This is a genomic window from Ferruginibacter sp., from assembly GCF_049840995.1.
Classification (GTDB): Bacteria; Bacteroidota; Bacteroidia; order Chitinophagales; family Chitinophagaceae; genus Ferruginibacter.
The window spans coordinates 403701-461371 of the sequence record NZ_JASGIP010000007.1 but is presented as its reverse complement, the minus strand read 5'-3'; the positions used below and the strand labels follow the sequence as shown (position 1 = coordinate 461371).

At 42.9% G+C, this 57671-nt stretch carries 51 protein-coding genes (2 of these 51 cut by a window edge); 21 read left to right on the top strand and 30 right to left on the bottom strand.

Annotation, left to right across the window (positions count from 1 at the left end; genetic code table 11):
• Positions 1-376 carry the 3' end of a diaminopimelate epimerase gene (gene dapF, locus QM738_RS20515; RefSeq protein ID WP_462278620.1) on the top strand. Its footprint begins 413 nt before the window's first position, so the window shows 376 of its 789 coding nt (coding positions 414-789); the start codon falls outside the window, past its left edge; its stop codon occupies positions 374-376.
• Positions 377-491: 115 nt separating this feature from the next.
• Here the strand turns inward: dapF and QM738_RS20510 are convergent, their stop codons facing one another.
• From QM738_RS20510 to QM738_RS20490, 5 genes are all read right to left on the bottom strand, one after another.
• Positions 492-992: an NUDIX hydrolase gene (locus QM738_RS20510; protein ID WP_462278619.1), complete on the bottom strand. Its 501-nt coding sequence runs from the start codon at positions 990-992 to the stop codon at positions 492-494.
• A gap of 8 nt (positions 993-1000) precedes the next feature.
• Complete coding sequence (locus QM738_RS20505) at positions 1001-1939, bottom strand: magnesium transporter CorA family protein (RefSeq protein ID WP_462278618.1); 939 nt, start codon at positions 1937-1939, stop codon at positions 1001-1003.
• Positions 1940-2084: 145 nt separating this feature from the next.
• On the bottom strand, positions 2085-2501 hold the full coding sequence (locus tag QM738_RS20500; protein ID WP_462278617.1) for a queuosine precursor transporter: 417 nt from the start codon (positions 2499-2501) through the stop codon (positions 2085-2087).
• Complete coding sequence (locus QM738_RS20495) at positions 2441-2665, bottom strand: VUT family protein (protein WP_462278672.1); 225 nt, start codon at positions 2663-2665, stop codon at positions 2441-2443. The genes QM738_RS20500 and QM738_RS20495 overlap by 61 nt, the downstream gene beginning before the upstream one ends.
• A 190-nt stretch (positions 2666-2855) precedes the next feature.
• Entirely contained in the window at positions 2856-3164 is a 309-nt protein-coding gene (locus tag QM738_RS20490; RefSeq protein ID WP_462278616.1) for a hypothetical protein, read from the bottom strand.
• 90 nt (positions 3165-3254) lie between these two features.
• On the opposite strand from QM738_RS20490, the gene QM738_RS20485 reads away from it, so the two are divergent.
• Positions 3255-5744 carry a YfhO family protein gene (locus QM738_RS20485; protein ID WP_462278615.1) on the top strand — a complete coding sequence of 830 codons (2490 nt, stop codon included), beginning with the start codon at positions 3255-3257 and terminating at the stop codon, positions 5742-5744.
• A complete protein-coding gene (locus QM738_RS20480) occupies positions 5741-6658 on the top strand; it encodes a glycosyltransferase family 2 protein (RefSeq protein WP_462278614.1) in 918 nt (305 codons plus the stop codon). The genes QM738_RS20485 and QM738_RS20480 overlap by 4 nt, the downstream gene beginning before the upstream one ends.
• A 121-nt stretch (positions 6659-6779) precedes the next feature.
• Here QM738_RS20480 and QM738_RS20475 read toward each other — a convergent pair whose 3' ends face one another.
• The 4 genes from QM738_RS20475 to QM738_RS20460 are packed head-to-tail and all read right to left on the bottom strand — an operon-like array spanning position 6780 to position 9629.
• On the bottom strand, positions 6780-7280 hold the full coding sequence (locus tag QM738_RS20475; protein WP_462278613.1) for a glycosyltransferase family 2 protein: 501 nt from the start codon (positions 7278-7280) through the stop codon (positions 6780-6782).
• A 17-nt stretch (positions 7281-7297) separates the two neighbouring features.
• A complete protein-coding gene (locus QM738_RS20470) occupies positions 7298-7780 on the bottom strand; it encodes a glycosyltransferase (RefSeq protein WP_462278612.1) in 483 nt (160 codons plus the stop codon).
• Positions 7777-8721 carry a glycosyltransferase family 2 protein gene (locus QM738_RS20465; protein ID WP_462278611.1) on the bottom strand — a complete coding sequence of 315 codons (945 nt, stop codon included), beginning with the start codon at positions 8719-8721 and terminating at the stop codon, positions 7777-7779. The genes QM738_RS20470 and QM738_RS20465 overlap by 4 nt, the downstream gene beginning before the upstream one ends.
• Positions 8722-8744: 23 nt before the next feature.
• Complete coding sequence (locus tag QM738_RS20460) at positions 8745-9629, bottom strand: glycosyltransferase (RefSeq protein ID WP_462278610.1); 885 nt, start codon at positions 9627-9629, stop codon at positions 8745-8747.
• 61 nt (positions 9630-9690) lie between these two features.
• Here QM738_RS20460 and QM738_RS20455 point away from each other — a divergent pair, with 61 nt between their 5' ends.
• Positions 9691-10524 carry an FkbM family methyltransferase gene (locus QM738_RS20455; RefSeq protein ID WP_462278609.1) on the top strand — a complete coding sequence of 278 codons (834 nt, stop codon included), beginning with the start codon at positions 9691-9693 and terminating at the stop codon, positions 10522-10524.
• Between the two features lie 12 nt (positions 10525-10536).
• On the opposite strand, the gene fcl is transcribed toward QM738_RS20455, so the two are convergent.
• The 4 genes from fcl to QM738_RS20435 form a co-directional block, all read right to left on the bottom strand.
• Entirely contained in the window at positions 10537-11472 is a 936-nt protein-coding gene (gene fcl / locus QM738_RS20450; protein WP_462278608.1) for a GDP-L-fucose synthase, read from the bottom strand.
• Positions 11472-12584: a GDP-mannose 4,6-dehydratase gene (gene gmd / locus QM738_RS20445; RefSeq protein ID WP_462278607.1), complete on the bottom strand. Its 1113-nt coding sequence runs from the start codon at positions 12582-12584 to the stop codon at positions 11472-11474. Before gmd ends, fcl begins: the two co-directional genes overlap by 1 nt.
• A gap of 101 nt (positions 12585-12685) precedes the next feature.
• Entirely contained in the window at positions 12686-17599 is a 4914-nt protein-coding gene (locus QM738_RS20440) for a PKD domain-containing protein (RefSeq protein ID WP_462278606.1), read from the bottom strand.
• A gap of 73 nt (positions 17600-17672) precedes the next feature.
• On the bottom strand, positions 17673-18416 hold the full coding sequence (locus tag QM738_RS20435; protein ID WP_462278605.1) for a menaquinone biosynthetic enzyme MqnA/MqnD family protein: 744 nt from the start codon (positions 18414-18416) through the stop codon (positions 17673-17675).
• A gap of 56 nt (positions 18417-18472) precedes the next feature.
• Between QM738_RS20435 and purB the strand changes: the two genes are divergently transcribed.
• The gene (gene purB, locus QM738_RS20430) at positions 18473-19816 is read left to right on the top strand and encodes an adenylosuccinate lyase (RefSeq protein WP_462278604.1); all 1344 of its coding nucleotides are present in this window, start codon (positions 18473-18475) and stop codon (positions 19814-19816) included.
• Positions 19817-20406: 590 nt separating this feature from the next.
• Here the strand turns inward: purB and QM738_RS20425 are convergent.
• Complete coding sequence (locus QM738_RS20425; RefSeq protein WP_462278603.1) at positions 20407-22002, bottom strand: peptide chain release factor 3; 1596 nt, start codon at positions 22000-22002, stop codon at positions 20407-20409.
• A gap of 1332 nt (positions 22003-23334) precedes the next feature.
• Between QM738_RS20425 and QM738_RS20420 the strand changes: the two genes are divergently transcribed.
• From QM738_RS20420 to QM738_RS20395, 6 genes are all read left to right on the top strand, one after another.
• The gene (locus tag QM738_RS20420; protein WP_462278602.1) at positions 23335-23853 is read left to right on the top strand and encodes an ABC transporter permease; all 519 of its coding nucleotides are present in this window, start codon (positions 23335-23337) and stop codon (positions 23851-23853) included.
• On the top strand, positions 23840-24589 hold the full coding sequence (locus tag QM738_RS20415) for an ABC transporter permease (RefSeq protein ID WP_462278601.1): 750 nt from the start codon (positions 23840-23842) through the stop codon (positions 24587-24589). Before QM738_RS20420 ends, QM738_RS20415 begins: the two co-directional genes overlap by 14 nt.
• Positions 24590-24898: 309 nt before the next feature.
• Positions 24899-25000 carry a hypothetical protein gene (locus tag QM738_RS20410; RefSeq protein ID WP_462278600.1) on the top strand — a complete coding sequence of 34 codons (102 nt, stop codon included), beginning with the start codon at positions 24899-24901 and terminating at the stop codon, positions 24998-25000.
• Between the two features lie 7 nt (positions 25001-25007).
• Positions 25008-25112, top strand: coding sequence for a hypothetical protein (locus tag QM738_RS20405; RefSeq protein ID WP_462278599.1), 105 nt, complete (start codon positions 25008-25010; stop codon positions 25110-25112).
• Positions 25090-25791, top strand: coding sequence for a tRNA (adenosine(37)-N6)-threonylcarbamoyltransferase complex transferase subunit TsaD (locus QM738_RS20400; RefSeq protein ID WP_462278598.1), 702 nt, complete (start codon positions 25090-25092; stop codon positions 25789-25791). The genes QM738_RS20405 and QM738_RS20400 overlap by 23 nt, the downstream gene beginning before the upstream one ends.
• Positions 25792-25802: 11 nt before the next feature.
• Positions 25803-26519 (top strand): tRNA1(Val) (adenine(37)-N6)-methyltransferase, encoded by a 717-nt coding sequence (locus QM738_RS20395; protein ID WP_462278597.1) that lies wholly within the window; start codon positions 25803-25805, stop codon positions 26517-26519.
• A 2548-nt stretch (positions 26520-29067) separates the two neighbouring features.
• Here QM738_RS20395 and QM738_RS20390 read toward each other — a convergent pair.
• From QM738_RS20390 to ahcY, 4 genes are all read right to left on the bottom strand, one after another.
• Positions 29068-29232 carry a hypothetical protein gene (locus tag QM738_RS20390; RefSeq protein WP_462278596.1) on the bottom strand — a complete coding sequence of 55 codons (165 nt, stop codon included), beginning with the start codon at positions 29230-29232 and terminating at the stop codon, positions 29068-29070.
• 16 nt (positions 29233-29248) lie between these two features.
• The gene (locus QM738_RS20385) at positions 29249-29554 is read right to left on the bottom strand and encodes a hypothetical protein (RefSeq protein ID WP_462278595.1); all 306 of its coding nucleotides are present in this window, start codon (positions 29552-29554) and stop codon (positions 29249-29251) included.
• A 163-nt stretch (positions 29555-29717) separates the two neighbouring features.
• The gene (locus tag QM738_RS20380; RefSeq protein WP_462278594.1) at positions 29718-30224 is read right to left on the bottom strand and encodes a hypothetical protein; all 507 of its coding nucleotides are present in this window, start codon (positions 30222-30224) and stop codon (positions 29718-29720) included.
• 194 nt (positions 30225-30418) lie between these two features.
• Entirely contained in the window at positions 30419-31747 is a 1329-nt protein-coding gene (ahcY, locus tag QM738_RS20375; protein ID WP_462278593.1) for an adenosylhomocysteinase, read from the bottom strand.
• 116 nt (positions 31748-31863) lie between these two features.
• Here ahcY and QM738_RS20370 point away from each other — a divergent pair, with 116 nt between their 5' ends.
• Positions 31864-32367 carry an Lrp/AsnC family transcriptional regulator gene (locus tag QM738_RS20370; RefSeq protein WP_462278592.1) on the top strand — a complete coding sequence of 168 codons (504 nt, stop codon included), beginning with the start codon at positions 31864-31866 and terminating at the stop codon, positions 32365-32367.
• Between the two features lie 323 nt (positions 32368-32690).
• Positions 32691-33560 carry a hypothetical protein gene (locus tag QM738_RS20365; RefSeq protein WP_462278591.1) on the top strand — a complete coding sequence of 290 codons (870 nt, stop codon included), beginning with the start codon at positions 32691-32693 and terminating at the stop codon, positions 33558-33560.
• 14 nt (positions 33561-33574) lie between these two features.
• Here QM738_RS20365 and QM738_RS20360 read toward each other — a convergent pair whose 3' ends face one another.
• The 9 genes from QM738_RS20360 to QM738_RS20320 form a co-directional block, all read right to left on the bottom strand.
• Complete coding sequence (locus QM738_RS20360) at positions 33575-34324, bottom strand: LytR/AlgR family response regulator transcription factor (RefSeq protein WP_462278590.1); 750 nt, start codon at positions 34322-34324, stop codon at positions 33575-33577.
• A gap of 1 nt (position 34325) precedes the next feature.
• Complete coding sequence (locus QM738_RS20355; RefSeq protein ID WP_462278589.1) at positions 34326-36425, bottom strand: histidine kinase; 2100 nt, start codon at positions 36423-36425, stop codon at positions 34326-34328.
• A gap of 162 nt (positions 36426-36587) precedes the next feature.
• Positions 36588-37271, bottom strand: coding sequence for a hypothetical protein (locus QM738_RS20350; protein WP_462278588.1), 684 nt, complete (start codon positions 37269-37271; stop codon positions 36588-36590).
• A gap of 24 nt (positions 37272-37295) precedes the next feature.
• A complete protein-coding gene (locus QM738_RS20345; protein ID WP_462278587.1) occupies positions 37296-37994 on the bottom strand; it encodes a DUF4082 domain-containing protein in 699 nt (232 codons plus the stop codon).
• A gap of 44 nt (positions 37995-38038) precedes the next feature.
• Entirely contained in the window at positions 38039-39172 is a 1134-nt protein-coding gene (locus QM738_RS20340; RefSeq protein ID WP_462278586.1) for a hypothetical protein, read from the bottom strand.
• A gap of 34 nt (positions 39173-39206) precedes the next feature.
• Positions 39207-39974 carry a hypothetical protein gene (locus QM738_RS20335; protein ID WP_462278585.1) on the bottom strand — a complete coding sequence of 256 codons (768 nt, stop codon included), beginning with the start codon at positions 39972-39974 and terminating at the stop codon, positions 39207-39209.
• Positions 39975-40018: 44 nt separating this feature from the next.
• On the bottom strand, positions 40019-41122 hold the full coding sequence (locus tag QM738_RS20330) for an RCC1 domain-containing protein (protein WP_462278584.1): 1104 nt from the start codon (positions 41120-41122) through the stop codon (positions 40019-40021).
• A 161-nt stretch (positions 41123-41283) separates the two neighbouring features.
• Positions 41284-41772, bottom strand: a complete 489-nt coding sequence (locus QM738_RS20325) for a hypothetical protein (RefSeq protein WP_462278583.1) — start codon at positions 41770-41772, stop codon at positions 41284-41286.
• A gap of 182 nt (positions 41773-41954) precedes the next feature.
• Positions 41955-44606 carry a valine--tRNA ligase gene (locus QM738_RS20320; RefSeq protein WP_462278582.1) on the bottom strand — a complete coding sequence of 884 codons (2652 nt, stop codon included), beginning with the start codon at positions 44604-44606 and terminating at the stop codon, positions 41955-41957.
• 470 nt (positions 44607-45076) lie between these two features.
• Between QM738_RS20320 and QM738_RS20315 the strand changes: the two genes are divergently transcribed.
• From QM738_RS20315 to QM738_RS20285, 7 genes are all read left to right on the top strand, one after another.
• Positions 45077-46255, top strand: a complete 1179-nt coding sequence (locus QM738_RS20315) for an acetyl-CoA C-acyltransferase (protein ID WP_462278581.1) — start codon at positions 45077-45079, stop codon at positions 46253-46255.
• A 270-nt stretch (positions 46256-46525) separates the two neighbouring features.
• On the top strand, positions 46526-47626 hold the full coding sequence (locus QM738_RS20310; RefSeq protein ID WP_462278580.1) for a redoxin domain-containing protein: 1101 nt from the start codon (positions 46526-46528) through the stop codon (positions 47624-47626).
• Positions 47627-47829: 203 nt separating this feature from the next.
• Positions 47830-48813: a pyruvate dehydrogenase complex E1 component subunit beta gene (locus QM738_RS20305; protein WP_462278579.1), complete on the top strand. Its 984-nt coding sequence runs from the start codon at positions 47830-47832 to the stop codon at positions 48811-48813.
• Between the two features lie 63 nt (positions 48814-48876).
• Positions 48877-49728, top strand: coding sequence for a DUF6089 family protein (locus QM738_RS20300; RefSeq protein ID WP_462278578.1), 852 nt, complete (start codon positions 48877-48879; stop codon positions 49726-49728).
• Between the two features lie 70 nt (positions 49729-49798).
• A complete protein-coding gene (locus QM738_RS20295) occupies positions 49799-50152 on the top strand; it encodes a hypothetical protein (RefSeq protein ID WP_462278577.1) in 354 nt (117 codons plus the stop codon).
• A 69-nt stretch (positions 50153-50221) separates the two neighbouring features.
• A complete protein-coding gene (locus tag QM738_RS20290; RefSeq protein WP_462278576.1) occupies positions 50222-51226 on the top strand; it encodes a hypothetical protein in 1005 nt (334 codons plus the stop codon).
• 15 nt (positions 51227-51241) lie between these two features.
• Positions 51242-51889, top strand: coding sequence for a hypothetical protein (locus tag QM738_RS20285; protein WP_462278575.1), 648 nt, complete (start codon positions 51242-51244; stop codon positions 51887-51889).
• 17 nt (positions 51890-51906) lie between these two features.
• Here QM738_RS20285 and QM738_RS20280 read toward each other — a convergent pair whose 3' ends face one another.
• Genes QM738_RS20280 through QM738_RS20270 form a run of 3 tightly spaced genes read right to left on the bottom strand, consistent with a single transcriptional unit; the run spans position 51907 to position 56717 of the window.
• Positions 51907-54207 carry a hypothetical protein gene (locus tag QM738_RS20280; RefSeq protein WP_462278574.1) on the bottom strand — a complete coding sequence of 767 codons (2301 nt, stop codon included), beginning with the start codon at positions 54205-54207 and terminating at the stop codon, positions 51907-51909.
• Positions 54208-54233: 26 nt separating this feature from the next.
• A complete protein-coding gene (locus QM738_RS20275; protein WP_462278573.1) occupies positions 54234-54998 on the bottom strand; it encodes a hypothetical protein in 765 nt (254 codons plus the stop codon).
• Between the two features lie 30 nt (positions 54999-55028).
• On the bottom strand, positions 55029-56717 hold the full coding sequence (locus tag QM738_RS20270) for a hypothetical protein (RefSeq protein WP_462278572.1): 1689 nt from the start codon (positions 56715-56717) through the stop codon (positions 55029-55031).
• Positions 56718-56889: 172 nt separating this feature from the next.
• On the opposite strand from QM738_RS20270, the gene QM738_RS20265 reads away from it, so the two are divergent.
• A protein-coding gene (locus tag QM738_RS20265) for a hypothetical protein (RefSeq protein WP_462278571.1) crosses the window boundary here: on the top strand, positions 56890-57671 show its 5' portion. The gene runs 163 nt beyond the window's last position; only the first 782 of its 945 coding nucleotides appear in the window; the start codon lies at positions 56890-56892; its stop codon lies beyond the right edge, outside the window.

Below are 57671 nucleotides of genomic sequence, written 5' to 3'. Positions count from 1 at the left end.
CTATATCAAACTCGTCACCGATGTGATGAATGCTGACGTTTACAAAAAAGGACGTGATATCCGTTACAGTAAAGATTACGAAGAGAATGGGATCAATGTCAACTTCGTCGAACAGGCCGGTGATCATGAAATCATCGTTCGCACCTATGAACGGGGAGTAGAAGATGAAACCTATTCCTGTGGTACAGGCGTAACCGCTGCTGCACTGGTTTGCTATCACAATGAAAACGGGTACAATGATGTGCAGGTGAAAACACTCGGTGGTAGCCTGACAGTTGAGTTTGACAGACTGGATGACGAACGTTATAACAATATCTGGCTTTGTGGGCCTGCGGAGAAAGTTTTTGAGGGCAATGTCGAAGTAAAAGAAAGCTGATATGATTTTTTACCACATAGGATCATAGTACATATAGATTCACATAGGGACTCTATGTGAGACTATGACCCTATGAACCTATGTGGTAAAAATAAAATGTTCAGAAAAAGCCTTTTCAAAAATTAAGTTGTGTGCGACGCCGGATATCCTGTTTATCCATTCGTCTTACCATATTTGCCACAATCTTATCGATTGGTAACGTTACTGTCTCTCCCGAAAACTCTTCCCATTTAATAAACCGGAACGTTTCCGTTTCACCTTTCTCTGCATAAGCAGCCAACTGCTGTGCATCAAAGGCAAACGCTTTTTTCCGTATTGGAGCTTTAATCGGTTCCAATGCCCGCGCGAAATAATAAATCGACAATATCTGCTGATTCGGGCGAAATGCCGAAGGCTGGTAAAAATCTGTTGTATACAAATGATCCCCGATCGCCACATTCAGATCCATCTCCTCTTTGAACTCACGTTTCAAACAATCCCTCGTTCCTTCTCCAATTTCCAATCCTCCTCCGGGAAACTTTGTAAAATAGCTTCCCCTGATATACTCATCACTGACCAATACTTCATTGCTCTCATTGACAAGTAAGCCATAAACACGTACCGTGAGAATTTCCATAGCAGGACTCAGATTATTTTTTTACGAAGGAACAGCCAGCCCACTGTAAGGGCTATCACGAGTGAAAGAAATACAACAATGGGAAAGGCATACTTGGAATCCTCAAACCCACTCTTCACATTCATCCCGAATATACTCGCAATCAATACAGGGAATGTCAGTACGATCGTTATCACAGACAAACGTTTCAATACCTGGTTCTGGTTATTCGCAATAATGCTTGCAAACGCATCCAGTGTACTACTCAGGATATTGGTATAAATATTCGCCATCTCCAATGCCTGTGAATTATCAACGATCAGGTCGTTCAGGAATTCCTTTTCCTCCTCATTCATCCCCAGAAAATTCGATCGCTCGAGTTTGATAAACAACAATTCATTGGATCGCAATGCCGTCACAAAATATACGAGGCTTTTTTGTATCCGCATCAGTTCCAGCAAATGCTCATTCTTGCTGGAATCATACAGTTTCTGTTCAAACACATTTCTCCGCTGGTTGATCTCCTTCAGGTGATCCATGAAATTCTGCACCACTTTCTCAAATACCTTCAACACCATCATAATACGTTTGTCTGCATTACGGTTCTGGAAAGTATTCAGGAATTTCTTGATGGCTGTATTCTCAAAAGAATTTACCGTCAGTATCTGGTTGTGTGTAAGAATGATACAGATCGGGATGGTGATATAATATGCATCACTTTCATTGAACGAATTGTTTTCCGTGGGAGTCTTGATCACAATCAGCTTCACATTATCTTCCTTTTCAAACCGGCTACGTTCGTCGATATCCAGTGAGTCGGTGAGGAAGTCGATGGGGATCTCCAGGGATTCCGACAGCTCTGTAAACTCCTCCTGCTTCAATGGTGGCAATACATTGACCCACGCCCCTTCTTCAGGTTTGTCGATTTCGACAGTTCGGTGGTTGACATTTTTGAAATACTGAATCATGGATCTAAGTTACAGCCTTTACAGTAGTTTTTTGAACCACATAGAGTCATAGGACCATAGGTTCACATAGAATGCCTATGTGAACCTATCTTAACTATGACTCTATGTGGTTCAAATAGTCCGTTAAGAATCTACCAATCGCGCATCAATTTTCCATTGCTGCTTTTTTCATTTCCGCCGCTTGTTCATGGCCCAAATACCTCTCAATCCACCCATGCACCAGGTAAATCACCGGGGTCAGTAAAATCGCCACAATGAACTTATAAATGTAATTCACGATACCTACCGCAATGAACAAATTAAAAGGCCATACAAAATCATTCCCGGAAGAGTTCACACGTGTACCTATATAAAACGCAATGAACAATACCACGAAACTGTCAATGAACTGCGATATCAATGTCGATCCCGTTGCACGCAACCATATCTGCTTCTCACCCGTTGCCTTCTTGATCTTGTGAAATACAAACACATCAATCAACTGCCCCAGTATGAACGCTGTCAGTGATGCAATAATAATGAACCCACCCTGTCCCAACACACTATTATACGCCTTTTCCATATCCGGCACACCGCTGCCTTGTTTACTTGTAATGAAAAAATTGCAGGTGTTAACTGCATCGCACCGTAAAAGATCACAAACGCAAATGCAATCAAAATTGCAGTTAACCATGACAGGAACCGCACACCTTTCATCCCATAATATTCATTGATTATATCCGTCATGATAAACACTACGGGCCAAAGCAAAACGCCCGCTGTGAGGTTGATCGACAGATCATTTCCCAAAAGCCGGATGTGCAATGGATCAAATCCCAACGTTTTCTCCAGCGAAAAAATTTTTACGCCAATGATTTCAGCAATCAGTGCATTGGCGATCAGGAATCCGCCTAATATCAGGAAAAGACGCGTCGGTTTATGCTTGATAATTGTGCTGACCATTCTGATACAGGAAATAAAGTACTAAAATGACGAGAAATAAAACATTGGCAACAACCAGCCATGCAGGTATGATGGAGGTGATTTTCCGGCGGGCAAACAACATAAACAGGTATCCCAGGTTGACAACCGGCAGCACTACTACCCCAATTACCTGCCCAATAATCACAACTGTTGACACCACCGCCTGGTCCCCACTCCACTCACGAATGAGGAAAGTGATGGAAACCAGCAACAAAAGACCGCAAATAAAGCCCAATCTTGACAAAAATAATAGCCAGCGCATCCGGGATTTTCGTGTAAAATAGCATTATTTTGGCAGCCTGAAAATCAAATCGGAAAGCGGCCTACACCGCTATTTACTAAATCATTACGGATGAAAAACGAATTACTGAAAAAAGCCGTTCCACATATCATAGCTATCGTCATTTTCCTGATCATTTCTCTCATTTTTTGCAAACCTGCACTCGAAGGAAATGAACTCAATCAGCATGATATCGTCGGTTGGAAAGGCATGGCCCAAAGTGCATTTGATTATAAAGCACAACACGGTCATTTCCCACTCTGGAACACGCATGTTTTCAGCGGTATGCCCAATTACCTGATCGCAATGGAAGGCAGATCCATTTTGCCTGATCTCAATAAAGTGCTGGGCCTGGGTCTTCCTCAACCGGTCAATTTCTTTTTCCTGTCCTGCATTTGCTTTTACATTCTTTGCTTATCACTTCGCTTGCGTCCAGTCGTTGGCATCTTCGGCGCCCTCGCTTATGCATTTGCAACATACAACCCGATCATCATCGCAGCTGGTCACGTTACGAAAATGTTTGCCATTGCATACATGCCCATGCTCTTTGCCGGATTGATACTGACATACACCAAACGTTACTGGCTCGGACTTGCCGTTACAACATTGGGAGCATACCTGTTGCTCATTGCCAATCATCCGCAAATAACTTATTACTTCTTTATCATCGCCGGCTTTGTGACGCTCGCTTATCTTTTCGTTTGGATAAAAGGCAAAGAATGGAAACATATCGGGATGGCTGCAGGCATCACCGTTATTGCAGTGTTAGCAGGATTACTCACCACTGCGCTTTCTGTATTAACCACATCTGAATACACCAAAGCCACGATGCGCGGTGGTAAAAATGTCGAGATCAATGGTACGGAAGTAAAACAGGTAGAAACAAAAGGACTTGACACCGCCTATGCATTTGATTACAGTCTGGGAAAAGGTGAAGCTCTCACCGTCATTATGCCCAATTCATTTGGCGGAAGCGCCCGTAATTTCTATGATGAAAACTCCAAAGTCGTAAGTAAACTGGTTGACAAGGGTGTTCCTGAAAATACGGCTGCACAAATTTCTTCCAGCATCACGAAGTTCTGGGGACATCCACGTTCCACTGCCGGCGGACCTTTATATGCCGGTGTTGTTGTTTGTCTCTTTGCACTGCTTGGCCTTGTTTTATACAAACATCCATTACGCTGGGCATTGCTTGCTGTTTCCATCATCGGCGTCATGATGGCATTGGGGTCGAACCTGGTTGGCTTCAATTTGTTCCTCTTCGAAAACCTGCCACTCTATAATAAATTCCGGGCACCATCCATCACGATGGTCATCCTGCAACTCACGATTCCCGTGCTCGCAGTATTGGGCCTGCATACATTATTTTTTCGCGATAATGCACGTGAATTACTCAAAACTGATTTCAGGAAAATATTATACGCTTTCGGGGGACTGTTTGTATTCCTTTCATTACTGTACATGATGATCAATTACGGTTCACCCATCGATGCCGGACTGTCTGCGAACCTGCAGCAAATGGGCGCCGATAATGAAATCATCCGCATCATCATTTCTGCATTGAAAGAAGAACGTAAATCCATGTTTGGCGGACAATTGCTCCGTACACTTGGGTTCATGGCGCTTGTACTCGCAGCCATCTGGGCATACATGAAGAATATTCTGTCACCTGTAATTGCTGTGGGTATTCTTGCCGCAGTTACTTTGATTGACCAGGTCATTGTAGATAAAGCTTTCCTTAGTGAAGAAAACTATCGTCCAAAAGATGAGATGGCTGCTGAAATCTCTACAAAAAATGCCATCGATGATCAGATACTGGCAGACAAGGACCCTCATTTCCGTGTGTATGATGCATCCAATGTGCGTTTCAGCGCTGAAGATTATCATGCGTCTACGTTCCATCGTTCTATCGGCGGCTATCACCCTGCTAAATTGCGTATCTACCAGGATATCATCGAGCGTTATCTTTCCGGTGGTGATCCCAGCCAGGTTTTGAACATGCTGAACGTGAAGTATGTAATTATTCCCGGGCAGCAACAAAATGCACCGCCGACCTTAGTGCCCAATAGCCAGGCATATGGACCAGCCTGGTTTGTTAAAACATTGAAAGTTGTAAAAGACGCCGCCGAAGAAATTCAAACTATTGGCATCACCAATCTCAGGGATACTGCTATATTGCAACAGGCGATGACCAAAGGGATTACACCTCCGCAATACGATTCTGCAGCAACGCTTACATTAACGAAATACGATAACGACGCCATCGAGTACAGTAGCAATGCAGCCACACCGCAGTTTGCCGTATTCAGCGAGATCTATTATCCATTCGGATGGAATGCATACCTCGATGGTAAAAAAGTAGATTACGTAAAAACCGATTACGCATTACGTGGCATGCAGGTGCCAGCTGGCAAACATACCATCCGCTTCGTGTTTGAACCGACTGCAGTTAGCAAAGGTAGAACGCTTTCCTTTATCGGTTCATTCCTCGTTGCCATCTTTGTACTGGGTGGATTGTTTATGCATTGGCGTTCAACCAATCAAAAGAAACAAACAGCTTGACAGGTTCGATATCACTCATCATCATCACGTATAACCGTCCCGGCGACCTGCTCGAACTATTGCAGAGCCTCCGGGTACAGGAAGATATCAGCCTGCTGAAAGAAGTATTGATATTAAATAATGCATCTACTGTTTCATATGATGCGGTGACAAATTTCATTCGGCAAAACAGCGATATCCCGTTCCAGTATATTTTATCGGAAGAGAACGTAGGCGTGTCCCGTGGCCGCAACAGGCTCATGCAACTCGCATCGGGCGAGCTTTTACTGGTGCTGGACGATGATATCCTATTCCGGGAGAAACAGGACCTGAAGAATATGCGCATGGCATGGGACAAGCCCTTCTTCCGCGAAGCCAACACCGCTGCATTGACCTATCGCGTAATTTATCATTCCACCAAAGAACAACAGCGAACTGCATTCCCGCATAAACAATATGACCGGTACATTAACGAACTCGTTTTTCTCACTTCATATTTCACAGGCTGCACACATATGCTGCTGCGAAGCGTTCTTGACAAAACCGGTTACTACCCGGAGGATTTCTTTTATGGCATGGAAGAATATGATCTGTCCTATCGCATCATTGCTGCAGGATATTCACTAGGCTATGACAATAGTGTAACTGTTGAACATAAGGAATCGCCACTAGGTCGTCAGCCAAATCATAAAAAACTCGCGTCGCAATGGGTCAATAAAAGTAAAGTGGCATGGAGATACTTACCGCGTATCTATTTCTTCAGCACGGCATTCGCGTGGAGCTTCGAATATTTAAAGAAGGCATTCGGGCATCCGTTGACATGGTTTACATCCTGGGGTAAAGTATTTCAAATCCCTTTTAGAGAAAAGCGTCGTACACACGTGGGTAGAGTCAGGACGTATCTGCAAAAAGTCAACGCGCGGCTTTGGTACTAGATTTCAATTTTTACCACATAGGATCATAGGGTCATAGTCTCACATAGAGTCCCTATGTGAATCTATATATACTATGACCCTATGTGGTAAATAATGTAGCTGTTTAAGTGAAAGTTCAAGACTATAGGACTTTGTAAAATGTGGGCTTGTTGCCGAGAATCCTGGATAAGAATGGGAATATGCCAACGACATTCTTTGTAAATCCCCACCACTCCTTCCATTGAAAATTAGCATGCGGCAAAAAGAAAATATTTCTAAACAGAACCACGATCAAATAAAACGGTATTGTAAACAAATACGCAGCGAAATGAAATAAGAACCAACCGGCACCAAACTGTTTCCGCACCCGCACCAGTCCCGATAATATCAATTGGTATCCTTTCTTATCCCCTAATTCCTTATAACCCGCACTGGCAGATTTAAAGACCTGGTTAGCCGTCACACCCATCATGTGTATCACATGCAAATCCCCATAGATACACATCTTCCCGGTTTTCCGAAGGCGGCTGCACCATTCGATCTCTTCTGCATACAGGAAAAAATCTTCATCCAGTAATCCCGCCTTCTCTATCGCGCTTTTCTTCACCATCAGGAATGCACCATTGACCCAGTCAACCTCCACAATCCCTGTTGCTTCCGCTACATTTGTTTTTTTACTTTCAACAATAGTCCGACAGCACGTATCAAACGTCCTGTATATGGCAAGCTCATCAGGTGGTTCAATCCTCCTTTCATAAAAAAGTTACCCGATATCTGTGGCGAACCATCTGCATTCAGCAACTGCACACCACATGCAACATAGGCTGAATCTTTGAATTGCTGGTAGCAACGAACAATCGCATTGTCCTGGTTAAGCGTGTCCGAATTCAATAACAGCACTACATTACCCTTTGCAGCATGAATGCCTGCATTATTACCTCTTGCAAATCCACTGTTGTAATCCATCTGGACCCATTGCACCTGCGGAAATCGAGATAATATCAAATCACGGCTGTCGTCGCCGGAATGATTATCCACGACGATTACCTCCATTTCTGGTGGTAAGGGAAACAAAGTCCGCAGGCAATCAAGCGCCACAAGTGGCACTTTGTAGTTGACGAGTATGATGGATAGTCCGGTCATTTAATACGATGACGGTTAGATATAAAGTGAATCCACATTACAGCTTTGGAAAATGGTCCGAATTTCAACAAAAAACGCGGTATCATTTTTTGCCAGTTCATCATGGAAAAAAAGACGTCATGTACCTCAATTTGCTGACCATATTTTCGGATAGCTTCTTTATTTTTCAGATTGAAATTGCGAAAAAATCGCCACCAGTAATCATACACAAGTATATTACGGACAGGTTTCATTCCCGTTTTACCAAGGAAATAAAAATGTTCGGGTATTTCTACTGAAGGATTGCCATGCACAGATGCCGTCACCTGGTACTGGCCAACCCCTACATTAATAATCGCATCCGGCAGGTGATGAATTTTATCATCTCTCAGCCTACGAACGTACATATCGATATCCACCAGCCATTTTAATGCAGGATCGTATGGATGTTTTCCATCATTACGATATAGCAACACACTGGGTGGACCAATAATATTTCTAGATAACAACGTTACAGGTTCTTTTCTCAATTGCCTGTAACGCATTGGCGTAGGTGTTATCAGTTTGCGAGTGCCATCTTTTAAAAAAACATCATAATACGCGCTAAAAAATAAATCTGCATTCGAAACTGTTGTTGCCTTTGCAAATACCCCCAACGCATCTACCCCTTCAAACCAGTCGTCATCATGCATTATTTTGATCCACTTTCCTTTCGCGTGCAGTACTGCCTCATTCCAGTTAGATGGGGTACCTAGGGCATTTCCATTTCGCTTATAAGTTAACGCAGGAAACCGATCTTTGTATTTCATAGATAACTCTTCCACTTCAGTACCCGGGCTATCATCTGTAACAACAACTTCATAATCACGGAAAGACTGGCCTATGATTGATTGGAAGAGTCTTTCCAGGAAGTCGATCCTTTTATAGGCTGGAATGCAGATTGAAATAAACGGTTGATCCATTCACTTTTTTTTGTGTTACCTCCCTACTTCTTTTTCCATTTTCCATACAATGGACGATAAAAAAGAAAAATACCCATATTGATCCATCTTGCCGGATTACCCACTGCTCCTGACATTTTTATCCATCTCCACTTATTCGCTAATGAAATCTTTTCGATACGAAGTCGATTCAACCAAAACTTGGCTATTCTATTTTCTATTCCTTTATCAACAACAGTTTTTTCTCCTTTTTTAAACGGCAGTCTCGATCGCATGAACTGATGCCAGTTTAATGTGTTCTCCAACCAGCTATCTCCAAAATTACCACCCTCAGTGAAATGTACCAGGTCAATCTCGAAGCTTACCGCCACCTCATATTTTTCTGCAATCCGAAATGAAATATCGATATCATATAAATGAAAACCAGGTAGTCGCTGTTCATCAAACGGGATTTGTTCAAGAATCGATTTCCGGGAGCAAAGTAATACACCATCCAAAACAGCTACTTTTTTCAATGGAGCTGCCGGCAACTGATCAAAATGCATCCTGATATCATTGCCTGAAGGAGATGTATGCAAAATGGAATACCGGTCAAACTCCTCAATCCCTGTCATCCACCCGGATGGTGTCTGACTCTTATAGCCCGCACCCGCTACGCCTAACATCCCAAGTTTTGGGTCTGATTCAAAATACGATACCAGCAATTTCCCCCAGTTATCCGTTTTGAATGCTACATCTTCATGTACAAAGCAAATTATTTCAAATTTCGCTTTGCGAACACCTTCATTATACACTGCATTAATGCCACGCCCCGGATTAGTATTATCGATAATAATATCCTGCCACGGCACACCAATGGAGTTCTCAATATTTGCCTTAATTTGCGTGGCCAGGTCCTTTCTAACTGAACATATAATTACCGAAACCATCTAAATAATATTATCTTCCGCGGTAAGTCGCCAAAGGTATTTCTTCGGCAAAATAAAACCCATGCAAAATAGATCATTCATAGGCAATTTAAAAAAAGGAATAAGCAAGCGAATCCGTGGGCTTTTTCATAATCCGTATGCTAAAACCGGTCTTTCCTGGATGAAGATCAAACAACTCAAACATCTTCCTTCCGGACAACCCAGGCAACAAGATTTTTTTGGTAAAATCCTGCATTTTATCGACCCACCTGAACTATTGCATGGTATTAAAGAGATTTTTGTTGAAGAAATATACAAACAGACATTACCTCCTACGGCTTATATTATTGATTGTGGTGCCAATATCGGGTTAAGCGTTATTTATATGAAACAACTTTACCCCGATGCCAAGATCATAGCATTTGAGCCAGACGCAAAAAATTTTGCACTGCTGGAGAAAAATGTTTCTTCTTTTCAGTGCAAAAATGTTTCTCTCCGTAAAGAAGCGGTATGGATCGCCGATACAGAACTTTATTTTGCCACTGCTGGATCCATGTCCAGTAAGATTGAACAGGAAGCTACAAGCAGCACAACAATTGTCAAAGCAACCCGCCTGAAAAACCTCTTAACCGAACCAGTCGATTTTCTGAAAATTGATATTGAAGGTGCAGAATATGCCGTGCTGGAAGATATCCGTGAAAACTTACACAATGTGAAGAACCTGTTTATTGAGTACCATGGCAGCTTCGCTCAAAACAATGAACTGACATCTATCTTCAATTGGATCCAGCAACAGGGATTTTCCTATTACATCAAAGAAGCTGCACCCATTTATCCGACACCATTTCAACGAAATGACCGGGTGGGTTTTGACTATGATGTTCAGCTGAATATTTTCTGCTTTCGTAAAAATTAAAGAAAAGGCGCCTTAACGCTCTTTCATTTCCGATTTGAAAAAACGATAGGCCTTTTCAAGACCTTGCGTCAGGGACGTTGTATATTTCCAACCCATTCCTGCCAACTTTGAATTATCCATTAATTTTCGCGGAGTTCCATCAGGTTTTGAAGTATCAAACTTTATTTGCCCGGTATAACCAACCACTGATTGCACTGTCCTGGCAAGATTTGCAATAGTCACTTCTTCGCCTGTACCGACATTCATAAACATTTTTCCATTGTAATGCTGTATCAGGAAATAGCATGCATCTGCCAGATCGTCGACATACATAAACTCGCGCAATGGCGTGCCCGTTCCCCAGATTTCCACGAATGGACTGTTTGCAACTTTTGCGTCATGAAACTTCCTGATCATTGCAGGAATTACATGAGAGTTTTGCAAGTGATAATTATCTCCCTGCCCATAGAGATTCGTAGGCATTGCTGCAATAAAATTACAACCATACTGATCGCGATATGCTTCACATAATTTAATCCCTGCAATTTTTGCAATGGCATATGGCTCATTCGTCGGCTCCAATAAGCCAGTCAGTAAATATTCTTCTTTCAATGGCTGATCTGCCATTTTGGGATAAATACAGGAACTTCCGAGGAACAACAATTTTTTCACTCCCACTTTCCATGCAGCATGAATAATATTTGCTTCGATCATCAGGTTGTCATACAGGAATTCTGCGCGGTAGGTATTGTTAGCAAGAATTCCACCCACTTTGGCCGCAGCCAGGAAAACATAATCTGGTCTTTCAGCTGCAAAAAAATCATTGACTCCCTGCTGGTTTCGCAGATCGAGTGCATCAGAAGTACGTGTAAGGATATTTGTAAATCCTTGCTGCTGTAGTTTTCTGCATATAGCTGACCCCACCATTCCCCGATGGCCTGCCACATAAATTTTCGCTGTCTTTTCCATTATTCAAATTGTCTGATCGTGCGAAAGCCTGATGCTTTTAACACAACATCTTTGCGGAAATGCTCAATATCTGATTCTACCATCTCTTTAATGAGATCATGCAGCTTGTATTTGGGAGTCCAACCGAGTTGAACATTAGCTTTTGTTGCATCACCTTTGAGAATGTCTACTTCGGTAGGCCGGAAATAACGCTCATCAACTTCAATTACTACATCCCCCTTTCGTAAATGGATTTCGGGAAGCGATACATTTGTTACCACGCCTCTCTCATTCACACCTTCACCCTGAAATTCTATACTCACCCCGGCATGTGCAAAAGCAAGTCTTGCAAATTCCCGTACTGTTGTGGTTATGCCAGTTGCGATAACATAATCTTCCGGTTTATCCTGCTGGAGCATAAGCCACATAGCTTCCACATAATCTTTTGCATGGCCCCAATCGCGTTGGGCATGAAGGTTACCCAACCATAATTTATTTTTTAATCCCAGTACAATTTCTGCAACTGCACGGGTAATCTTTCTGCTTACAAATGTCTCACCTCTTAAAGGACTTTCATGATTGAACAGAATACCGTTGCACGCATACATTCCATATGCTTCGCGGTAGTTCACGGTGATCCAATAAGCATACAATTTTGCAACTCCGTAAGGTGAACGTGGGTAGAAAGGAGTAGTTTCATTTTGAGGTACCGCCTGCACTTTACCATATAATTCAGAAGTGGACGCCTGGTATATTCTCGTCTTTTTCTCCAATCCAAGAATTCGTACAGCTTCGAGAATACGCAAAGTTCCGGTTCCGTCAGTATTGGCCACATATTCTGGCTCTTCAAAACTCACATGTACATGACTCATTGCGCCGAGATTATATATCTCATCTGGCTGAACCTGCTGAATAATGCGGATAATGTTGGTGGAGTCGGTCAGATCCCCGTAATGAAGGATCATTTTGAGATTCTTCTCATGTGGGTCCTGGTATAAATGATCAACGCGTTGGGTGTTGATCAACGACGTCCTGCGTTTGATACCATGAACTTCGTAACCTTTGCGTAGGAGTAGTTCAGCCAGGTAAGCACCGTCCTGGCCGGTTATGCCTGTAATTAAGGCTTTTTTCATCCGCAAATGTAAGAATTTAGGGTAACTGACTATCCACTATCTCACCAATACAAATGTCCCTTTTCTGAAAACTTCAGATTCGCACATAGAGGAAGCTTTGATCATGTAGACAAAAACTCCCGCATCCTGCAGTTTTCCATGGAATTTTCCATCCCAACAGGCTCGTGGATCTTTCGTAAAAAGACACGCTCCCCCCACCGGTTAAAAATACTGAACTCCACTTTTTCAAGAACACCCCAGTAGCGGATTCCGTAACAATCATTCAACCCATCATTATTTGGCGAGAACGCATTTGGCATAAGGTATCCGCCTTTGTTGATATTGTCCACTTTTACAATGACAGTGTCGTATCCGGCACAACCGCTATCATCATAACCTTTCACGGCATAGGAGGTAGTGGCATTTGGTGTAGCAACAGGGTTCCGGACATTTGCATCATTTAACGCAATTGCTGGTGACCATTCATACCGGACCGCGCCACTCGCACTCAACTGGCTCCGGTCATTACTGCAATCCAGGTCATTTGACCTGTTGGCGGTTACAACTGGGGATACTAATACATCAACGGCAGTAGTGAGTGTAGTCGACGTATTGCAAACAGACTCGGATATAGTAACAGAATAAATCGTATTGCCACCTGGCGCAGCCCAGGGATCCGCAATGCCCGGATCATTTAAACCAGTAGCAGGTTGCCACAAATAGGTTGTACCACCGGAAGCAAGTAGTCGTACAGAATCACCCGTACACATGCGATTATTCCCATTTACAGCAAATTGCGCTACAGGGCGCAAACGGATCATTACTGAATCAAGGTGCTCGCAGGTATTCGCATCCGTTATAGTAACATAATAGCGTGTATCCTGATTGGGTGTTGCTATGGGATCTGCAATATTCGTCTGGCTCAATGTTGAGTTCGGATTCCACTGATAGCTCACGCCACCCGTTACTTCAAGCTGTACCTGCGTGTTCACACATACTTCTGCATCAGGAGTAATTGTTGTAACCGGTTTATCGAAGATGGCGATATTCACTGTGTCCTTTGCAACACAACCATTGACAGTTGTACCTTCAACGATATACTGTGTAGTCATTACCGGATTTGCAACCGGGTTTGATGTGTTAGTTGCCGAAATAGATGTTGACGGAATCCACACATAGGAAGCAGCGCCTGTTGCATTTAACTGAACCGGGCGACCCGCACAGATCAATGTGTCGTTATTTGCCATTATCATTGGACGCTCAACAGTAATTCTCACCGAATCCCATTTCAGCAATAATGGAGCAAAGGAAATATCATCCAGGGCAAAATCATTTCCACCTGCCGCAGTATTTTTATTGATGATAGAAATAGTTGCACTGGTGCTGCTTCCGGAATTCCAGGTTGTATAAAACTGATCCCATACACAGGTAGTTACCGAAGCATCGAAGTCTGTTCCTATCGGGTTGTCATTGATGGAAAACTGCAATTGGGCAGGGCTGTTGGGCGACAAACTCTGTAGCCAGGTAGAGAATGCGTATTGCGTATTCGGTTGTACAGCGACTGTATGTGTCCAGATTTTGGTACCAACACCTGAAGACCCATTCACCAGCATCATATTACCGCTTCCTCCTCTTCCTTTGCAATCCGACAATCCGCCGTGCCAACTCTTAACGTTACCACTGACCGTATAGGTTCCTTCGGCAATACCGCTGGTGGTGTTGTTAACATATGCGGATGTAAACCCTGTATTACCCGCAGAAAAATTGCCATTGGCAATAAGATTATTTCCTTCTACTTCTGCCGTGAAATAGTATGTGATATTATCCGGGGTAGAAGTCGTGGGGTTTGCAAGTGTCGGATTATTGAGATATGTAGTCGGAGACCAGCAAAAGCTCAATGTTGGAACTGTTCGTAATAATTTTGTTGACCCGATACATATAGTTGTATCCGGCGTTAGAATTAAATCCTGCCATTCGATCCCAATCACAACCGTTTTTGTAATGGTATCTGTACATGCTCCATTTCCAACGGCATATTTCACTGGATAACTACCATATGAAGGAAATGTAAATGTAGGGGCGATCGTTCCAGTTACCACATTACCACTTCCAAAATCCCAATACGGATTAATGGTAGTGTTCCCGATACCATTGAACTGAACGTGAAGTGGACCACAAACATCTGTTTTATAATGAAAATCAAAATCCAGTGGTTGCGGCTGCACGCTAACAGTAAAACTGTCTTTACATCCATTTACATCGGTTACAATCAGCTTCACGTCATAATTTCCGGCATTTACGTATGTATGCGTTGGATTCTGCGTATTCGAAGTATTGCCATCTCCAAATGTCCATTCCCATGTGCTTACGGGAAATGTATTAACATAACCAAAACCTTCAAACCTGAATCGTGTACAGGTTTGAGCTGTATTGCGGATTCTGACAGAATCTATATTTATTTTGAATGACGTAGTTGAAACAGGAAGATTAAGATTGAGTAATGTTGTGCCATTGCTTCCACTTGTTGCTCCCCAGGGATCATTACTAAATGCGAAATTAATACCGTTTATACCCCCCATGTTATCTCTTGTAACATTTGCAGGAACTCCTGCGTCACGAAGCCAGAAAACACCACCGGTACCGCCACCACCTGGCCCAATTCTTCCATTGTTGGCTGCAACCATATTTGCTCCATCACCACCTCTTGCATTAAGGAAAGCCATATCGGCATAGTTGACAATATCAAGAACGATATTACCACCAGCACCACCGCCACCCATACCTTCACTGCATAACTGATCTGACCCGATACAGGACTTACCATGATCACCATTCGCGTTGATAGAATGAGAAGCACTTATCAATGATCCCGCAGTGATGATAACCATACCTCCACCATTTCCGCCGGTTGCCTGAAATCCTTCAACGTTATTACTTTGGCCAGCACCACCGCCACCGCCAAGAAACAATTTATTCAACGCATTCGAATAAGGTAAAGCCTTTCCGCCTATTCCACGGTTATCAAACGGGACATTTGTATTACAAGGAGACAGATCAGAATTGTATCCGCCAAAACCAGCCACACTTGCATTACTGCCACCACCTCCACCGGAGTTGTGGGAGTTACCACCACCACCACCATTTGCAATCGCTCCTTTTCCGAATGATTTTGCAGCAGACAGTACTGCAATCCCTTCCCCTTTCCCTGAAGCAAGATCAGGGTTACGCGGATAGAAAAGATTGTTTTCATAACAATTCATCTGAGTCGGATTGGAGAATGGATCGATACCGCCTCTGAATCCACGTCCTGAAACATCAATATTTTCTCCCAGTGTAAGGGTATTTGCAACGTTGAACGCAAGCACTCCACCTTTACTACCATCCCAGGGAAGACAACTTAAAACTTTTGTTGCATCATAATTCTGATAGTAAGGCACGCGGATCAATTGCACTTTTCCATCCGGAAGATCATATTTCCGGTTAACGATGTTTAATAATTCAAGCGCATTGCCTGTTTTATTTTTTATATAATTGTATTCGTAGTTGCCAGCATTCTTATAATCCGTCACTGTGCCAAACGAAGCGGTATTAGAACTATCCACTACTGCACCTTTCATTTGCATCAACATCACTGTATCACCTACATTAAACTTAGTTGCATCGCCTACGTTCAGAATATTTTTGCATTCTCCAAACGAAATCACCTCGGTATAATCATTAATAATAATCGTATCTGAATTCAATGAGCAATCAATGACTACAACAGGTTTACAAATCGCACTTTGCGTAGGCAAACCGTCATTAATAGTAAGATTGATATTATATACCCCTGGTGCATTATATCTAATAGGTGTTGGATTCGCCAACGTGGAATTGGGAAGGTTGGAATTAGTGCAGCCTGTAAACTGCAGTCGCGTAATTGTATTATTTCCCACATTCGTAATGAAACTGTACAGGTTTTCATTTACCCTAAATAAACGTGAAATAGAGTGTGGCACATTTAGGTTGCCAGTGTTCCCCAAATTAGACACGTTCGGCACACTTGTAATGGTTGGAAAATTCAACCTGAATATAGAATTGGCGCTTGCATTCACGGCAAAGCCAGTAATTTCATCGCAATACTTTACGATCACTAAATCCCGTAAACCATTTTGTGTACCAATGGGTCCCAGGTTTGTTGCAGTCGGTGTATTCAATAAAGAGTTACCAAAATTCAAGCGCACTAACCGGCTTGTGCTTCCATTATTTGTCACAAATACATACCAGCTTCCGTTGTCATTTATTGCATAAATACCTGTCGGGTAATCAAGCATGCCAAAGCCTCCCAGATTGACCGCTGTTGGCTGATTATTGAAACTGCTGGAAAAGCTGAAGCGGGTAATTGTATTATTCTCTCCATTCACCGTCAATCCATACCATTCATTACCTTCCTTGAAAACATGCAGATCAAGTGGCTGTAACATATTGCCGATATTTCCCCAATTAGTAGCAACAGGAGCAAGATTCAGCAGATCCGGACCAAAATCAATATTCAAAATACGTGGTGTACTTCCTGAAGGAGTATAACCGCCAACAATAATTGCATACCAACGTCCTTCATTTTGTACAATCTGAATTCCTTCGGCACCAAATCCAGATGGAATAATTCCGCCAAAATTACCCATATCAATTGCAGTAGGCGTGTTGAGCAAGCTATTTCCAAAATCAAGACGAATCAATTTGCCAGGCCAGTGATTAATGGAAAAACCATAATAATTGTTGTTGTATTGCACATAGTCCATAAACACCGGCTGCGAAAGTTCACCGCCAATATTACCCAGGTTGGTGCCTACCGGTGATTGATTAATATTCGCAACACAAAAATTCCAGAAGTAGGAAGATGCGTTTGTTGAAGTGTTTGTAATACTAACAGCCTGATTAATACAAACCGTATCCGGAATCGTAAAATTAGCAACAGCTGTTGGCTGTGCGTACAGGGTAATTGAAGAAAAGATGCCTAATAAGACACCTGAAATAAGCTTGTTAATAGGGTGCATTCGGTGGAAGAATAAGCAGTAATGGTTCGGCTGGCAAAATATAATAAAAACCGTATTTTCCGAAGGGAAACCCTTATTTCTCAGAAATCAATGCAAGGAATTTTTGCATTCCAGCGCGCTTGGCTGCATCCAGTTGATAACTAAGGTGTAATGTGTAGTATTTACGCAAATCATATGTTTGATAGGGATTATCCGCAATAATCTCATCCATATATTTGAATCCCATCGCATTAGCTTCATCAAACAGTTTTACAAATGATTCAGGCAGCCTCCTCGTACTCACCCACGCCGCAAAAACAAACGGCAAACCGGTAATCGCCCGCCATTCACTTCCCAGGTCATAGATAAATGTGGATATTTTCCGCTGCTCCAGGGCACGGTCGCCAATCACCAATCCTGCGGTAGCTCCTTTGATCTTATCACGATAACTTTCATCTGTTGCTTCAATGATTTCCGGGTAGATACCCCAATACTCCCGCATCAGCCATTTCAGTAATGCTACGGATGAACGACTTTGATAATCGAGATAGACTGTTTTTATTTCCTGCATGGGTACTTCACTGAATAAACACACCGACGCTATCTCCCCTTCGGCGCCTATACAATGATTGCCGACAATATGCCACTCCGATAATTGCGGAATCGCCGCAACAGGTATCAATCCTACATCCACCTGCCCTTCCTGCAACATGGACGCAAGCCTGGATGGATAGGCTCCCACCAGTTCAATACGGCTGGCGATAGGTTCTTTCTCAAGTCCGTACAGAAGCGGCTTTGTATTCAGGTAGTTTACGATGCCAACACGAATCTTCTCCAATTCAGTTATTTTTGCGGCAGCAAAGTTAAGGAACACCTTTTCTACAAAATCACAGCATGGAACTTACAGCACTTTCAGCCATTTCTGCCATCGACGGACGCTATCGCAAGCAGGTTCAGCACCTGGATGACTACTTTTCCGAATATGCCCTGATGAAATACAGGGTCATCATCGAAGTGGAATACCTGCTGTTCCTGGAAAAGAAAAAATTCCTGCAGCTTTCTACCAAAACACGCAAGCATATTCAAAACCTGTTAACGGAATTCGGACTTGAAGATGCACAGGAAATCAAGCAAATCGAATACACTACCAATCACGACGTCAAAGCAGTTGAATATTTCCTGAAAAGCGAACTTGAAAAAAATGGCGGCAAACAGGCGCTGGAATGGGTGCACTTCGGACTGACCTCACAGGATATTAATAACACTGCCATCCCACTTTCATGGAAACATGCGATTGAATACGAATACCTGCCTTTCCTGCTTAACCTGAATGCGCAATTGAAATTGCTGGCACGCGAATGGAAAGACATTCCGATGCTGGCACATACACATGGTCAACCCGCAAGTCCAACAAGATTAGGCAAAGAAATCATGGTGTTTGTTGAGCGTATTCAAAACCAGGTGGAACAATTCATCGGTATTCCTTTCATGGGAAAATTTGGTGGCGCTACCGGCAATTTCAACGCACATCATATTGCATTTCCAAAAACGGACTGGGTGAAATTCAGCAATGAATTCCTGGATCAGCTTGGACTTACTCGTCAGCAGTTCACGACCCAGATCGAGCACTACGACAATTTCGCCGCACATTTCGATTGCATGAAAAGGATCAACAACATCCTGATCGATTTCTGTCGTGACATGTGGACATATATTTCGATGGAGTATTTCAAACAGAAAACAAAAAAAGGCGAAGTAGGATCTTCTGCAATGCCACATAAAGTAAATCCCATCGATTTCGAAAATGCAGAAGGGAATCTTGGATTAGCGAATGCTGTGTTTGAACATCTCGCAGGAAAATTGCCTGTATCGAGATTGCAGCGGGACCTGACCGATTCGACGGTACTCCGTAATATTGGCGTTCCTTTTTCTCACACCATCATTGCATTGAAATCGATCGAAAAAGGTCTGGGTAAATTGCTGCTGAATCATTCGCGTATACATGAAGACCTGGATAATAACTGGGCAGTGGTTGCGGAGGCGATTCAAACCGTTTTACGCAGGGAAAAATATCCCCAGCCGTATGAGGCATTAAAAGCACTTACACGTGGCAACCAGGCGATTGACAAAAATGCCATTCACGACTTTATTGACGGATTAAAGATTGATACTGAGGTGAAAAAGGAGCTGAAGAAAATCAGTCCGCATAACTACACAGGGATCGCGATTAAATTCTGATCCGCCTGGCCTTTAGCACAGTGTTTGTTTTAGTATTGACATGAAAACACTGTTGACGGCTCTATCCCTGACCCTGGTTTTATTGTCCTGTAAAAAAGAAGGCGATAATGACGACAGTCCACCTGATCTTGAAGGTGCATGGTCAGGTACTTTCTCCCGGACTGGTGGCGACACAGTGGACGTGCAACTCACTCTCAACGGCGATCATTTCACAGGCACTCCCGCCCGCGCTAGATACCCCGCAATTTGTAGTGGCACATATGAAGTAAACAGTAGCAGCATCACTTTCGATGATACATGCGCCTGGACAGCAGACTTTGACTGGACGTTGATCCTGGATGGAAATTACAATTATACCTGGAATGATAATACGCTGCGGATATACAGGCAGAATGGAGCAGTGCAGGATGAATATCAGTTACGACGGCTATTCCGTTAGCGCCTCCGTGAAACTCTGTGTGTACTCCGTGTAACTCTGTGTAACAAATGTGCGATTTAACGGTCTCGAAGAGTCTTCGAAACCGATAGTGCGTACAGGGGACCACAGAGTTACACGGAGTACACACAGAGTTCCGCAGAGTTATTTTTTCTCATACTGTTTCCTTATGGATCTCGGAAGTAAAGTGAAACTCGATATCAGGGTTATTGTTACGTTCAGTATTGAGGAACCATTCACTTTGCGCTAGATAAACCATGTGACCGTCTTTGTCCGCTGCGATGTTTGCCTGCTTGAATCGCGCAAAATCTTCCAGTTTTGCTGTATTCTTACTGGTAATCCAGCAGGCTTTATAAAATGGAAGCGAATTAAAGACAACCGATGCGCCATACTCGTGCAGCAACCGGTATTGGATAACTTCGAACTGCAGTTCACCCACACAACCGATGATTTTCCTGTTGCCGCCGAATTGTGTAAACAATTGTGCAACCCCTTCATCAGTCAACTGTAACAATCCTTTTTCAAGCTGCTTGGTCTTGAGCGGATCTTTGTTCACCACTTCTTTGAATATTTCGGGCGAAAATGAAGGAATCCCCGTGAAATAAAAATCCTCCCCTTCGGTAAGCGTATCACCTATTTTAAAATGACCGGTATCAAACAGGCCCACTACATCGCCGGCGTAGGCATCTTCGATGACGCTTTTATCACGGGCCATGAAGGAGTAAGGGTTGCTGAATCGCACGTCTTTATCGAGGCGCACATGATGGAAATATTTATTGCGTTCGAATTTGCCTGAGCAAACACGGAAGAAGGCGATCCTGTCGCGGTGACGTGGATCGAGGTTGGCATGAATTTTAAAAACGAATCCGCTGAGCTTATCTTCTTCAACGTTTACAAAACGTTCTGTTGTTTCGCGGCTGCGGGGTGTGGGTGCGATACGGATAAATGTATCGAGCATTTCTTTTACACCGAAGTTGTTGATGGCGCTACCGAAGAAAACAGGCGCCACTTTACCTGCGAGATAATCATCGGTATTCAGCTCGCCATGCACACCATCTACCAGTTCTACGTCTTCACGTAACTGGGCCGCATCTTTATCGCCCAATTTATCAGTGACAATATCTGCTGACAGATCGTCGATGGCAATGGCATCTTCATCATTGGCTTTAGTGTTGGCAGTGAAGAGCAATAGATTCTTATCATGCAGATTGTATACCCCTTTGAATTCCTTACCGCTATTGATGGGCCAGGTCATGGGATGCAGGGAAATCGTAAGTTCTTTTTCAATTTCCTCGAGTAGATCAAACCGGTTTTTACCGTCGCGGTCCATTTTATTGATAAAAACAATAACAGGTGTATCGCGCATACGGCAGACTTCCATGAGCCGGCGGGTCTGGTCTTCGACACCATTTACGCTGTCGACCACAAGGATAACACTGTCAACTGCGGTAAGGGTACGATAGGTATCTTCTGCGAAGTCTTTGTGGCCGGGGGTATCGAGGAGGTTAATGAGGATGTTCTGGTATTCGAAACTCATGACCGACGTAGCGACGGAGATACCGCGCTGACGTTCGATCTCCATAAAGTCACTGGTAGCGAATTTTTTGATTTTATTGCTTTTGACGGCTCCGGCAACCTGGATGGCACCGCCAAAAAGGAGGAATTTTTCGGTCAGGGTCGTCTTACCGGCATCCGGGTGACTGATGATAGCAAAAGTGCGCCGGCGTTGTATTTCGTTGTGATACTTCATGTTAGGCTTTGTCAGCCTGCAAAGGTACGATCAATTTGAAGATTTGATTCATTTGGAAATGGAAGAATTTGTCATGACAATGTGCAAATATGAAAATGTGAAAATCTGCAAATTCTACATTAGTTCCGGTAGCGTGCCGGGTCTTGCTTTGTAAAGTTTAGAGCATAAAGCCCCACCACTGTCACGCCGGCGGGCGATAAAACAAGGCTTACGAAAAAAGATGTAACAATCAGGTCGTCGATATGAAATCAAACCTACTACTGTCACGCCGGGCGGGCTCATTCTAGGAACTTCCTTCGATAGGCCGGCCAGACCCGGCGTCTCTTAAGAGATGCGTACCCGAATAAGAGTAGTGGTATTTTTTAAGGGTGTTAGTATAACATCTTACCCCCACCCCGATGAGACCCGGGTCTTATAGTCTTAAAGTTGGCAGATTCTTCAAATCCGGCCCGGGGTGACATGGTGGGAGTATCTTCATGCTTTAATATAGCATTCAACCCTATCGGGACAATAGAATAACACCCCAACGCTGAATTCGCTATAACCTTTGTCACGCCGGGCGGGCGATAATAAAGAAACCAACTAATGAAAACCCGCCAGACCCGGCGTCTCTTGAAAGATGCATACCCGAATAAGAGCAGTGGCCTTTTTGAAGGCTGTTAGTATAACATCTAACTCTTTCCCCGATGAGACCCCGGGTCTTGCAGTCTTACACTGGAAAGGTTTATCAAATTCGGCCCGGGGTGACATGGTGAGAGTATCTTCATGCTTTAATATAGCATTCAACCCTATCGGGACAATAGAATAACACCCCAACGCTGAATTCGCTATAACCTTTGTCACGCCGGGCGGGCGATAATAAAAAGCGAACTGATGAAAACCTGCCAGACCCGGCGTCTCTTGAAAGATGCACACCCGAATAAGAGCAGTGGCCTTTTGAAGGCTGTTAGTATAACATCTAACTCTTTCCCCGATGGGACCCCGGGTCTTACAGTCTTAACCTTTAACGATTCATCAAATTCGGCCCGGGGTGACATGGTGGGAGGATGTTCGTATAATAAGCCATCATTCATCCTTTTTTGAGATACAAAGTCAATAGAAAATGGAAGAATAATGTAACCGGTGTAAAATCACCGCCATCTTTGTCACGCCGGGCGGGCGATAATAAAGAAACCAACTGATAAAAACCCGCCAGACCCGGCGTCTCTGACGAAGACCGGGCTGGAATGAGGGTTTTTAGCCTGACTTGAAAGTTGTTTGTTAATATGGTTTTGCAAGATTTCCAAAATCCAAAATTTCAAAATGCGGTTATTAGAGTAGTTTTGGAGAATAATGATAGGCCGAACACTTGAAATCATCTCCAGCAGCTTCCGGATGGTGCTGCAGGAATTGTGGAAGAATAAGCTCCGCACATTCCTTTCATTGTTCGGGATTACAATCGGTATTTTTTGCATTATCGGGGTACTTGCGATAGTCAACAGCCTCGAAAAAAATATCAAGAACGAAATCAGTTCGCTTGGATCTAATACCATTTACATAGATAAATGGGAATACCTTACCGGCAATTCAGAATATCCCTGGTGGAAGTATGTGAATCGTCCATCACCGAGGTATGAAGAGACAAGACAGATCAAGGAACGCACACCAAGTGCGAAGTATGCTGCATTCAGGATTCAAACACGCGATGTGGTAGAGTATAAAGGGTCGGAGCTTTCGAATATCAATTACCTGGGGATCAGTGAAGATTTTGATGATATTCAGCCGGTGGATGTTACTACGGGCCGGTATATGACGGATGCAGAGTTTGACAGGGGAAGTAATACTGTGGTAATTGGTAATGAAAGTGGCTGAAAAACTTTTGGGGTCGCCTGAACAGGCGCTTGATAAAATGCTTACGTTGCGCGGGAAGAAAGTGTTGGTGATTGGGGTGATCAAGAAGCAGGGTAAGCAAATGATTGGTGGATGGGAATTTGATCAGAGTGTGATTATCCCGTACAAGTTTGCAGAAAGAATCATGAACAAGTTGCGTACGGATCCATTTATCATGGTGCAGGGTCAGGATAACCTGAGTAGTAAAGCTTTGAAAGATGAATTGTCGGGCACGATGCGTTCTATTCGTAAACTTTCTCCTACCAAGGATGATAATTTTGCGTTGAATGATATTAATGATCTGAGTGCGGCTGTGAGTAGCGCTTTTGTAAGTCTCAATATTGGCGGATGGGCGATTGCAGCATTGTCACTGATTGTGGGAATGTTTGGTGTGGCAAACATTATGTTTGTAACGGTGCGTGAAAGAACCGGCCAGATTGGGTTGAAGAAAGCGATTGGCGCAAAGAACAGGATTATCCTTACTGAATTTTTGCTGGAGTCCGCATTCCTTTGCATTATTGGCGGGTTGATTGGATTATTGCTGGTGTTTATCATGACGAAGATCCTTTCCGGTGTATTTGGATTCCCGGTATTTATATCTACAACAAATATGGCACTGGCAATAGGCATCTGCATATTTGTAGGTGTGCTGGCCGGATTTATCCCTGCACGCCAGGCATCCCGAATGGACCCTGTGGTAGCAATACGAAGCAAGTGATGGAGAATTTTTGATTTTCGATTCCGGATTTTGGATCTCTGAAACTTCACTTACGGTATTAAATGGCCGCTTTGATCCATTCACTACTACCACTCACTACTCACCATTCACTCACTATTCACTCTTCCCTTCCTACCTTTGCTGCAAATTGTAGCTCTCCTTGCCCATCATCCTTGGCATAGAATCCAGTTGTGACGAAACATCGGCATCCGTTTGTAAGGATGGAGCGATTCTTTCGAATTTTATTGCGAACCAAACGGTGCATGAAAAATATGGCGGGGTTGTTCCCAAACTACTTCGAGGGCACATATGCAGCATATTGTTCCGGTTATTGATACGGCGATAAAAGAGCGGCCGGAATTAGTTTGCACGGAGATAGATGCGATAGCTTTTACACAATCTCCGGGATGATAGGGTCATGCTGGTGGGTGCACAGTTTGCGAAATCGCTTTCGTTGTCGCTCGACAAACCATTGATTGCAGTGCATCATATGCAGGCGCATGTGCTGGCGAATCTATATTGATGATCCCAAGCCTGCATTTCCATTTTTATGCCTGACGGTAAGTGGCGGTCATACGCAAATTGTTGTGTGTAATTCACCATCGGATTTAAAAGTGATTGGTGAAACGATTGATGATGCGGCGGGTGAAGCGTTTGATAAATCAGCCAAGATATTAGGGCTCCCCTATCCAGGCGGACCATTGATTGATAAGTATGCGAAAGAAGGCAATCCGGCACGGTTTAAGTTTCCGGAACCACGTGTGGAAGGGTTGGATTTCAGTTTTAGCGGATTGAAGACATCGATATTATATTTTTTACAAAATGCCGGAACGAGTTTGTTGCATAAGGAGGAATTCAGGGCAACGGAAGAGGAACGGCAAAAGTTCATTGACGAGAACCTGGCTGATATTTGCGCATCGGTACAGGACAGGATCATTTCTATTCTGCTGAATAAATTAAGGAAAGCTGCGGATCAGACCGGAATCAGGGATATTTGTATTGCAGGTGGAGTGTCGGCAAACAGCGGTTTGCGGAAAGGTTTGGAAGAAACAGGCAAACAGTATGGATGGAGAACGTTTATTCCGGCATTTCAATATTGTACAGATAACGCAGCGATGATTGCGTTGACGGGTTATTATAAATTTCAGGCAAAAGATTTCTCTCCGTTGAATGTCGAGGCGACTGCACGCGCTACTTGGTAATTCTTACGCTCATGCCGAATTCTTATTTCCAGTTCAAACAATTTATGGTTCACCAGGACAGGTCTGCAATGAAGGTGACGACGGATGCATGTTTGTTTGGCGCGTGGGTGGCGGGGCAGCTACAGCAAAGCGATCAGGTGATGGATGTTGGGACAGGGACGGGTTTGCTGAGTTTGATGGTGGTGCAGCGGTCAGGATGTAAGGCGGATGCGATTGAGATAGATGAATTGGCGGCGGGACAGGCGGGCGAAAATGTAGCAGGTTCATTATGGAAAGAGAATATTAGTGTTATTCACGGGGACATAAGAGAGTTTAAGACGGAAAAGAAATATGATGTGATTATTAGCAATCCGCCATTTTATGAAAATGAGTTGAGTGGGCGGGATGGTGGGCGTAACACAGCGCATCATGGTACGCATCTTAGATTGGTAGAATTATTTACCATCGTGAAGAAATATTTACAAGTGGGAGGAAGCTTTTATTGTTTGTTGCCGTTTAAGCGATGGAGGGAGATAGAAATATTATTCAGAGAGTCAGAATTGAAAATAGTAGATAGTGTGTTTGTAAAACAGACATCGAAGCATGATTGTTTTCGGGTGTTGGTGAAGGCCATTCACAGTAGTGATGATGCAATAGTTACTTCAGGCGAATTGATAATAAAGGATAGGGATGATATGTATACGGAAGAATTCAGGGGTTTACTGAGGGACTATTATTTGCAGTTTTGATTCAAAGCCTGACTTCGTTAGAGACGCCGGGTCTGGCGGGTTTTCATCAGTTCGCTTTTTTATTATCGCTCGCCCGGCGTGACAAAGGTGGGTTTGACTTCCTACCGGTTAGCATTATTGTTAGTCTTATTTTATTGTCCGATGGGGTGACAAAAGTATAGTGAATTCAGCGTTGGGGTGTTATTCTATTGTCCCGATAGCGTTGAATGTTACATTAAAGCATGAATATCCTCCGACCATGTCACCCCGGGCCGAATTTGATGAATCGTTAAAGGTTAAGACTGCAAGACCCAGGGGTCTCATCGGGGTGGGGGCAAGTATGTTATACTAACACCCTTAAAAAATACCACTGCTCTTATTCGGGTACACATCTTTTAAGAGACGCCGGGTCTGGCAGGATTTCATCAGTTGGTTTCTTTATTATCACCCGCCGGCGTGACAAAGGTGGTGGTGATTTCACACCGGTTAGCATTATTCCTGCTTTCTCATAGATTTTATATCTCAGAAAAGTTGAAATGGAAAGTCAAGAAATGAACATCCTCCCATCATGTCGGCGTGACAAAGATGGGTTGGATTTCCTACCGGTTAGTATTATTCCTGCTTTCACTATAGACTTTATATCTCAGAAAAGTTGAAATGAAGAGCCAAGAAATGAACATCCTCCCATCCTGTCGGCGCGACAAAAGTAGTGGTGATTTCACACCGGTTACATTATTCTTACATTTTCTATTGACTTTGTATCTCAAAAAAGGATGAACTGATCGCTCATTGTTCGAACATCCTCTCACCATGTCACCCCGGGCCGAATTTGATAAATCTTTCCAGTGTAAAACTGCAGAAACCCGGGTCTCATCGGGGTGAAGGCAAGATGTTATACTAACACCCTTAAAAAATACCACTGCTCTTATTCGGGTATGCATCTTTAAGAGACGCCGGGTCTGGCATGCCTCTCTTCAGTTAGTTTGCCTTCTATACCACCAGCATGACAAAGGTGGGTTTAACTTCCTACCGGCGACCTTATTGCTAGTCTTATTTTATGTCCGATGGGGTGACAAAAGTATAGTGAATTCAGCGTTGGGGTGTTATTCTATTGTCCCGATAGGGTTGAATGCTATATTAAAGCATGAAGATACTCCCACCATGTCACCCCGGGCCGGATTTGAAGAATCTGCCAACTTTAAGAGCTATAAACCCAGGGGTACTCTATGGGGAAAGAGTTAGATGTTATACCAACAGCCTTCAAAAGGCCACTGCTCTTATTCGGGTACGCATCTTTTAAGAGATATGCTGAATTGGCGTGCTTCTCTTCAGTTAGTTTACTTATTATCGCCCGCCCGACGTGAAAGGTAGGAGTGAATTCAAACCAGTCACCTTATTCTTACATTGCCCGGTTGAAATGAAGAGTCAAAAATGAACATCCTCCCATCATATCAATCATCAAATCATCGAATTTTAAGATTATCAAATTATCCGCGTATCCAGACAGATATCTTATAACCTTCCATCAACTCCCATTATTGGTCATCGTCGCGCGATCAATCAATGGTATCCACCTTTAACAAGGTCTTCCAATAGAAAATTTGATCGATTGCTCGCCAAAATAACGCGAGACATCACGTGGTAATTCATCGGCAAATTTACCTATTGCCATCACATCAATGTATCCTTCAGATACGTATAGTTTATCGAGTTGCTGTTTACTTACACCATATACCGGGTCTTCAATCGTCTCATCACCAAGATTGATCGGCACTATCCGTTTGCATCATCCGTGATATCGGCGATGGTTTGAATGATAAAATCTTCGGTTTGCACATCGGTTTTCTCAAACAAACACGGTAGAACGGTTTTATCCAATACACACCATTCAGCAAAATATCTGGTTTGCGCGGTGTAAGGAAGAAATTGCATGCGTATCTATCGGGATGTCGTAAAATCTTCCCGGTTGTATTTGCCGGTGGTTTATCACCATAGAACTCGTATCCTTTCAATTGCGTATAAACAGGATAGGAAAAAACGGCGACGGAGGTAGTCATCCGGTTCCACTTCATGAATACCCATGAGGTTCATGATCTCGAGAATACCATGTGCTACCCTACCAGAACCGGTCACGGCAATTTTTACGTTGGGTAAACGCAGTCCGAAAATAGGTATGAATCAGTTCGCGAAAGCTGCGTTGTTTATAAACACGGTCAAGTTTGTATAATCCTGTTCGCTCACCGTAAGCCATCATGCCATTATGGTCACCCACGACCCGGCAAAGGAACCGAACCACGATGCGCTGCCCGTCTTCATGCTCGAGACATTCATAGTCGATAGAGACGGATATTTTTATCGAGTATGGCACGAAGTAAGTGCTGGTTGTGGGGTTGTTTCTTTTTGGTGTGTGAAAAGAACAAGTAGGTTTATTGCTGATAAGTTTGCAATGGGAACTTCTTAATTCCAAGGAGGACCTAACAATCGGAGAGATCATCGATTATGGTAATATCGGCATTGGCGTATTCACGGTCGGAGAAGCACCGGTCAGGGGAGGCCTGAACGGAGATTTTCACCTCAGGTGCGTTTTTTTGAATCCACCCTGGTTGGGCGATACACTCATCTGCGGAATATTTTCTTTGTCAAGAGAATCGATCACATCTGTGAGTGCTTTGTCTTCCGGAGCTAATAGATTGCTGATGTAGTTGTCGATGGTTTCAAAAATATTTTCATTCATTTTACTGTTATTGCTTTTAAAATTCTTTGGATATTTTCACTTCTTCAATGATCGCATCATTCGTTTTTTCTTCCCATTCTTTCACATTTTCTTCCAGGTTTTCAAATTTAATATTACTTTGTTTATGCTGTAATTCAGTTTCTTTCAGCAGATGTACTTTTGCTTTCAGGAATGATAACTGGGATTGCCTGTATTTTTCTGCCAGTTTAAACAGTTTGTCAGCCGCATCATTTTTTTTGATTGCACAGGCTAACTCTGTGAATCTTTTTTGTAATTCCTCTTTCTTTTTTACCGGCGCTGATCGTGGTGGATAAATAGGCATGGCTGGTCATTTTCTTGAAAGCTGCTCACAGCTCAATTGGAGTACAAAAATAATAGTTTCGCTGTTTCCAATCCACTAAAAACATGGACAATTGCGGTGTCAATCAAGCAATAAAATATTCCTGAAATTAAGGGTACAGAACTTTTAAAATTAATAGCAGCGATCAAAAAACAACACCCAACTGTATGCCAATACCCAGCGAAGCAGGCTTGTCGTTTCCAAAACGGATGGGGATAGGAGAGGCGATAAAATATTTAGCGTTGGGCCTTACAATAACCACTTTATTAAATACCATTGTTAATCCATAACGGCCATTTGTTTCAAAAGCCAGCCGCTGCGTAAAGGTAAAATTATGAGGAAAACGGAATATCACTCCCGGGTGAAATAGCAGGCTGCTCATTTTATCTGTAACACTATCTACTTTAATAATGGGCGTGAGTTCAAAACTAAAACCGATCCTGTCGCTTTTTAAAATATTAATGCCAAAGGGAAAACCAACGGTATAGCTGCCATCGAAATTAAAACTGGTCTTGTCCTTATCGAAAGTAACAATGGGATGCACTATGCTGGCATAACCTTTTATCTGCGGATAATTATTTTTGGTGGATAATTGACAGAATGAATGGGATGTTAAAAGAACCAATAGTACAACAGGAATGAGCTTATTCATTGACGTGTGATTGATAATTACCAGCCTGCAACAGCCTGGCAGCAATATGTATCGTGGTCAAAATTATCTGAATTAATGATGCAGCCAGGTTATACTAATATTAAAATTGAGTCAACTATAACAACCCGGAGCGGTAATAAAAACAAAACCCACTCCGTAGAGTGGGTGCTGCTTTATAAGATCACAGTTATGTATTAATAACGGTAGTGTTCTGCTTTGTATGGACCTTCTTTTGCAATACCTAAGTAAGCAGCCTGGTCGTCGCTCAACACATCCAGTACCACACCGATCTTTGCAAGGTGCAAACGGGCAACTTTTTCATCCAGGTGTTTAGGCAATACGTATACTTTGTTTTCGTATTTATCAGCGCTGGTCCACAGTTCGATCTGTGCCAGTGTCTGGTTAGTGAAAGAGTTACTCATCACGAATGATGGGTGACCGGTTGCGCAACCCAGGTTCACCAAACGGCCTTCTGCAAGAACGATCACATCTTTACCATCGATAGTATAAAGATCTACCTGTGGTTTGATGGTGTTTTTGGTGTTGCCATAATTAGCATTCAACCATGCCATATCAATTTCAATATCAAAGTGACCGATGTTACAAACGATCGCTTTATCTTTCATCACACGGAAATGTTTTTCAGTGATCAGGTCGCGGCAACCGGATGCAGTAACGATGATATCTGCTTCTTTCACTGCTTCGATCATTGGTTTTACTTCAAAACCGTCCATTGCTGCCTGTAATGCGCAGATAGGATCAATTTCAGTAACGATCACACGGCAACCAGCGCCCTGTAATGATGCTGCAGAACCTTTACCCACATCGCCATAAGAACCTACAACAGCAACTTTACCGGCCATCATCACGTCAGTAGCACGACGGATAGCATCCACCAGTGATTCTTTACAACCGTATTTGTTATCGAATTTAGATTTGGTAACGCTGTCGTTTACATTGATAGCAGGAATAGGCAAAGTACCTTTTTCCATCCTTTCGTATAAACGGTGTACACCGGTAGTGGTTTCTTCAGAAAGACCTCTTACGTGCTGGATCAGTTCAGGGTACGTGTCGAATACCATATTGGTAAGATCACCACCATCATCCAGGATCATGTTCAAAGGACGGTCAGCACCACCAAACCATAAAGTTTGTTCAATGCACCAGTCAGCTTCCGCCTGTGTTTGACCTTTCCATGCAAATACACCGATACCTGCAGCAGCAATAGCAGCAGCAGCGTGATCCTGTGTAGAGAAAATATTACAAGAGCTCCATTTTACTTCGGCACCCAGTGCAACTAAAGTTTCAATTAACACGGCCGTTTGAATGGTCATGTGTAAGCAACCGGCGATACGGGCACCTTTCAAAGGTTGTTTCGGTCCGTATTCAGCACGGATACTCATTAAGCCCGGCATTTCCGCTTCGGCTAATCTAATCTCTTTACGGCCCCATTCAGCGAGGCTCATATCGGCAACCTTATTTTTAAGGTTGAAATCGATGGAGGTTTTTGTTATTGCAGACATGTTATTTTATTTTAGACCACAAAACTAGGCATTCAGTATAATATTCTACAGATTTGTGTAAATTTGGTGGATTATTATTTCATTACCATTTTCACAGCATAAAATACTGTTTAAGCATGGCAAAAGCTACCCAAACAGAAAAAACAGCTACCGGCAATTTAGTACTGGATGCCAAGGACCTGGGCATACTGCATTTACTGCAGCAGAATGCCCGCATTACCGTGAAGGAAATTGCCGATAAGATACACCTGAGCAGCACACCGGTGCACGAGCGTATCAAGCGCATGGAGACGAGCGGCGTGATAAAACAATATGCCACTTTAGTGGATCATACCAAGGTAAATAAAAGCCTGATCGCCATTTGTTATGTCAGTTTAAAAGAGCACAGTAAAACAGCGGGTACCAAATTCGTTAAATCCATTTTAGCAATGCCCGAAGTAGTGGAATGCTATACCATTTCCGGCGAATTTGATTTTATGCTGAAGGTGATGACCGCCGACATGAATGCCTACCACGATTTTCATGTAAATAAATTGAGCAATATTGAAAATATGGGACATGTGCAAAGTGTGTTTGTGATGGGTGTGATAAAGCAGACGCACCAGTTGGTGTATGTGTGATGTTATCATTTACTTCTCTACTTTAAAGTTAGGTGTTTACTTTTTCTGGGCAATAGCATTAAGATCGTTGCATTTTTCTTTTTTGCTTGTCCAAAAAAGAAACAAAAAAAGACCCCCGAAAAGGATTACATCCCCTTTTCGGGTTGGTTCCCTGATTGGACTTTCGTACTACTGTAGCTTCAGCATTTGATCTTCACTCTTGGGCTTGAATTATTTATCATTATTTACAAATACATTTTCAAGCATCGCTAATCAGCAAATGCAACGAACTTTGTGAAAATGTCGTCAAAAGAAGAAATACAATCTTACAAGTTGGAAAGTATATGAAAACTGCATTTTTTACCTCGGGAAAATTTTCATTGCTTCTTATGCTGGCCATGAGCGCTACAACACTTCTGCATGCACAACAACTGCAATACGATATAAAAGAAGATAAACATTGGATCGATTCAATAAAAAAAGTGATTTACAGGCATGATCCCGATACAAATTTCGGCAGCAAATCATTATTAAAGTATTTTAATAGCTGTATCGCTTTAGGGAAGTACTATGAATTACTTTATTACAAAGGAAAGATACAGTCAACACGAAAAGCCGTTTATTATTACGAAAATGTTGCCGTGATAGGGAGAGTTCCGGATGAAGTGGAATATCATAAAGTGTTAGCTATAAGAAATACAGTATGCAGAAAGCTCGGCGCAATATACTTTTATGGAATGGGGATAAAAGCAAACCGTACTAAGTCACTTGATTTTGCTTTGAAAGGCACCTCCGGATACCCGGCTTTTTTTAAAAGTTATTCAAAAAGATATTTTGGAAATACCCGGCATGTATACAAAATAAAAACAGTTCAAGATTATAAATCAGACACGATATTTTCCTTTAAAATCAATCCATTCGTATTCCAATCTAATTTATTCAATATAAGGTCAATGGGGAAATACCTTGAAAAAATAACCAATAGCTTCGATGAGAGATTTAAGCATGATACTACATTCTATATTGTTGTAAATGTGTCTTCCCAAACCAGTATGCGATCGCAGGGAAGGGCCGGCAGGGTGGTTGATGTAATACGAAACTTTTTTATTTACAGAAGACCCGAAAATAAAAAAAGGGTGATTTGCAATTATAGTATTGGAGAAGAGCCGGAAGGCAATATCACAATATATTTCACCAAGTTTCCTCCAATGTAAAATTGCTTTCAATTTTACCCCGCAATCAATTTCAAAAACTCATCCTTCTTTCTTCTGGCTACATCAATCACAGTACCATTCGTCAATCGTACCTGGCCACCATCGCCTTTAATGTATTTTTCGATATATTTTAAATTGATGAGGTGAGAATTATGAATGCGGTAAAAGCGGTAGGGTAGCAGCATGTCTTCAAAATCCTTTAAAAGTTTGGTTACTACCATGCTTTTGCCATTCTGTAAATAGATCTTGCTGTAATTGCTGCTGGATTCAATATGCAGGATCGTATTGATGGTAATGAATTCCATGCCTTCATTGGTGGCGATCACGATCTTTTCGTCCTGGTTCTTATTGGTGTTCAGCGAATTTTTTAAAACGCCCAGTTTGTCTTTGGTTTGAAACTGCCGGTATTTTGCCAAACGCTCCACTGCTTTTTGCAGGTCGCTGATGGCAATGGGTTTGGTAAGATAATCGAAAGCGCTGATGCGGATGGCATCGACTGCATAATGATTGTACGCCGTGGTAAAGATGATATCAAAATTGATCTGCTCTATTTCATCCAGCATGCGGAAACCATTCATGCGGGGCATTTCAATATCTAAAAAAACCACATCCGGTTGCTGCTGGTTAATGAGCAGGATGGCATCTTCCGGTTTTTGTGCTGTTGCGATCACTTTTATATCGGGGCAGAATTCCACCAGTTTCTGTTGCAGGTTTTGCAAACTGCTCAGTTCATCATCCACCAGTATTGCTTTTAACTGTTCCATACTAAATGGCTTTAAGAATTATTTCCACCCGGGTGCCATCGGGATTTTCGTGTTCATCGTAAAGATCGGTAATATTGATGGATTCTTTTTTTTCGGGCTGTTCGTTGTAAATATTGATCCTTTCTTCCGTGATCTTCAATCCTACGCTTTTGTGATACGGTTTGTTCTGCATGTTATATACTTTGGCTTTTTCCCTGCCAATGCCGTTGTCCTGTATGGTATACTTAATTTTATCACCTTCCAGCGAAGCCATTACAGTAAGATTCAGGTCTTTTTCTTCACTATGGGCCATGCCGTGCACAATGGCGTTTTCAACAAAGGGCTGCACAAGGAGAGAGGGTACTAAATAATCGCCGCCGGATAATGCAGGATCAACGTACACCTTAAAAGAAAATTTATTATTGAAACGCAATTGCTCCAGCTCCACGTACAGTTTCAGGGCTTCCATATCTTTTGCAATGGGTACCACTTCGTTACGGCTGCTGTCGAGGATGCTGCGAATCAGCAAAGAGAATTTATTCAAATAATCCGAAGCCTGCCGCTTATCATTCTGCATAATAAAATTCTCAATGCTGTTAAGGCAATTGAAAATAAAATGCGGGTTCATCTGCGATCGCAACACCTGTGTCTGCAGTTCCGCTTTTATTTTTTCCGTTTCAATTTTATTGCGGCGATTGCGTTGGTAATAGATCAATGCAAATAATGCCGCCAGGAATACGATGATCAAAATGTAAATAATCCTTAACCGGTTGCTTTCTTTTATCTGCAGGTCTTTGATATCATTATCTTTTTTTAGTAAAGCGATCTGTTGTTCTTTCTGCAGGGTCTTATAACTGATCTCCAGGTCGTTCAGATCGGCTTTGGCTTTATCATTGGCAACCGAATCTTTCAGCCGCATATATTCCTGTTGATATTTAAATGCAGCTTTATAATCGCCACTGCTGTTACTGGCCAGTGCAAGATTCTGTAATGCCATTACCTGCATGATCTTAAAATCGCTTTGCCGGGCAAGATCGAGCATTGCGGTCAAATGTTTTTTGGCGGCGTCGTATTGTTTGCGGCTGGTGTCCAGCGTGGCATAGGTCATCAGTGTTTTGCACTTATTGATCTTATCATCGTTTTGTGCCAGGAATGCGAGGTTGCTGTCAAGTATCTTTATAGCTGCATCATATTTTTTTTGTGCGATCTGGATCCTTGCCAGTGTGTTGCCATTTACCACCCGTTGCTCATCATCATTCAACTGCTGTACCATGCTGTCTGAAAGCGCCAGGTATTTTGCGGCGGAATCATAATTTTCCAGGTCTGCATAATAAGAAGCCAGGTTGGCCGCCGTTTGCATATAAGGTCTGTTCACATCCGCCAGGTAATCCAGCGCTTCGGCACTGTATTGAATGGCTTTATGAGTGTCTTCCATTTCGCTGTACAATACGCCCAGGTTAGCCAGCGCCAAACCAAGACCAGCATAATTTTTATTCTGCCTGTCGCCATTAATAGCTACCTGGTAATATTTTATAGCGGTTTTGAACATGCCGAACCATTCGTAATTGGTGGCAATACTTTGCGATAGAGTAACTTTTTTAGGATGATTATCGGGCATGGTATCAATAAAAGCAACCAGTGAATCGAGATAGACAAAACAGGAATCTTTATTACCCAGGTCGGCATACCTGTCCATGATCTCCCGGATGGCAAAAACATTGTATTTACGGTTACGGTCGGGAAAATAAGCAGGCACTTTTTTGTAATAAAAAATAGCGCTGTCGAATTTATTGTATTTGTACGTGTATGCCTTACCGATATTAAAGTAGAAAATGCCTTTCATCGTGTCCACCTTATTTTTTTCTGCCATTGCAAGGCCCAGTCTCGACCAGTCCAGCACCTGGTCCAGCTGCCCTCCGTCCAGCGAATCGGCAATAGCTTTAGCAAGGAAACGCATACGGGCTGTATCCGTCTGCAGCGCCGTATATTCCTTTGGCAGGGCCTGTTGCGCCTTTACAGGTTTTGCAAAGCACGTTATCAATAACAGGACAAGAGGGAATGCCGGTCTTTTAATGATCGTAAACATAGCGATGATCTTTTTACATACTTTACCAGTTGACATGCACCGTTTTCTTTTATCGTACTTAAGATATAAATTATTTACCAGAAATTATACAGCATGTACAGATAATAGGGTAGTTTGAAATTTGAACCACGAAGTCACAAGGTCACGAAGTAACAGAAAGCATTTTTGTGACCCTTTGCGCTTTCGTCTCTTTGTGGTTTATTGCTCCATTGCTTTAAATACCACATCGCAAATGCCGCTCATGATATCCTTGTGATAACTGACCGTTGCGGGAAATGCAGGTGTAGCAGATTGTGTGAACTGTGTATTTAAAAGCGTGAGATTACCCTGTGTAAAAGGAATAAATGGAGCTGCGCTGTTATTGTTCCCGGGGCTGATCATGTTGTAGTACAACCATTTATTCTCCGTGCTGTTCACAGGCTTTATAAAAACACTCAGCACATATTTTTTACCTGCTGTAATATGTATCTCTTCATCTAAGGCTTTTGTAGTAAGCCGCACGTCTGTAACATCCACCTGGCTTTGTTTGATCAGTTGCCTGGTATCATAATCCCATAAGGAAACAGTGTAGGTAAGCACTGGTCCCGCAGCAATCGTTCTTGGCATACGCACAGCAAAATGTGTGATGGCACCTTTTTTAGCCGTGGTAAATACATACCCGAATTCGTAGGGCATTTCGGTGGCGGTTTCCATGTTAAAACTGAGGTTGGGTTTACTTTTCCAGAATGCACCGATCAAAGTTTCTTCGGCGCCATAGTAAGGTTTTTGTATCACCGTTTCTTTCGCTGCCGGTGGTTTATACTGTTTGTATTGCGCATGTATTTTTATTTGCACTGCAAAAAGTAATACCAATAAAATGGACTTGAAAATTATTTTTTTCATATTGAATGATAGTATTTTTTGTTCTCAATATTGTGTGGCGTAGTAAGCAAAATCAACCAGCCCCGGTAATACCTGTTTACCATTTACATAATAATTGTTATCAGCAGGGTAGGTGGGCACTTTGGCCTGCGCCAGTGTGTACCGCATTTCCGTTACAGTAATATGCTGGTATGTATAAGGAAGAAAATTTTGTGCATTACTGCCTTTCTGCATCAGGTAGTATTGATAATAATTTGGTGCAACAACTGCAGCTGTATTCATGCTGAGCACATAAGTTTTTCCACTATCCAATGTTACTGCTTCATTTTCAAATTCAACTTTCGAAAAATTATCTTTATTTCCTGTAACGATCTTCTTTTGTTTGATCAGTTGATGTGTAGTACCATCCCACAATGAAACAGTAACCGCAGCATTATTTACGGGCATGTAAACTGAAAAAGCATATAATAATCCTTTCCTGCTTACTTTAAATGCATAACCAACTTCCATCGGCGCCACCACATTGGAAGTGGTAACATTGAAGGAAGGATTCTCTGTTACATAAAATCCCCATACCGGCCCTTCGTTGCTGCGTTTGGGCATAGCAAGCTGCTGCCTTTGCCCCAGGTCTTTTGCCGGCGCTTGTGTAACAGGCGCCGGGGCCATCGCATCTTTTTTTGCCTGGTATACCTGTGCCTTGATAAATAAGGGAAGTAAAAAAACGATCAGGCTTATCTTTTTCATATACTGTTTTTTAAATGATGAGTAAGTGAATGATTCCGGTGATCTTATTGTTGCCTTATTTTTACGGCGCCAGCTGTTCTTACTTTTTGTACCTCCACCTGCTGCGTTTTAGTTTGCATAGCAGGAGTGGCCATCACCTGGCTGGATGCGGTAACAGTTTTCGTCGCCACTATCATACCGCTACCCGGAAGCACCGGCATATTTTTCCTGGCTGCGATCTTATTTACCATGGCACTGCCACCAACAATACCGGTATTGGGATCTACCTTCAACCAATCGCCATCACAATTAAAATCAACCGCATTTAACTGGGCCAGGTTATTATCCAGGGTTACTGTTGATTTAACTGTTGAAGGAAAAGTGCCTACCACAAAAACATACTCATTGCCAGGTTTAGGTTTTTGCGGACCTGCAAGCCAGTTTGATTTTGTATAGTCTGTCGTGATATCCATTATTATAGGAATATCAGTAGGTACACCGGTAACCGTATATCTTATTTCTACAAAATTGGGATTGAAGGAAGCCACGGTTTCATAGGTCACTGAACCTACTTCCTTACTACCTTCAAAAAAACCTTTCCTGCCATTATACGTACCGGTTCTTTCGAGGGTGAATGGTCCTGCGCTTTCAATGAATTGTGTTGGCGCCAGCACTTTGCAGGTAAAAGCATTGCTGTAAGGATTGACTTCCGGCGATTGAATGTTATTTTTATCCCATAGTAAAGAACCTTTTATTGTTCCATTGGTATTCAATGCTACTACAGTTGGTTTTCCATAAGTGGTACTGGATATTTCCACAAAAAGTTCGCAGTCGTTGCCTTTATTCAGTATCTGCCATTTTGTTGGTTTACATAATAACAATGACGAGGAATTTACAGCATAAGTTCCTTCCCCAATAAAAGGATTATCACAATACACCGTTACCCTGTCATTCAACTGGTTGTCGGGAAAAATGCTTACATACCCTTCGGAGCCTGTAAAAATATTAGGATTAAAATACACTGTAATCGACTGATCGGCTGCGATCTGCTGTGGCAGTTGTGAAGCGATCCCATGTAACACCTCTGTACTATAGGTGAGATTGATGTGTGCATTGTTCTTAATATGCAGTATAAAATTTTGTGCGCACGCTGCGGTAACAAAAAAATGGATCAGCAGCAATGGAAGTATTTTTTTCATTGTAAGTGATTTTTATTTTTGAATGTTTTAATAGTTATTGATCGCCCATTTTAGACCTGATCATCTCTTTCAATCCCATCTTGCCCATATCTTTAATAGTATAGCCTGCAGTAGAAAAACTAAAACTAGTTTTTGTGATGGATTTTGTTTCCATGCCTTTTTTACCCGCCATTTCCACTTCGGCCCATAAATAGTTTTGATTTAAAACCGGTATTGCCATCGGGTTATTCTTAAAATCAGCTTCTTTGTTTTGTATTTTAGCAGCCGTGGCCGAATTGCCGGCGCCCATGGTATAAATTTTTATGGGATTAAAATCCACTTTTGCATACCACCAGCTCGATGTGCCGCCTTCATTTTTTATTTCATACTCGTATGCGGTATAACCACAGATCATTTTTGTTTTACCGGTCTTTGTTACGGTCATATTTTCTTTATCATCTTTTTCCAAGGGTTTCTTTTTTATTTTTTCTGCTATTTCTTTTCCCATGGTTGCACCTTCGCCTACCACCCGGGGCATATTCATAATGGTAATGGTCTTGTGCTTTTCATCTATCATGCACATTTTTCCTTCTTTGTTATAGAGAAAAGTTTTTTCCTCTCCGTCTTTTTCCTTTCGTTTTGCCAATACATAATCTCCATTGATGGTGAAATAATAAGTAGTGGCGGCTTCACCATCTTCGCCATTGGTTTGCTGTACCACTTCCCGTTCAAAATTGATGGTGGCGGGCAATGCTGCATTATCCTGTGCGGTAATGGTGGTTGCCAGCAGGCATGATACCGCGATAAAGATTACCTGTTTCATATATTATTTGTTTAAGATTATTAAGTTGTTTAAAGACGATTGTTTTATGGCAAGTACACTTTTACAAAAACATTCCTGGATTGATTGGTACCATCGCCTAATTCGCCATAATTATTTCCGCCTGTTGCCCAGATGGTATTATCTGTTTTTAGAACGAGGCTATGATAATAGCCTGCTGAGATCGCTTTTATATTATCACTTACTTTTACCGGTGTGCTTTTATTGACGTTGGTACCGTCCCCCAATTCCCCGTCAACATTATACCCAGTTGACCACAATGTATTATCCGCTTTCAGCAACATACAGAACTCATCTCCAGCGCTTATCGCAACGATATTATCGGCTACTTTAACAGGTGTAAGCCTTTGTATATTGGTACCATCACCCAACTGGCCATAACCATTATTTCCGCAGGCCCAAACGGTATTATCCGTTTTTAATATCATGCTGTTATAAAAGCCACATTCAACAGCTTTTGCATCGCTCATTATTTTTACAGGAGTGGACCTGCTGTTAAGCGTACCATCACCCAGTTGTCCATTGCCGTTACTGCCTGTTGCCCAAACACTGTTGTCGTTCTTCAGTATTAATGTATGGTAACGGTTAATGGCAACCGCTTTTACATCATCCATGACCTTTACAGGTATACTTCTGTTTACAGTGGTACCATCTCCCAACTGGCCCAGGCTGTTTTCACCCGTTGCCCAAAGCGTATTATCGTTTTTAATGATAAAACTGTTCCTGCCGCCTGCAGTAACCATTTTTACGCCATCCATAATTTTTACCGGGCTGTTCTTATTGGCATTGGTGCCATCGCCTAACTGGCCATCTGCATTCTGGCCAGTGGCCCACAAACTATTATCGGTTTTAATGAACAGGCTATGTGATATACCTGCAGATATAAAAATTACATTGTCTGAAATTTTCACCGGTGCATTTTTTGCAAGATTTGTTCCGTCGCCCAATTGACCGAAGCCATTATAGCCTGCTGACCACAATGTTTTGTCGGCTTTTAAGATCATAGTGAAATTTCCGCCACCGGATATTTGTAGCTCAGCCGGAGTTTCGCTGCCGCCTTTATTTTTTTTACACGATAAAAAAGGTACTGCCAGTAAAAGGCAGATCAAAAATGGATGTATTGTTTTCATTGTTTTGATTTTTACGTAAAACTATATGCTGCCCTGGAGCATTTTTGGGCTCATGCGCAGATGGCGGCGCTGATTATGTGAACGGGGAGTGAGGGGCAATGACCGGAATACAAAAAAGCCGGTTCCTGGGGGAACCGGCTTTTAATAAGTATATCCTGGGATCATTTGATCACGAGCTTAATATTAGGTGCAAACATTAAATGCCCCTGTGTATCTTTTACCACCACATCAAAAAAGAAGATCTCTTCACCGGATTTTAACTGTTCTGTAATGGACTTACGCCATATTTCGGAGATAGGAGTGGTTTTGAATACCTGTGCCACCACGCTGGTAACCGGCGATACCTTACCGGTCTGTTCATCTTCGGTCACGCCTCTTTTTTTATACAGGCATTGATAAGAAGAAATGGCATAAGCCGTTTTTTTATCGTCGGTAATAGTGAGTGGTAGTTCTATCAATTGCAATGCTTCGTCGGCGGATACATTCACTGCCGAATCGGAATATTTGCCTAGAGCAGTTTTTAATTTAGGAGGAGTAAATTTCTGAACGGGCTTTTCTTTGGGTTTTACCTGCCGGGTATTTTGCGCCGTAACTGAAACAGTAACTGCCAGCAGGCAGCAGCAAACAAATACATTTTTAAGAAATGGCATGGGGCGTTTTTTATAAAAACGAATTTACGGTACAAAAAGTATACAGCTTGTCATTTTAACGTATCATTTATACGTTGATCACACGAATTGTACGAATTACACGAATTGGGTAGAACTGAATGATTTTCATCCATTACGGTTGAACAAACAGCTTTTAAAAGGGCCGTTTGTTCAAGTATGTTTTATAAGCCTGCCAGACTTTCTTCTATCGCTTTTATCCTTGATAAAGCATCCGCTTTTTTCTTTTCTTCCAATGCCAATACTTCAGGACGTGCATTCTGTACAAATTTTTCGTTGCCCAGTTTCTTTTCTACGGATAATAAAAAGCCTTTCTGATGTTGCAGGTCTTTCAACAGGTCTTCTTTTTGATTACCGGTATGGAGCGGCTGTTCTGTTTCTACATAAAACTTATCGTTACCAATAACGGTGGCAATGGCATTATTCACTTTATCATCCACATACAGCACTGCTTTTGCATTTAACTGTTTGGCCAAAATAGTTTCAATGGACCGGTAAAGATCCTTTTGTGCCGTCTGCACATGCAGCGTGATCGCTTCTTTGGGTTTTATTTGATTTTTATTTCTTACATCACGTATGCCGGTGATAACATCTTTCAATAAATTGCCTTGCGTTAAAGTCGCGGCATCTGTATTTTTAAACTCAGTGATCTGTTTTACACACAGGTCATCATTCCGTTCTTTCAGCAGATGATAAATTTCCTCCGTAACAAATGGCATGTATGGATGCAACAATTGCATTAACTCAGTAAAAAATTCAATGGTCTTTGTATAAACCGCCGCTTCAATCGGTTGTTCAAAACCCGGCTTCACCCATTCCAGGTACCAACTGCAGAAATCATCCCATATCAAACTGTAAATAGTTTTCAGCGCTTCGCTTAAGCGGAACTGTTTGATCAGTGTATCAACCTCCGCTTTTACTTCGTTCAAACGATTTTCAAACCAATCGATCGCAAAGTTGCCGGTTATTATTTCTTCATTATTCGATATACGCCCTTCCCACATTTTTATCAACTTCAGCGCATTCCACAACTTGTTATTAAAATTTCTCCCTTGCTCTAAAGAAGATTCATCAAATAACAGATCATTACCGGCAGGGGAGGCGATCATGATACCAAAACGGGTGGCGTCTGCACCGTATTTATCTATCAATCCCAACAGATCAGGAGAATTGCCTAACTGCTTACTCATTTTTCTGCCTTGTTTATCCCTTACCATACCGGTAAAATAAACATCTTTAAAAGGCGCTTGCTGTTTATATTCATATCCCGCCATGATCATCCTGGCCACCCAGAAGAAAATGATATCCTGTCCTGTAACCAAGGTGGTGGTAGGGTAATAATATTCAACCTCTTTATTGCCGGGATTGCTGATGCCTTTAAAAACTTCCATTGGCCATAACCAACTGGAAAACCAGGTATCCAAAACATCCTCATCTTGCTTTACCTGAGCATTGGATATTGAATATTGAGCATTGAACATTTCATTCGCTTCGGTTTCTGTTGCTGCCACAACAAACCTTCCTTCTGCATCGTACCAGGCAGGTATACGTTGCCCCCACCATAATTGACGGCTGATGCACCAGTCCTTTATATTCTCCAGCCAGTGGCTGTAAGTATTCTTCAATTTGGCAGGATGAAATTGTATCGTATCATCCATCACCGATTGCAATGTCTCCGGATTTTTATCCAGGAATTTTTGCATATCAATAAACCACTGCATGGACAGCCTGCTTTCAATTACAGCGCCGGTTCTTTCACTTGTTCCCACCTGGCCTTTATAGTCTTCTATTTTTTCAATTTGTCCTAATGCAGTAATATCTTCCACGATCTTTTTACGCAAAGCAAAACGATCGATACCATTGTACGATAATACCAGATCAGAAGGATCATCATCCACCAGTTCTGCCGAAGTGAATTTGCCGGTAGCATCTAATGTATCAATTGCTTTCAGGCTATGCTTCAAGCCCAGCATATTGTCATTCTTATCATGCGCGGGGGTAATTTTTAACGCACCGGTACCAAAATCAGCCGTTACATATTCATCAGCAATAACGGGTATCTTCCTGTTGATGATGGGCACAATGATCTCTTTGCCTATAACAGCTGCATAGCGTTCATCTGTTGGATTTACGCAAATGGCCACATCACCCAAAATGGTTTCCGGTCGGGTAGTCGCTACCGTTATCTTGCCACTGCCATCCGCAAAAGGATAGCTTACAAAATAGAGTTTGGAATCAATATCTTTAAAGATCACTTCTTCGTCACTTAAAGCGGTTTGGCTAACAGGATCCCAGTTCACCATCCGTTTACCACGATAGATCAATCCTTTCTTATACAGGTCGATAAAAACTTTTATTACGCTTTTGTAATAATCCTCATCCATGGTAAAGGATGTCCTGCTCCAGTCCAAACTACAGCCAAGCTTTTTCAACTGCTGTAGAATGATGCCACCGTATTTCTCTTTCCATTCCCAGGCGTATTGCAAAAATTCTTCTCTTGATAAAGAAGATTTGGCAATGCCTCTTTCCCGCAGCATGGCCACCACTTTTGCTTCGGTGGCAATAGAAGCGTGATCGGTACCTGGTACCCAGCAGGCATTTTTGCCTTCCATACGGGCACGGCGCACCAAAATATCCTGTATGGTATTGTTGAGGCAATGGCCCATGTGCAGCACGCCGGTTACGTTGGGTGGCGGTATCACCACGGTATAAGCTTCCCTTTCATCGGGCGTACTGTTAAAATATCCTTTGTCCAGGCTGTGCTGGTACCATTTGTTATCTACTGCAGCAGGTTCAAAATTTTTAGTCAATTCCATTGTCGTCATTCTTATTTTCCGGAGTGCAAAGGTACGAAAAAGGAGGGAGAGATAAGCGCCTGCGACGCAGGGAGTTGGATGCGGATAGATTGTACAGGCGCCTGCGGCCCATGATGGGTGACGCAGATTTTTAGGATGATTAAGATTTTCGCGGAAAAAACAACAAGCGCCTGCGGCGCAGGTATGGGAACACGGATTATACGGATTAACACAGAATGAGGTATTGGAAACACCTGCGGTGTTTGATGGAGAACGCAGATTTTTATGATGAGCTGACATGCCTATCAGTGAAAATCCGTGTAATCCGTGTTCCCTCTTATTCGCCGCAGGCGGATAACCTAAAAAAACGCAAGGAAATAATTGAAGCAGTAAACAGTATCCAACATTTCATGCGCAGGATTCAAGATTTCTCAAATCTTAAAAAATCAGCATCGAACCGTTTACCTTTGCAGCCTAAACGATTTGTTTTTATGAACGAAGTATATATCATTGCTGCAGTCCGCACCCCGATGGGAAGTTTTGGAGGTTCCTTAAAAGATTTTTCTGCCACTAAACTGGGCGCTATTGCCATTAAAGGCGCCCTGGAAAAAGCCGGTGTAAAACCCGAACTGGTGAATGATGTTTTAATGGGTAGTGTGTTACAGGCCAACCTGGGACAGGCCCCTGCAAGGCAGGCCGCAAAGTTTGCCGGCTTACCCAACGAAGTGAACTGCACTACAGTAAATAAAGTATGCGCCAGCGGTATGAAAGCCATTGCACAGGCGGCGCAAAGCATCCTGCTGGGTGATGCGGATATTGTTGTTGCAGGCGGTATGGAAAGCATGAGCAATGTGCCTTTCTATTCGGAAAATATGCGCTGGGGCAATAAATATGGTAACGTGACTTTTATTGATGGTCTTGCTAAAGACGGGCTGACCGATGTGTACGATGGCAAGGCGATGGGTAATGCGGCTGAAATGTGCGCCGGCACCTGCGGTGTAAGCCGTGAAGAGCAAGATGCTTTTGCTATAGAAAGTTACAAACGCAGCCAGGCTGCTGTTAATGCCGGCAAATTTGAAAATGAGATCGTACCTGTTGCAATACCACAACGAAAAGGCGACCCCGTTTTATTTTCCAAAGACGAAGAACCTTTTAATGTAAAGTTTGATAAGATACCGGAGCTGAAAGGCGCTTTTGTAAAAGACGGTACCGTTACAGCAGCCAATGCCAGCACCATGAACGATGGCGCTGCTGCACTGGTATTAATGAGCAAGGCAAAAGCAGAAGAGCTGGGCCTTAAACCCATTGCAAAGATCGTATCGTATGCCGATGCGGAACAGGCGCCCGAATGGTTTACCACCACACCGGCCATTGCGGTACCAAAAGCAGTTGCCAAAGCAGGTTTAAAAATGGAAGACATCAGCTATTGGGAACTGAATGAAGCATTTTCGGTAGTGGGTATTGAGAATACCCGCCGCATGAAACTCGATCCTGCCAAAGTGAATGTGAATGGCGGTGCAGTAAGCTTAGGCCATCCTTTAGGTTGCAGTGGCGCAAGGATCATTGTTACCCTCATCAATGTATTAAAACAAAACAATGCTAAATATGGTGCCGCCGGCATCTGTAATGGTGGAGGAGGAGCGAGTGCGATGGTGATAGAGAACATTTAAAAAGCAGTCACGGATTACACGAATTAACACTGATTTTATTTTTTGTATGGGGCAAACATACCCGTTTTAATCCGTGTAAATCTGTGTAATCCGTGGCTACCTAAACTACGCAGTAGTTTCCCAAAAAATACTTTATGCAAGAGTGATGCAATACCGGCATCACTTTTTTTATGATTGTAATGCATTGCATCCAACCATTCATATAAAAGTGCGCTACAATTTTTATTAGTGCAGGCAATACAGTTAATTTTATGCTTCAACTTTATATAAATGAAAAAACTATTCTTTTCTTTTTTAGTGTTCAGCAATGTGGCTGCTATGGCGCAGACGGATTCTGCATTTACCATCACGGGTAATTTATCCAATGTAAAGACCGGCAGATTGTACCTGACCGTGTACGGCGATAATCCTGTAAAAGACAGTGTGGAACTGGCCAATGGCGCTTTTAGTTTTAAAGGTTTTGCTGCACAGCCCTTGTATGCAGTATTGACCCTTAAAGGCCGCAAGGAAGATTACCTGCAATTTTATGCAGAGCCCGCCAATATGAAGATAGCAGGCAGTGGAGATCAATTAAAAGAACTCACCATCACCGGCAGTAAACTGAATGATGAAGATAAAAAATATAAAGAGGCGATGAAACCTGCGGTGGATGCAGAAAAACATTTTTACGAGTTGTACGACCAGGCAGAAAAAGATAAGAACACAGCCATGACCGACAGCCTGGATGAAGCAGAAGATGGTATCACGCAACTGAAAAGAAAATATGCCGGCAATTTTATTAAAGCCAATCCATCTTCTGTACGAAGCGCCATGGCCATACTGGATAATTTTGGCTACTACGCCGAAGCAACCGATGTAGCGCCTTTGTACAACAGCCTTGCTAAAAAAGTAAAGGAATCTGCCAAAGGCATGGACGTTAAAAAAATGCTGGAAGCATACGAAAAAGTGGCCGTGGGTAAAACGGTTCCGGATATCAAACAAAAAGACACGCTGGATAATGAAATGAGTTTATCTTCTTTAAAAGGTAAATACGTGCTGGTGGATTTCTGGGCCAGCTGGTGTGGTCCCTGCCGCAAAGAGAACCCAAACATTGTAAAAGCCTACAATGCTTATAAAGATAAAGGCTTCGAGATATTTGGTGTGTCATATGATAATGAAAAAGGCAAAGAAAAATGGAAGAAGGCTATTGTAAAAGACGGGCTGGTGTGGAAACAGGTAAGCGACCTGAAGGGCTGGCAAAATGCTACTTCCGATCAATTTTACATCAAGGCCATCCCTGCCAATTTATTACTGGATAAGGAAGGGCATATCATTGCAAAGAACCTGTTTGGTAAAAAGCTGCAGGCCAAGCTGGCAGAGGTAATGCCTTAACACAAATTAACCACATAGGCACATAGAAAACATAGGGAACTCAGGTAAGTATATTTGGATGTCTTATGTATTTTCTATGTATCCTATGTGCCTATGTGGTATAAATCCTCCTATTTTATCTTACAATACTATTTGTTCATCTGGCTTTGATGAAATAAATTTGCACACTTTAATACAGAAACGAATAAAATCAAACCGATACTATGCGTCAAATAGCATTAAGAGAAGCCCTGAGAGAAGCCATGCAGGAAGAAATGAGAAGGGATGAAAGAGTGTTTTTAATGGGAGAAGAGGTGGCAGAATACAATGGTGCCTACAAAGTAAGCCAGGGTATGCTGGACGAATTTGGAGAAAAAAGGATCATTGATACCCCCATCGCGGAGCTGGGTTTTGCAGCTATTGCCGTAGGTGCAGCTCAAAATGGTTTACGCCCGATCGTGGAATTCATGACCTGGAACTTTGCCGTTTTACCTTTAGATCAAATATTAAATACCGCTTCTAAAATGCTGGCAATGAGCGGCGGACAGGTTGGTTGCCCGATCGTTTTTCGTGGTGCCAACGGTAGCGCAGGCCAGTTAGGTGCACAGCACTCTACCGCTTTTGAATCTTTATATGCTAACATTCCCGGTTTAAAAGTGATCAGCACTTCTACTCCTTACGAAGCTAAAGGATTATTAAAAGCTGCTATACGTGATGACGATCCTGTAATGTTCATGGAAAGTGAAGTAGCATACGGCGATAAAGGCGAAGTGCCCGAAGAAGAATACATACTGCCTATCGGCAAATGCTTTGTAAAAAGAGAAGGTAAGGATGTTACCATCGTTTCATTTAATAAAATGATGAAGGTGGCCCTGGCCGCCGCTGAAGAACTGGCCAAAGAAGGTATTGAAGCCGAAGTGATAGATGTGGCTACCATCCGCCCACTGGATTGGTTCACTATTTTGGAAAGCGTTAAAAAAACCAACCGTTTGGTAATTGTGGAAGAACAATGGCCATTTGCCTCTGTATCTTCTGAAATTGCTTACCGCATACAGAAAGAAGGCTTCGATTATTTAGATGCTCCTGTACGCAGGATCACTTCTGCAGATGCGCCGATGCACTATGCACCTAACCTGGTGGCTGCTTATTTACCGGATGTACCCCGTACAGTAAAGCTGGTAAAAGAAGTAATGTACCTGAAAAAATAACTACAGTAATTTTTGGTATGATATTGGGAGGGTAAACAAAAACGTTTACCCTCATTTTTATTTATGAAAAGAAGACTGTTATCCATACTACTACTACTGTGCGCTGCTGTGAGCACTCATGCACAAAAAGTTCATCTTACTTTATTTGGCGGATTCAGCAATTACCAGGGCGACCTGCAGGCGAAGCGTTTTACGCTGGATCAGTCGCATCCTGCATTTGGTGCAGGTTTGCTGTACGAGATCAGTGACCGCTTTTATGCAAGGGGCAACGTAACTTTTGGTAAACTGAGTGGAGATGATAAAAAGAGTAACAGTAATTCCATCCGCAATCTTAGTTTTTCATCACCGGTAACAGATATTCACCTGGGGCTGGAGTATTGCCTGCTCAATCCTTACGAGCATTCACTGGCGCCTTATATTTTTGCGGGCATCAGCAATTTTAGTTTCAAACCATCTACACTGGACTCTGCCGGTAATAAAGTATACCTGCAGCCATTAAGCACCGAAGGGCAGGGCTTTTACCAGGGAAGAAAAGCATACAAGCTTAACCAGTTTGCCATTCCCTTTGGCGGTGGTGTAAAATTCTCATTGAATGATAATATCAGGATCGGTTTTGAAATAGGTTTAAGAAAAACAAACACTGATTATATTGATGATGTAAGCACCACTTATGTAGATCAGAACCTTTTACTGGCCAACCGTGGTCAGCAGGCAGTAGACCTGGCTTACAGGGGCGATGAATTAAAGACCGGCCTTACGTATCCTGCCGACGGCGCTCAGCGTGGTAGTGCCAAAAGTAAGGACTGGTATTATTTCTCAGGCGTAAATGTTGCCATCCGGCTGAATGGTAAAGGCGGCAGTGGCGGCAAAGGCGGCGGCAGATCACGTACCGGTTGTCCCACCAATATTTATTAGTATTATTTTAGTATTTCGCTGTGTAAACCAATTATTTTTAACATCTATATTTGATGATAAAAATAGTTATATGAGATACCTTGTATTACCCTTACTGATCGCTGTATTCATTACATCCTGCTCTTCTTCCAAAAAAATGGCTTCATCTTCATCAAGTGGCAGCACCACTACTGCAACGGCAGGCGCTGCGGATGCGGATGGTTCTTCTTTTGACAAAGCCATCTTTATCAACGAAAAAACAGAAGGCCCCGGCGTTGATGCTGAGTACAAATGGCTGAAGAAAAATTATCCGGGCTATAAAGTAAAATCCCAAAGCCTGTCCAATCATAACGGCAAGCCCTATGATATTCTTACGATCGAGACCGCTTCGGGCAAAACAGAAAAAGTGTATTTCGATATCTCCAAATTCTTTGGCAAAATGTAGCAGCAGCCTGTAAAGGTCTACTACATATTGAGTATAGGCAGCATTATACCCAAATGATACATTTGGTGCATGCACTATTTACCCCCAATAAGATCCGGGCTATTCCTTATAGCCATCAGCCTGTTTTGTTCCTGCAGCATCGGTTTAAAAACAGCGCAGGTAAATGCAGTTGAAAAATACACGGTGGTCACCAAAGGTGTTTCCATCATTCCCCCGGATGTATACAACAGGGTGTACCAGTTGCGCTCGCAAACACAAACGCTGCAGCTGAGCGGTGTTATAGCCACCAACGAATCGGCCCGGGAAAGTGTGGAGGCGCTGCAGCTGGACCTGAATGACAAACTGAAATTCCTGGACATGGTGGATTCATTTGCCTATGCTTACCGCATTGTGGGCAAATATGCCGACCTGGTGCATTGCCTTATCAGCGAATCGTATTTAAAGGATTTTACCAAGAATAAAAAAGAATGGCAAACATCTTTTGACGGGCTGGTGACCACTTATAATGCGGCCTGTGTACAGCGGGTGCCGCCATCCACCAGTATACCTCCATCGGTGGGCAGCATTGCTGCAAACATCATTAAAGAGCTGGGTTCGGCAAAGATCAATTCATTACAGAAAAAATACCTGAAAGCCGCCATCAGCACGGCCCGCAAACCGTTTGAAGGCATCTGCGATGATTTTCTGAATACAGATATCCCGAAGATCCAGAAAGAGCTGAGCGAACTGCCTTCCTTCATCAATGAGAATTTTAAAGACTTCCTGAATAATTTAAAAGCGTACGAAACAAAACAGGGCAACAGTCCTTACAACTATTATAAATTATACCTGCCCATCTATCTCAACTGGCAGGTGCAGTTAAGGGAACTGAATACACTGGTGAACCAATTGCGGGTGTGTATACTCAGCCTGCGCAATTCGTATGGTGTGCTGGATGACTTTGTGAGCTCGGCCAATCCCGGCAAAGAAGTGCCCAAAGAAATAGTACAGCTGGAAGCGGATTATACCAACCTGCTGGATACCATTGCCAAATTCTCCGTGGCAAGGGACAGGCTGTTTAAAATAACTTACTAATCAAATGCAAAGAATATGATACAGGATCTTTTTAAAACCAAATTACCCGTAAAGATCATTGCTGCATTTTTTTTGATGCTACAATCCTGCCACAATGGTGAGCATTCAGAAAGCAAACCATCGGAAGAGAAAGATACAGGAAGGAGTGTGGAGCGATACGACAGCAACAGCAGTCCGTATATAAAACCCGGCAACAATGCCTCCAATCATTTTGAAAGCCCCGCCGAGGCAGAAAAAGAAGAGCGCCGCAGGATGATATTGATGCAGATCGATTCTACTTACACCGCCATTTCCTTACTGGATGATGCCAAGAATGAAATGACCAGCACATCGCCGGCAGAGCTGACCGCAGCGGAAAGGAATAAAAAATCGAAAGCCATTTTCAATATCAACATCCTTCAAAACGAACTCACCCGCTCGCTGGATGCCTCCATATTGGCCAACCTGCGTTTAAAAACGGATGAGCTGGCAGGCATTACCGCCGAAATGGAAAAGAATGTGACCCACCTGCAAAGCGTAACCGAAAAACTGAATAAAGCCACGCAGTGCATCGGCAGGCTTACCAATATACTGGCATTGGGATTGAGCAAGGGCATTATCAAACCCCTTACGCCAAAGAACTCCTCTGCTGAAGCTGTAAAAGAAACCGCTGTGGCCAATTAAAATCTGTTGTTACAACATCAATGTTTCAGGGCATTGATACCTTTGATCATTGCCGAAAGCTCGGGATGCGTTTCCAGTCTTTTATTAATGGCATCCAGCACATATTGCGATATCACCCAGTTCATAGCATAGCGCATGGGATCATTCTTGATATAGAGTGATATGCGGTTGTAATGCAGGTTATCGCCGTACAGGTCCTTCACAAAATTCTTCAGGCGCAGGTCGTTCACCGATGTTTGTGTTTCGTAAGCGCCCAGCAATGTTTTAAAAGGCGCCGCCAGGTCGTTCATTAATGGATTTACAGAACGCAATGTTACATCATCAAAATTCTCGTTGGTAACATGAATGATGCTGAACTCGATCTTCTGCTTATTTTTTATGGTGGTATCTGCCGCAATGATCTTCTGCAATGCCACGATCATTTCAAATATCACACCGGCGCCTGAATTGTCGAAATAACCGCCATCCACAAAATAGTTGGGCTCTTCCTTGCAGGTATCACATTTACTGTAATCGATCCTTCCCGCAGGGCTTAAATAAGGAAAGCTGGCGCCCAGCACAATACCGGTGCTCAGTTTCATATCCTCATCTTTTTTAAGCATGCTCAACAGGTCAATACGGCCATTGAATACAGAATCGGATATCCTGATATTGCTGATCACACCGGGGTTACCATCCTGCATGCGGGTGGTATTGATGCATAATACAGGCAGGTTATAGGGTTCATTGTGCTGGGTAACAATGCTGGACATGGGAACACCCAGGCTGTCGTATAGAAAATTTTTATGCCCTGCCGCTTTTTCTATTGATAATGAAAGGGCAGAGGCCCGGTCGTTTACATTGTATAAAGTAACCAGGTTGCGGAATACATCGGGGCCTAAAGTTCGTGCAAGCGTATAGGTGAGGAAGTCTGATTTTAAAAAACTGGACGAAGCCTGCCAGCAGGCATTGGGCGCCGTATTGGTCCGCATCAGGTTTTCCTTGGCACGCAATACCGAAAAGAAGGTAGCATTGCCCACGCTGCCGCCCGAAGCGCCACTTAAGCAGAACAGGTGGTTGGAAAATTCGCCCTGCGTTTCATCTTCCATTTTAGATAATGCCGAAGCTGTCCAGTACCCCGAACGGGAAGCACCACCATTGGCCATTACAAAGAATAACGGCACTTTTTTAACGCTGGTATCATTCAGCATTTTTTGCCGGATGGGATTATTGATCCATTGGTAAAAATATTCCTGCAGGTTCTGCCGTTGATCGAATTGTACCGCCGTTTCTTTTTTTATCAGCCGGGTATAATGCGGTTCTACAAAATAGCCGATGATAAAAGACAAGGTAAGCAACACCAGGTGAAAATTAAAACGGATGATGATGGAAATGATCGTAATGATATTTCCTATAGCCAGCAGCACCCCGAATGCTAAAAACACAAAGGGAAAACTGCCCATCCAGGTGGAAAAGCCCACCGACACCACCGTGGCGATATAAACACCCAGCGCTACAATGCCAATAAAACCAAATGCCTGGAAATATCTTTTATCCTCATTATCGGTAACCAGGCTCCATAATTTTTTCCAGATGCTGATCTCTTTATTATTGAACTGGTAACGGTCGTAATCCAAATAAGAGTAATGGCCCCGTGCGTCAATGATATTTCTGCGGATGAGTATAAAAATGATCAGCCCTATTTGATAGATCAGCAATAAGATAATGAGGCCCCAGATCCACCTTGTTAGTATAACCGACAGCGTTAGTCCGCTCAGCAGGGCATAAGTAAAATAACGCACCCGGTGCCAGTAACGCAGTTTTTGTGGTACTGTTAAATTAGGCCTTGCCAGCGCCCGGTTCCAGAACTGGTAAATAAGAAAATACCAGCTGAAACTGAGGAACAGCAACAGGTAACACATTTTGCGGCTCAGGTGCGGCGTGTAAGGATAGGGGAGCTGGAAGAAGGCGAGAATGATAACCGTGATACAGGTAAAAGCCAGTATCCGCGGCCCTTGTACCCGCAGCGTTTGCCACATTAAATGTTTATCACTGTCCTGCAGCTCTTTTGCCTTGGCCACCAGCCGCGACGAATACCAGGTGGTTACCACCCAGAACACCAGCGCCAGTAAGAACAAGCCGAACACTTTGCGGTTCTCCAGTGTAATGATCATCAGGTCTTTGCCCTGGTTCAGCGTCCAGAAGGACATAAACACAAAAACAATGAACAGGATGGCCGGGAAAAAAAGCCAGGCCGCTTTTACAAAATACCGCCAGAAATCGCCGACAAAAAGATCCTTATACTGCAGTACTTTTTTATTTTTTGCAGGGGGCATCATAAGCAGATGGTTTAAGGTTAAGCCGCTTATTCGTGGCTGGTATCAATATTATTGCCGGTGGTCCTGATGCTTTCTTTTACCGAAGGTGCTGTATTGATCACGATCGCATCATCAATATGTTTCTGCTGTTTGTAATCGATTTTTTTGTTTTTAGGATCTTTTACAAACAGGGCATTCAGCTTACCTCCTTTAAAGAAAAGGAATGCGCCGCCTGCAGCCACTAAAATGCCCAGGTATTTAATGATGGTGCCGAACATGCCGCCACCAACGGGTGCACTAAAAGAAAGGATCGCCTTTCCGAAGGCATCAGGTTCTATCTTGGCATCCGATGCAGATTTGGGCAGGTTGATCTTGGAAGTTTGTGCACTGGCTTCATCCACCATTAAAAATTGTGTTTCGGTGATTTTGGTAATGTTGGGATTTTTTGAATCCAGCTCTGCCATCCATTTACCATTCTCATCCAGCTTTAACCCACCCAGTATTTTGAATTTGATATTGATCGTTCTTTCCATATCATCATCACTGATGTCGAAATCGGTGAGCACATATTTGGGGAACTGCGCTTTAAAAAGATTCTTTAAAACAGATTTATCGGTACCATGCTGCTGCTTGATGGATGCCCAGGTGGCAGCATTATAAACGATCTTGGATACCACGGTCATTTCTCCTTTATCATCCACGTTCATTTCAAGGGTTTCTTTGTAGCCCTTATCATCCTGTGCACGCAGCCCGGTGGTAAAACAAACTGCTATTAACAGTGTTGCAAAATATTTGAATGGTGTAAGTTTCATTTGAATAAGTGTTTAGTTGTTGGTTAATGTTTACTGCACCGAGTTCAGTATGGTCATTACAGTTTGCTGAAAAGTGCTGCCGGTATTGGCATTGGCGCCTACGGTAATACCTTCCACACCGCTGCCCGTTACTTTAAAGGCTCCCACCCAATTTAAAGTGGCGCCGCCTGCATTGCCTGTTTGCCCGTTGTAGAAAGTGTAGCCCTTGGCCTGGCCGGTGGTCTGGTACTGCAAACCATAACCATATTGCGCCATTGATTGATTGATGAGCTGCAAACCCTGGTCGGGCCTGTTATAACCGGGAAAACTGTATACCTGCACATTGGCGCTGCCGGCCCGGTTGCTGATAACATATTTACACTGGCGGATGAAATTGGATGGTATGCTGATCATCTTCCAGCTGGCAGGATAGGCGAATGTTACTGCACCCTGGAACAGGTTATAACCACTGGGTGCCCCCGCATTTCCTCCACCGCCGCCACCGCCGGGGTTCACATCTTCACCACCCCCGCCGCCGCCATTACCGCCACCACCGTTATTGCCCGGCTGTGCATTGTTGGCTATCTGTGCATTATTCTCAAATGATTTACATATTTCATCCACCCTTGTTCTTAAATAGTTGTCGTCTTTCAGTTCCATCGCCACAGCGCCTTCTTTAATGGCATCCCTTATGTTCACAATTTTATAGCGGTCGTCACCGGCGGCTTGTCCCTGTGCAAATTTTTCCAGGTTTCTCCTGCCCATTTCCAATGCCTGCTCCGGTGTGGCAATGCCGCCAATGCCTTCACCGCCGATCGCCGTGCTCTCAATAGCATAATAATGACCGTTCATGATAAATCCAGGGTATGCGTGACCGGGAGCAAGGTATACCACGGGGTCGATACCGGCGCACAGCATGATGCTGGCATACATCAAGGACAACTCAATGCAAAGCCCTGTTTTACCCGTAAATACTTCTCTGGGCAAACGGATGCTCTGCACAATAGAACTTACATCGCTCACTTTTTCCGGCACACCGCTGGTACCGCTGTACACCAGGTGCGCCTTGGTAGTAGCATAATAAATGCCCTGTAAAAAACGGATGCCTTCCGATTCTTTATTCTCGTTGGTCACTTCGCCTTTCAGCACTTTTTCCTGTATCTGTTGTGTAAGGTATTTGATGATGGGGTCGTTGGGGGTTACCAGGCAGGAGAGCAACGGCATATTATCAAAATATTCACCCGCTGTTCTTATTTCTTCGCCGGGTAAAAAAGTGTACATGAATTCGTTGCGGCCTTTTACAGCAATAGAAAAACTTTCATCACGGGTCTTGATATTGGCACCCTTGATAGTGATCTTTACCGTTTCTTTGGAGTCCGTCATTTTATCAACGATCTTATCCGGGAAGCTGGGGTAGCAGTTCACCACCACGGTTTGACCGGGCTCTATCAGCGGTATCTTTTCTGCTACAGTGGATTCGATATAATTGGTAACGCTGTAAGAAACTTCTACGTTCTTGGCAGCAAAATCGCTGGTATTCTTCACCACCAGCTGAAAGAGGCTGTATTTACCTTTTAGCGCATCGGAGTTGGCATACACCTTATAAATAGAAGGCATTATCACCGGTGGCCTGGAAATATGGATATCCAGTGTTGCGGGCGAAATAAGGCCCATTATCGGCCTGTTGAACGCCATCAGCAAACCGGCCACAACCAAAATAAGCGGAAGGAATTTTTTCATTGCGAGAAGTTTAGGTTAATAGTTTAAGGAAGATTACAAAAGTGAATGTAGAATGATGCCGTAGTTTATAAAATACTCAATATTGAGTATGCCCGTTTTGCGATTTAATAATCAACTTTACCCCGGTTTATAAAACTTACACTATTATATAACCCATTTAAAAACCCGGAAAATGAAACGGTATTTATTCAGTATGCTGTGTGCTGCTTTTTTATGGGCAGGCTGCAGCAGTTCCGACGATGAAACAACCCCGCCCGTTGCAACAGATGGCACCATCAGCGAAACAGCTTTACCTAAAGGCAAATACGTGATAGAAGACGATGGGCCCGCCACCAAAACAGCCACAGATCCCGGTGGCAGCCTGAACGGCCTGGATGGAAATAGTAATGATAACAATGCCATCACCCCGGTGATCAGCGAAGTGGATAATTTAAAACGCCGCCTGAAGCATGCTATGGTATTTCATGCAGATGATACCATGAAGATCAAGAAATCTTACCTGGCCACACTGGTATTGGGAAAGGACCAGGTATTAAGCAGCTTAAAGACCGAAGCGCTCGAAAACTCCAATGCCGCACCCGGCGGTAAAGTAAATATTGATACCACCCTGGAGTTGGGTACCAAAATGAAGGCAAGACTGATAGATATGAGCGGTGCGGAGAACAAAGGATTCAATATTGAACTGATTGGCGGAGATGAGGCCGCCACACAAAGCCTTACTGAAAAAAGAAAGAAAGTGATCTGGCAATGGAAACTCACTCCATTGGTACCCGGAGAACAGGAACTGAAATTATCGGTAACGGTATTGGAAAAAGACGGTGAAATGGTAAACCTGCCGGCACGTAATATCCCGGTAATAATATTTGCAGAGAAAGAAGGATTTTTCAGCAGCATCAAAAGTTTTTTTAAAGACGATAGTACCAAGTGGATCGTGACAGCGATCATACTGCCCAT

Bases quoted from the DNA above. Each gene is read 5' to 3' on its own strand.
- QM738_RS20510 (WP_462278619.1), bottom strand. From the start codon at position 992: ATGGAAATTCTCACGGTACGTGTTTATGGCTTACTTGTCAATGAGAGC.
- QM738_RS20505 (WP_462278618.1), bottom strand. From the start codon at position 1,939: ATGATTCAGTATTTCAAAAATGTCAACCACCGAACTGTCGAAATCGAC.
- QM738_RS20500 (WP_462278617.1), bottom strand. From the start codon at position 2,501: ATGGAAAAGGCGTATAATAGTGTGTTGGGACAGGGTGGGTTCATTATT.
- QM738_RS20495 (WP_462278672.1), bottom strand. From the start codon at position 2,665: ATGACGGATATAATCAATGAATATTATGGGATGAAAGGTGTGCGGTTC.
- QM738_RS20490 (WP_462278616.1), bottom strand. From the start codon at position 3,164: ATGCGCTGGCTATTATTTTTGTCAAGATTGGGCTTTATTTGCGGTCTT.
- QM738_RS20485 (WP_462278615.1), top strand. From the start codon at position 3,255: ATGAAAAACGAATTACTGAAAAAAGCCGTTCCACATATCATAGCTATC.
- QM738_RS20470 (WP_462278612.1), bottom strand. From the start codon at position 7,780: ATGACCGGACTATCCATCATACTCGTCAACTACAAAGTGCCACTTGTG.
- QM738_RS20465 (WP_462278611.1), bottom strand. From the start codon at position 8,721: ATGGATCAACCGTTTATTTCAATCTGCATTCCAGCCTATAAAAGGATC.
- QM738_RS20460 (WP_462278610.1), bottom strand. From the start codon at position 9,629: ATGGTTTCGGTAATTATATGTTCAGTTAGAAAGGACCTGGCCACGCAA.
- QM738_RS20455 (WP_462278609.1), top strand. From the start codon at position 9,691: ATGCAAAATAGATCATTCATAGGCAATTTAAAAAAAGGAATAAGCAAG.
- fcl (WP_462278608.1), bottom strand. From the start codon at position 11,472: ATGGAAAAGACAGCGAAAATTTATGTGGCAGGCCATCGGGGAATGGTG.
- gmd (WP_462278607.1), bottom strand. From the start codon at position 12,584: ATGAAAAAAGCCTTAATTACAGGCATAACCGGCCAGGACGGTGCTTAC.
- QM738_RS20440 (WP_462278606.1), bottom strand. From the start codon at position 17,599: ATGCACCCTATTAACAAGCTTATTTCAGGTGTCTTATTAGGCATCTTT.
- purB (WP_462278604.1), top strand. From the start codon at position 18,473: ATGGAACTTACAGCACTTTCAGCCATTTCTGCCATCGACGGACGCTAT.
- QM738_RS20425 (WP_462278603.1), bottom strand. From the start codon at position 22,002: ATGAAGTATCACAACGAAATACAACGCCGGCGCACTTTTGCTATCATC.
- QM738_RS20420 (WP_462278602.1), top strand. From the start codon at position 23,335: ATGATAGGCCGAACACTTGAAATCATCTCCAGCAGCTTCCGGATGGTG.
- QM738_RS20415 (WP_462278601.1), top strand. From the start codon at position 23,840: ATGAAAGTGGCTGAAAAACTTTTGGGGTCGCCTGAACAGGCGCTTGAT.
- QM738_RS20410 (WP_462278600.1), top strand. From the start codon at position 24,899: ATGCAGCATATTGTTCCGGTTATTGATACGGCGATAAAAGAGCGGCCG.
- QM738_RS20405 (WP_462278599.1), top strand. From the start codon at position 25,008: ATGCTGGTGGGTGCACAGTTTGCGAAATCGCTTTCGTTGTCGCTCGAC.
- QM738_RS20400 (WP_462278598.1), top strand. From the start codon at position 25,090: ATGTGCTGGCGAATCTATATTGATGATCCCAAGCCTGCATTTCCATTT.
- QM738_RS20395 (WP_462278597.1), top strand. From the start codon at position 25,803: ATGCCGAATTCTTATTTCCAGTTCAAACAATTTATGGTTCACCAGGAC.
- QM738_RS20390 (WP_462278596.1), bottom strand. From the start codon at position 29,232: ATGAATGAAAATATTTTTGAAACCATCGACAACTACATCAGCAATCTA.
- QM738_RS20385 (WP_462278595.1), bottom strand. From the start codon at position 29,554: ATGCCTATTTATCCACCACGATCAGCGCCGGTAAAAAAGAAAGAGGAA.
- QM738_RS20380 (WP_462278594.1), bottom strand. From the start codon at position 30,224: ATGAATAAGCTCATTCCTGTTGTACTATTGGTTCTTTTAACATCCCAT.
- ahcY (WP_462278593.1), bottom strand. From the start codon at position 31,747: ATGTCTGCAATAACAAAAACCTCCATCGATTTCAACCTTAAAAATAAG.
- QM738_RS20370 (WP_462278592.1), top strand. From the start codon at position 31,864: ATGGCAAAAGCTACCCAAACAGAAAAAACAGCTACCGGCAATTTAGTA.
- QM738_RS20365 (WP_462278591.1), top strand. From the start codon at position 32,691: ATGAAAACTGCATTTTTTACCTCGGGAAAATTTTCATTGCTTCTTATG.
- QM738_RS20360 (WP_462278590.1), bottom strand. From the start codon at position 34,324: ATGGAACAGTTAAAAGCAATACTGGTGGATGATGAACTGAGCAGTTTG.
- QM738_RS20355 (WP_462278589.1), bottom strand. From the start codon at position 36,425: ATGTCAACTGGTAAAGTATGTAAAAAGATCATCGCTATGTTTACGATC.
- QM738_RS20350 (WP_462278588.1), bottom strand. From the start codon at position 37,271: ATGAAAAAAATAATTTTCAAGTCCATTTTATTGGTATTACTTTTTGCA.
- QM738_RS20345 (WP_462278587.1), bottom strand. From the start codon at position 37,994: ATGAAAAAGATAAGCCTGATCGTTTTTTTACTTCCCTTATTTATCAAG.
- QM738_RS20340 (WP_462278586.1), bottom strand. From the start codon at position 39,172: ATGAAAAAAATACTTCCATTGCTGCTGATCCATTTTTTTGTTACCGCA.
- QM738_RS20335 (WP_462278585.1), bottom strand. From the start codon at position 39,974: ATGAAACAGGTAATCTTTATCGCGGTATCATGCCTGCTGGCAACCACC.
- QM738_RS20330 (WP_462278584.1), bottom strand. From the start codon at position 41,122: ATGAAAACAATACATCCATTTTTGATCTGCCTTTTACTGGCAGTACCT.
- QM738_RS20325 (WP_462278583.1), bottom strand. From the start codon at position 41,772: ATGCCATTTCTTAAAAATGTATTTGTTTGCTGCTGCCTGCTGGCAGTT.
- QM738_RS20320 (WP_462278582.1), bottom strand. From the start codon at position 44,606: ATGGAATTGACTAAAAATTTTGAACCTGCTGCAGTAGATAACAAATGG.
- QM738_RS20315 (WP_462278581.1), top strand. From the start codon at position 45,077: ATGAACGAAGTATATATCATTGCTGCAGTCCGCACCCCGATGGGAAGT.
- QM738_RS20310 (WP_462278580.1), top strand. From the start codon at position 46,526: ATGAAAAAACTATTCTTTTCTTTTTTAGTGTTCAGCAATGTGGCTGCT.
- QM738_RS20305 (WP_462278579.1), top strand. From the start codon at position 47,830: ATGCGTCAAATAGCATTAAGAGAAGCCCTGAGAGAAGCCATGCAGGAA.
- QM738_RS20300 (WP_462278578.1), top strand. From the start codon at position 48,877: ATGAAAAGAAGACTGTTATCCATACTACTACTACTGTGCGCTGCTGTG.
- QM738_RS20295 (WP_462278577.1), top strand. From the start codon at position 49,799: ATGAGATACCTTGTATTACCCTTACTGATCGCTGTATTCATTACATCC.
- QM738_RS20290 (WP_462278576.1), top strand. From the start codon at position 50,222: ATGCACTATTTACCCCCAATAAGATCCGGGCTATTCCTTATAGCCATC.
- QM738_RS20285 (WP_462278575.1), top strand. From the start codon at position 51,242: ATGATACAGGATCTTTTTAAAACCAAATTACCCGTAAAGATCATTGCT.
- QM738_RS20280 (WP_462278574.1), bottom strand. From the start codon at position 54,207: ATGATGCCCCCTGCAAAAAATAAAAAAGTACTGCAGTATAAGGATCTT.
- QM738_RS20275 (WP_462278573.1), bottom strand. From the start codon at position 54,998: ATGAAACTTACACCATTCAAATATTTTGCAACACTGTTAATAGCAGTT.
- QM738_RS20270 (WP_462278572.1), bottom strand. From the start codon at position 56,717: ATGAAAAAATTCCTTCCGCTTATTTTGGTTGTGGCCGGTTTGCTGATG.